A 57,671-nucleotide genomic window follows, 5' to 3' on the forward strand; every position below is an offset into this window, starting at 1 on the left:
TGCGTAAATATCAATATCTGGCAATTGCCGATTTTTGATATCCTGTGGCATGTCTGTTTTTATAAAATGAAAACAATCACCTCAAGGCGATAAGTTGTCGTAGCGCAACAAAATAGTCTTATTTGAGGGATAAACTGCGTCTGTTTTTATTTTTGTGATGGGGTGCAGTTTCGGGAAGTGTGGTTTTTATTATTATTTCCCCGCTGCACTCATTCAATACATATACGAGTGAAATATGCATGTAAACGCCAGGAAATTGGCGTAAGAAAGAGTGAGATGTAATTAGAGTTTAATTACCGTTATGGGTTACGAAAAATGCCCATAACGTAAGTCGACAGGTTTGCCACATTTGTGGCAGGGAAGGGGGTGAGAATCCCCCGCAGCCCCCGCTGCTGTGATGCTGACGACCCCGTAAACGCCACTGATCGTAAGATTGGGAAGGACGGGTGAGGATGACGCTGAGCCAGAAGACCTGCCTGTCGGCCATTACCAACAACTTCGGTGGGAAGTGGGTTGATCGGAAGCGTATCGTCTGAAGACGGGTTACAAGCGCATCTCTACACCCCTACCACCCTGAACAGGATCAGGGTATGGCGGCACGTTCTCACGCATTTATTCTTGCAGGTACCGGAAGCGGCTGTGGCAAAACCACGGTAACGCTGGGTTTGCTGAGTCTGTTAAAACGTCGCGGTCTGCGTGTACAACCCTGCAAAGTGGGACCTGACTATCTCGACACGGGCTGGCATACGGCGGTCTGTGGCACGGTCTCCCGCAATCTCGACAGTTTCATGCTCCCTGAGCCCGTTCTTAATGCCTTGTTTTGCGAACATATGCAGCAGGCTGACATTGCCGTCATCGAAGGGGTTATGGGGCTGTACGACGGCTACGGCACCGACCCCAATTATTGCAGTACGGCGGCAATGGCGAAGCAACTGGGTTGCCCGGTTATTCTGCTGGTGGATGGCAAAGCGGTATCAACCTCGATTGCCGCGATGGTGATGGGATTCCAGCACTTTGATCCTGACCTCAACATTGCGGGCGTTATCGTCAATCGCGTTAATAGCGAAGCACATTACCAACTCCTCAAAACGGCAATTGAGCGTTATTGCACAGTGCCCGTTCTGGGCTATGTCCCTCGTGCTGAGGGCGTTTCATTGCCTGAACGCCATCTTGGACTGGTCACCGCCCGAGAGTCGCTTATCAATCAGCAACCGTGGCAGGAATTTGCCAGTACCCTCGAGCAGACACTGGATATCGACCAGGTGCTTTCGCTGAGTCATCTCACGTCGCTGCCTGAAGGAGAATGGCCGACATTACCCTCCGCTTTCGCTGGCGAAGGGCTTACGCTGGCGCTCGCGGATGATGAAGCCTTCAATTTTTATTACCCGGACAACATCACTCTGCTGGAGCGTACTGGCGTCCGTATCACGCGTTTTAGTCCTCTTCATGACCGCAAACTTCCTGACTGTCAGATGATTTGGCTTGGCGGTGGGTATCCTGAACTGCATGCGCCGGCGCTTGCCGAAAACAGAGAAATGCTGTCGCAATTGCGGGCAGCGCATCAGCGCGGTGTGGCTATCTATGCGGAGTGCGGTGGTTTGATGTACCTGGGAACCTCGCTGGAGGATGCAACCGGGGCGGTATATCAGATGGCCGATATTATTCCAGGCCATAGCCGGATGGGAAAACGGCTTACCCGCTTCGGCTACTGCGAGGCGCAGGCCCGGCAGCAAACACTACTGGCAGCGCCTGGCGATGTGCTTCGTGGGCATGAATTTCACTACTCGGATTTTACCCCGGAAATACCGGCCGTGATGGCATGTCGTAAAGTCCGTGACGGTAAAACCTTGCAGGAATGGTCAGGCGGCTGGCTGGTGGGAAATACCTTTGCCAGTTACCTTCACGTCCATTTCGCACAGCGTCCGGAAATGTTGAACCACTGGCTGGCTGCGGGCAGGGAGTCGCTATGACATTACTGGCGTGGGGCGTAGCCTGGCTTCTCGATTTTATTATTGGTGACCCGCAAAACTGGCCGCATCCGGTGCGCTGGATAGGCAATTTAATCTCCTCGGTTCAGCGCCTTGTCAGACGCTATTGCCATAGCGAGCGCGCGCTGCGGATTGGCGGCGCGGTGATGTGGGTGCTGGTGGTCGGCGTGACCTGGGGTGTTTCCTGGGGCGTACTGACGCTGGCGACGATGATTCACCCCTGGTTTGGCTGGTTGGTTGAAGTCTGGATGATCTTTACCGTCCTGGCGGGACGTTGCCTGGCAAAGGCCGCGATGGATGTTGAACGTCCACTGCGGGCTGGCAATCTTGCCGAAAGCCGGGAAAAGCTCGCCTGGATTGTGGGCCGGGACACGTCGCAGTTACAGCCGGATCAAATCAATCGCGCGGTGGTAGAGACCGTGGCGGAAAACACCGTTGACGGCATTATTGCGCCGCTGTTTTTCCTGTTGATTGGCGGCGCGCCTTTAGCCATGGCCTACAAAGCGGTCAACACCCTTGATTCTATGGTGGGCTATAAGCATGAAAAATACCGGGCTATCGGTATGGTCAGCGCCCGCCTAGATGATGTGGCGAATTACCTTCCTGCCCGTCTGAGCTGGCTATTGCTCAGCCTTGCCGCAATGCTGTGCCGTCAGGACGGCGCCCGCGCACTGCAGATCGGCTGGCGCGACCGTTACAACCACAGCAGCCCAAACTGCGCCTGGTCTGAGGCTTGCGTGGCTGGGGCGTTGGGCGTTCGCCTGGGCGGTCCGAATAACTACTTTGGTCAGCGCGTTGAGAAACCCTGGATAGGTGACGCGCAGCGCGACATTTATGTAGACGACATTTCCCAAACGATTCGATTGATGTGGGTAGCTTCGACCCTGGCCCTTGCGCTGTTTATGGTGGCGCACTGGCTGGTAGTTGGCGCGGCCTGAGGAGAAATACATGCAATACATCCAGCAACCCCAGGCGATTGAAACCAAAAGTTTCGACATCATTGGTGAGATTATTCGTGAAACCCGCCCGGATTATCAATTTGCCAGCCCGTTGCATGAAGCGATCATCAAACGGGTTATCCACACGACGGCTGATTTTGACTGGCTGGACATCTTGTGGTTTTCCAGCGATGCGCTGGAGCATCTGTGTGCGGCACTCCAGCGCCAGTGCGTTATCTACACCGACACCACGATGGCGCTTTCCGGGATCAATAAAACGCTGCTGGCCAAATTTGGCGGTGAATGCCGCTGCTACATCAGCGACCCGCGCGTGGTGAGTGCAGCAAAAGCGCAGGGGATCACCCGCTCAATGGCTGCCGTTGATATTGCGGTTACCGAAGAGTGCGAGAAGGTGTTTGTATTCGGCAATGCGCCAACAGCATTGTTCCGGTTGCTTGAACATGATGTTGCCGTCAGCGGCGTGGTCGGTGTACCGGTGGGATTCGTGGGTGCCGAAGAGTCGAAAGACGCGCTGACGCAAAGCAACCTGCCCGCTATCGCCGCATTGGGGCGCAAAGGCGGAAGCAACGTGGCTGCGGCCATCGTGAACGCCATGTTGTACCACCTGCAGGGGGCGCGATGAGCGACGCATCCTTTGATGCCCCTGTATGGCACAACGGCAAAGCGCTTCGCAAGGGGTATACCACGGGATCCTGTGCAACGGCGGCAGCAAAAGTCGCTGCACTCATGGTATTGCGCCAGCATTTGATTCATCAGGTTTCTATCGTTACCCCTTCCGGGGTGACGCTGTGTCTGAACGTTGAGTCTCCCCACATTGAAGGGCAGCAGGCCATTGCCGCGATTCGTAAGGATGGCGGAGATGATGTGGACGCCACCCACGGCATGTTGATTTTTGCCCGTGTGACGCTGAATGAAACCGGTGAGATCGTCTTGCTGGGCGGAGAGGGCGTAGGCACGGTCACCCGTAAAGGTATCGGTTTGCCTGTCGGTAGCGCGGCGATCAACCGCACGCCCCGGCACACCATTGAATCCGCAGTACGTGAAGCCATTGGTCCGGCGCGTGGCGCAGAAATCGAAATCTTCGCCCCGGAAGGTGAAGAGCGAGCGCAAAAAACCTACAACTCACGCCTCGGCATTCTGGGAGGGATTTCGATCATTGGCACGACAGGAATTGTGACGCCAATGTCGGAAGAGAGCTGGAAGCGCTCCTTGTCGCTGGAGCTGGAGATCAAACGCGCAGCGGGTCTGGACAGGGTTGTGCTGGTGCCTGGCAATCATGGTGAACGTTTTGTCCGCGAGCAGATGGGCATCGACACCCAGGTCGTCGTCACCATGAGCAATTTCGTCGGATACATGATTGAAGAGGCGGTGCGACTGGGGTATCGCCACATCGTGCTGGTGGGACACCCCGGTAAGCTCATTAAAATCGCGGCTGGGATCTTCCATACGCACAGTCATATCGCCGATGCCCGCATGGAAACGTTAGTGGCGCATCTGGCGCTCCTTGGCGCTCCGCGTGAACTGCTGACGCTCGTCAGCGACTGCGATACCACCGAAGCGGCGATGGAACATATCGACGCCTACGGGTTTCAGCGTATTTACCCGCATCTGGCCGAGCGAATTTGTCTGCGCGTCATGCAGATGCTGCGCTTTACGAAAAACCCGCCGTGCTGTGACGCCATCATGTTCTCTTTCGAGAATCAGGTTCTCGGCAGTAACCGCCCGGTCGAAGAGATTGCGAAGGAGATGCAATGTTAACGGTGGTGGGAATGGGGCCGGCAGGGCTACATCTGATGACGCCAGCCGCCCGGGAAGCGGTGGCGCAAGCCGACGTCCTGGTGGGCGGGAAACGCCATTTATCACAGTTCCCTGATTTCAGCGGCGAACAGTTTGTGCTCGGCGCCAACATTGCGGAACTGCTGGACTGGGTTGCCCGCCAGAATGATAAACGCGTGGTGATACTGGCCTCTGGCGATCCGCTTTTTTACGGCATCGGCACGCGGATGGTGGCGCATTTTGGTCTTGAGCGGGTGCGGATTATTCCGGGTATCAGCGCGGTGCAGTATCTCTGTGCGCAGTCAGGCGTTGACATGAATGATATGTGGCTCACCAGCAGCCACGGGCGCAGCGTCTGTTTTGACGAACTGGCGCGGCACAACAAGGTCGCGATGGTGACAGACACGCTCTGCGGCCCACGCGAAATAGCGGCTCAGTTAATGAAACGCGGTAAGGGACATCGCTGGATGGTGATCGGTGAAAACCTGGCGATGGAAAACGAACGGATCCACTGGCTGCCCGTCAGTGAGGTCAACAGCGACTATGAGATGAATGCAGTGGTGATCCTTGATGAAAGATGAGCTGTTCCTACGTGGAGAGAAAGTGCCGATGACCAAAGAAGTGGTTCGCGCACTCGCCCTCTCGAAACTTGAATTGCACCGCGCAAGCCATCTCATAGATGTCGGCGCTGGAACCGGAAGCGTCTCGATTGAGGCGGCGCTGCAGCATCCTTCTCTGCATGTCACCGCCATTGAGCGCAATCCCGCAGCGCTGCGACTGCTGGATGAAAACCGCCAGCATTTCGCCTGCAGCAACATTGATATCCTGCCGGGTGAAGCGCCAATGATGCTGACCGAGAAAGCCGATGCGGTGTTTATGGGTGGCAGCGGTGGTCACCTTACCGAACTGATTGACTGGGCAATGCGTCAGCTTCACTGCGGCGGCCGCCTGGTCATGACCTTCATCCTGCAAGAAAACCTCAATACCGCGCTGGCGCATCTGGAGCACATTGGCGTGCAGGACGTGGATTGCCTACAGCTACACGTTTCGTCACTGACTGCCCTCGGCAGTGGTCACTATTTCAAACCGAATAATCCTGTTTTTGTTATCGCCTGTCAGAAGGAAGAACACCATGTCTGAGACATTTGATCCCCGTAGTGTGTGGTTTGTCGGCGCAGGTCCTGGCGACCGTGAGCTGATCACCCTCAAAGGCTACCGTTTGCTGCAACAGGCGCAGGTGGTTATCTATGCAGGCTCGTTGATCAATACCGAATTACTGGATTACTGCCCGCCAGATGCCCAGTGCCACGACAGCGCGGAACTGCACCTGGAACAGATCCTCGACCTGATGGAAGCCGGAGTGAAGGCGGGAAAAACGGTGGTGCGTCTGCAAACCGGCGATGTATCACTGTACGGCTCAGTGCGCGAGCAGGGCGAAGAGTTGACCCGTCGTGGGATTGACTGGCAGGTGGTGCCTGGCGTCAGTGCTTTCCTCGGCGCGGCCGCCGAGCTTGGCGTGGAATATACCGTCCCGGAAGTGTCGCAGAGCCTCATTATTACCCGTCTGGAAGGACGGACTCCGGTACCAGAACGTGAACAACTGGAAGCGTTTGCCAGCCACCAGACGTCAATGGCTATTTATCTTTCCGTCCAGCGTATTCACCGGGTCGCGGAGCGTCTGATTGAAGGTGGATACCCGGCAACAACCCCTGTGGCGGTGATCTACAAAGCGACCTGGCCGGAAAGTCAGACCGTACGCGGCACACTGGCAGACATTGGCGACAAAGTTCGTGACGCGGGGATCCGCAAAACGGCGCTCATTCTGGTGGGGAATTTCCTCGGTGATGAATATCACTACTCCAGACTTTATGCTGCGGACTTTAGCCATGAATACCGTAAAGCCTGAGTCTATTGCGCTTTTTTGTTTGACGCCTGGCGGAGTCATGCTGGCGAAACGGCTGGCGGCAATGCTGCCGCTGACCTGCTTTACCAGTGAGAAATTGCTGGAAGAGGGGTTTGTGCCGTTTACTGACGGATTTGCCAGTACGGCACGGGACGCGTTTGCTCAATATTCGGCGCTGATTTTTATTGGCGCGACCGGTATTGCAGTACGCGTGCTCGCACCGCTGGTGAATGACAAATTCAGCGACCCGGCGGTCGTCGTCATCGATGAGCGCGGGCAGCATGTGATCAGCCTGCTCTCCGGTCATGCCGGTGGCGCCAATGCGCTCACCCGTTACCTCGCGGGCATGCTGGGCGCCGATCCGGTGATTACCACCGCGACCGATGTTAACGATATGGCTGCGCTGGATACGCTGGCGTTCCAGCTTAACGCCCGAATGAATGATTTTCGCACGGCCGTGAAAATTGTTAATCAAATGCTGGTCAGCCAGCGGCGGGTGGGGCTGTGGTGGGATGACGCGTTAGCCGAAGAGGTCAGCCACTGTGACAAACGCGGCTTTATTATCGTGACCGACCTGCAGCAACTGCCGGAGCTGGATGCGCTGATTTGCATCACGCTACGCACCGATTTACCTGCTCTGCCAGTACAGCACTGGAAACTGGTGCCCCAGCGGGTTGTCGCCGGGATTGGCTGTCGTCGGGACACGCCATTTCCGCTATTAGCCGCTCTGTTGGCGCGTCAGCTTGAAGCACAGCGGCTCGATCCGCTGGCATTAAAAGCGATCGGCAGCGTCAACCTCAAAAAAGACGAGCAGGGGCTGATTCAACTGGCCTCCTGTTGTCGTGTTCCTTTCGAAACCTTTTCCGCTGACGCGCTGCGTGAGCACGAACATCGCTTTCCTGCTTCGTCGTTTGTGCGTCAAACGGTGGGCGTCGGGAGCGTATCAGGTCCGGCAGCCTGGCTGCTGAGCCATGGACAACTGTTAGGCGAGACCCTGCGTGAGCAGGGCGTGACTATTACTTTGGGAGTTTCACACTGATGTTAACCGTAATTGGAATAGGCCCTGGCTCGCAGGCAATGATGACGATGGAAGCGGTCGAGGCACTACAGGCGGCGGAAATTATTGTCGGTTACAAAACCTACACCCACCTTGTGAAAGCTTTCACGGGCGACAAGCAGGTGATTAAAACCGGCATGTGTAAAGAGATCGAACGCTGTCAGGCGGCGATTGAACTGGCGCAGGCCGGGCATAACGTGGCGCTGATCAGCAGCGGCGACGCCGGCATTTATGGCATGGCGGGTCTGGTGCTGGAACTGGTCAGTAAGCAGAAGCTGGAGGTTGAGGTCCGTCTGGTGCCCGGCATGACCGCCAGCATTGCGGCCGCGTCTCTGTTGGGCGCGCCGTTGATGCACGATTTTTGTCACATCAGCTTAAGCGATCTGCTGACGCCATGGCCGGTCATTGAAAAACGCATTATTGCCGCAGGCGAAGCCGACTTTGTGATTTGCTTCTACAACCCGCGTAGTCGCGGTCGTGAAGGGCATCTGGCGCGCGCGTTCGAATTACTGTCGGCCAGTAAGAGCGCAGAAACCCCGGTTGGCGTCGTGAAGTCGGCAGGACGTAAGAAACAGGAGAAATGGCTGAGCACGCTTGGCGGAATGGACTTTGAACCCGTGGATATGACCAGCCTGGTGATTGTCGGTAACAAAGCCACCTACATCCAGGATGGTCTGATGATCACGCCAAGAGGCTACGTGCTGTGAGATACGGCGAGGTGCTGGTGATGGGCGGAACCAGCGATGCGCGGGCGCTGTGTCAGCAACTGGACGCGGCGAACGTCCCTTACACCCTGTCAGTGGCGACCCCCACTGGCCAGCAACTGGCGGGGGAGATTAAAGGGCAGGTGCGATGCGGTCGTCTGGAGCTGGAGCCGATGATCGCCTGGCTGCGGGACAACCGCACCCGCTGGGTGATCGATGCGTCACATCCGTATGCCGAAGTGGTGAGCCGTAACATTATGCGCGCCTGCGAAGCGGCGGGCGTGTTGCTGAGTCGCTACCAGCGCCCGGAGCAACTCAGCGACCTGACGCACCCGTTGCTTTATACCGTTCAGAGCATTGCACAAGCCTGTGATGTGGTGCAGAAGTTTGGCGATCGTGTGCTGCTGACCACCGGCAGTAAAGACCTGGCGCAATGGCGTGCAGGGCTGCCGGAAAAAACATTGCTGGCCCGTGTCTTACCCGTTCCTGATGTGATTGCGCAATGCGCAGAACTGGGATTTGGCGTAGGGGAGATCTTCGCCCTCTGCGGCCCCTTTAGCGCTGAATTTAACGCAGCGTTTTATCGCCAGTGTCAGGCCGACGTGGTGGTGACAAAAGCCTCTGGCGCAGAAGGCGGTTATCAGGAAAAAGTTCAACCCTGTCTGGATGCAGGGATCCCCTGCATCGTGATCACCCGCCCGGCGCCGCTGGTGACGGGAGACGAATTACTGGAAAGTCAGGCCGCATTTGCGCAGCGTTTAGCACGCTGGCTGGCCGCTGATTAAGGAGTCACACATGAAAAAAGCACTTCTGGTCGTCAGTTTTGGCACCAGCTATCACGACACCTGTGAGAAAAATATTGTGGCCTGCGAGCGCGATTTGGCGGCCAGTTGCCCTGACAGAGATCTGTTTCGCGCCTTCACCTCCGGGATGATCATCCGCAAACTTAAACAGCGCGATGGTATTGATATCGACACGCCGTTGCAGGCATTGCAAAAACTCGCCGCGCTGGGATATCAGGACGTTGCCATTCAGTCTCTGCACATCATTAACGGTGATGAATACGAAAAAATCGTGCGCGAAGTGCAAAGTATGCGCCCGCTGTTTTCCCGCCTGACGCTGGGCGCGCCGTTATTGAGCAGTCATCGTGATTACGCGCAACTGATGCTGGCTTTGCAGCAACAGATGCCCACGCTTGAGACAACGGAAAAGGTGGTGTTTATGGGACACGGTGCCAGCCATCATGCGTTCGCCGCCTATGCCTGCCTTGACCATATGATGACGGCGCAGGGTTTTCCGGCTCGCGTGGGGGCGGTAGAGAGTTACCCGGAAGTCGAGATTCTCATTGAGAGTCTGAGCAAGGAAGGCGTTAGCGGTGTGCATCTTATGCCGTTGATGCTGGTCGCGGGCGATCACGCCATCAACGACATGGCCTCTGATGAAGAGGACTCATGGAAAACACGCTTCAATGCCGCAGGTATTCCGGCAACGCCGTGGTTAAGCGGGCTGGGGGAAAACCCGGCGGTGCGCGCGATGTTTGTCGCGCACCTGCAACACGCGCTGGAAATGGCAGTGGAGGAAGCAGCATGAGCGGCAAACTGTATGCGTTGAGCACGGGTCCTGGTGCGTCCGATCTGATCACGGTTCGTGGGGCGCGGATCCTCGGTTCACTGGATATTTTATATGCCCCGGCCGGGCGTAAAGGCGGTGACAGCCTGGCGCTCTCCATTGTGCGTGAATATATCGGCGAACAGACAGAGGTGCGCTGCTGCCATTTCCCGATGAGTGCCGACAGCGCCGAAAAAGAGGCGGTCTGGGACGAGGTCGCCGCCGCGCTGGTCAAAGAAGTTAAGGCCGGAAAACAGGTTGGTTTTATCACGCTGGGCGATGCCATGTTGTTCAGCACCTGGGTCTTTTTACTGCAGCGTATTGGCAACCCGGAGTGGCTGGAAATTGTCCCTGGCGTCACCTCGTTTGCCGCCATTGCTGCCCGCTCAAAAACGCCGCTGGCAATGGAACAGCAATCGCTGGCCGTGATCTCCTGTACGGCACCAGAAGCTGAAATTCAGCAGGCGCTAAAGCAGCACGAAAGCCTGGTGCTCATGAAGGTGTACGGCAGATTCACGCGTATTAAAGCGTTGCTGCAACAGGAAGGCTTACTGGACTGCGCCCTGATGATGGCCGAAGCCACCCTGCCTGGCGAGCAATGCTGGCGCCATCTGGATGAGGTGAGTGATGAGCAGTCTCTGCCTTACTTCTCGACCATTCTGGTCAATAAACGGTGGGAGTATGAGGAATGATACTCGAAAAACAGCTGAAACAACTGTCATTCAGTGGGCTGGGTGCGGCGCTATTGCTGATGGTGGTTCCCGAGCAGGCGTTCGCGATGCACATCATGGAGGGTTTTCTGCCGCCGATGTGGGCGTTGGCATGGTGGCTGCTGTTTTTGCCTTGCCTGTGGTACGGACTGGTTCGCCTGCGGCAGATTGTCCAGGAAGATAACCATCAAAAAGTGCTGCTGGCGCTGTGCGGGGCATTCATTTTCGTACTCTCGGCGCTGAAAATTCCCTCCGTGACCGGGAGCTGTTCACATCCGACCGGCGTGGGGCTGGCGGTCATTCTGTTCGGGCCCGGCGTGGTGGCGGTGCTTGGCGCGATCGTTCTGCTCTTCCAGGCATTGTTGCTGGCGCATGGCGGGTTGACCACGTTGGGTGCGAATGGCATGTCGATGGCGGTGATTGGGCCGGTTGTGGGATATCTGGTGTGGCAAATGGCCTGTCGCGCAGGGTTACGCCGCGATGTTGGGGTCTTCTTGTGCGCGATGCTGGCGGATCTGGTGACCTATTTCGTCACCTCTGTGCAGCTTGGGGTCGCCTTCCCGGACCCGCAGGCGGGCGCGCCAGGATCCATCGTCAAATTTATGGGCATTTTCTGTCTAACACAGATTCCGATTGCGATCGCGGAAGGGTTGTTAACCGTCATGATCTACGACCAGTTGACCAAGCGGCGGTTGATTACCGCACAAGGACATTAGGATGAAAAAGACGCTGATATTGTTGAGCATGGTGATAGCCCTGGTGATCCTGCCGTTCTTCATTAATCATGGCGGCGAATACGGCGGTTCTGATGGAGAGGCTGAAAGCCAGATCCAGGCCATTGCGCCGGATTATAAACCCTGGTTCGAGCCACTGTATGAACCGGCCAGTGGTGAAATCGAAAGTTTGCTGTTCACCCTGCAGGGGTCGCTTGGCGCGGCAGTGATTTTCTACATTCTGGGTTATTGCAAAGGCAGACAACGTCGTGATGACCGGGCTTGACAGGCTTAGCTACCAGAGTCGCTGGTTTCATGTATCACCGGAGCGAAAGTTTTTGCTCTGGGCGGTGATGATGACGCTGGCGTTCACCCTGCCTCCCTGGGGGCAGGGCATTGAGCTTTTGCTTACTGCAGGACTGACCTGCTGGTTGTTACGCCTCTCGGTATGGCGCTGGTGCCGGTGGATGGCCTTGCCCTTTGGTTTTTTAGTGATTGGGGTGGTGACGATTCTGTTTAGCGTAAGCCGCGATCCCCAGTCGCTGTTGGTCAGTTTGCCTGTTGGACCCTACTGGTTGGGGATTACCTCTTCAGGACTTATCACCGCTAACGAAACCTTCTGGCGTAGCCTGGCCGCACTGGCGGCAACGTTCTGGCTGGTGTTGAATCTACCGTTTCCACAGCTGATTGTATTGCTTAAACGCGCGCGTGTGCCGCGACTGCTCACCGAGCAGATCCTGCTGACCTGGCGCTTCATTTTTATTCTGTTAGACGAGGCGCTTGCCATTCATCGCGCGCAAACGCTGCGTTTTGGTTATCGTAGTCTGCCGAAAAGTTACCGTTCTCTGGCGATGTTGGTCGGATTACTGTTTACTCGCGTGCTGATCCGCTATCAGCAAATGGCTACCACGCTGGATATCAAACTGTATCAGGGTGATTTTCACCTGTAAGGAAAAGCATGCTTGCCACGACAGAGCTCTGGTTTCGCTATCAGGATGAGCAGGTACTCAAAGGGCTCACGCTGGATTTTTCCGCGCATTCTGTGACCGGATTAGTTGGCGCAAATGGTTGCGGGAAATCGACGCTGTTTATGAACCTGAGCGGCCTTCTGCGCCCACAAAAAGGGGCGGTTCTGTGGCAGGGGAAACCGCTGGATTACAGTAAGCGCGGCCTGTTGGCGTTGCGCCAGCAGGTAGCTACCGTCTTTCAGGACCCCGATCAGCAAATTTTCTATACCGACATTGATAGCGACATTGCGTTTAGCCTGCGTAATCTGGGCGTGGCGGAAGCCGAGATAGCCCGACGTGTTGAGGATGCGCTGACGCTGGTGGATGCCCAGCATTTTCGCCATCAACCGATCCAGTGTTTAAGCCACGGGCAGAAAAAACGGGTGGCGATTGCGGGGGCGATGGTTTTACAGGCCCGTTATTTGTTGCTGGATGAACCGACGGCAGGTCTTGACCCTGCTGGCAGAACGCAAATGATCGACATCATCAAGCGGATTGTGGCGCAGGGGAATCACGTCGTCATCTCCAGCCACGATATTGATCTCATTTATGAAGTCAGCGATGCGGTATATGTCCTGCGCCGTGGCGAAGTGCTGGCGCACGGCGAGCCGGGCGAGGTATTTTCCCGAACTGAATTAATCGAACAAGCTGGGTTAACGCAGCCCTGGCTGGTGAAACTGCATGCCCAATTGGGTCTGCCGCTGTGTAAAACCGAAGCTGAATTTTTTAGTCGTATGCGAGAGAACGCACTGAAGGAGGCGTCATGACGCAGGCAATAATGTTGCAGGGAACGGCATCTGATGTGGGTAAAAGCGTGCTGGTGGCAGGACTGTGCCGTATTTTTTATCAGGACGGTCTGCGTACGGCGCCTTTTAAATCGCAGAATATGGCGCTGAACTCCGGTATCACGCCGGATGGCAAAGAGATGGGCCGTGCGCAGATCTTTCAGGCGGAGGCCGCAGGGATCACACCCGACGTGCGGATGAATCCGGTGCTGCTAAAACCCACCAGCGATCGCAAAGCGCAAGTGGTACTGATGGGTAAAGTCGCCACCGATATGGATGCCGTCAGCTACCACGAATATAAACCGCGGCTACGGGAACAGATCCTTGAGGTATATACCAGCCTGGCGCAGGAACATGACGTCATCGTGCTGGAGGGGGCGGGCAGCCCGGCAGAGATAAACCTGCGCGATCGCGACATCGTCAATATGGGGATGGCGGAGATGGCAAAATGCCCGGTGATCCTGGTGGCGGATATCGATCGGGGCGGGGTCTTCGCCTCCATTTATGGCACGCTGGCCCTGCTGCACGACCATGAACGCGCCAGAGTGAAAGGGGTCATCATCAACAAATTCAGAGGTGATGTGGCGCTGCTTTACTCCGGCATTGAACAAATTGAGTCATTGACCGGGGTGCCGGTGCTGGGGGTCATGCCCTGGCTGGATGTGGATCTGGAAGATGAAGATGGCGTGGCGCTGCAAAAAGGGAAATATCTGCGCACCGAAAAACGCGATATCGATATTGCAGTTGTTCAACTGCCGCACATCTCAAATTTTACCGATTTCAACGCGCTGGCAGCCCAACCGGATGTCCGGGTACGCTACGTGCGGCATCCTGAAGAGCTGGAAACCGTCGATTTGGTTCTCCTGCCCGGCAGTAAAAATACGCTGGGCGATCTGGTGTGGATGCGCGAAAGCGGTATGGCGCATGCTGTTTTACAGGCACATCAACGCAGCGTGCCCATCATGGGCATTTGCGGCGGCTACCAGATCCTCGGCGATACCATCATTGATGACGTGGAGTCCGGGCTGGGCACGCTGCCGGGGCTTGGCTTACTCAACACCGTCACCCATTTTGCGCAGCATAAAACCACGACCCAGGTAGAAGCGACAATGTCGTCTGCGCTGCCCGGATGGCTGGCTGCGGCTTCAGGTTTACCCGTACGTGGTTATGAAATTCATATGGGTGAAACCACGCTGAACGAGGACAGCCGTTCAGTGATGCAGTTGCAAAAAAACGGGCAAGATGTGGCGGATGGCGCCGTGACAGAGGATGGACTGGCGTTTGGCACCTACCTGCATGGCCTGTTTGATAGCGATGATTTTACCCGTGCTCTGCTCAATGGCCTGCGCGTGCGTAAAGGCCTGGAACCCCTGGATATGACTTTTCAGTATGGGCAGTACAAATTGCAGCAGTTCGATCTGCTGGCAGAAGGGATGCGTGAACATATTGATATTGATAAGATTTATCAAATCATGCAACAACATCAGGAGCCTGTATGATGATTCTGGTAACGGGCGGAGCGCGCAGTGGAAAAAGCCGACATGCCGAAGCGCTGATTGCGGATTCGCCGCAGGTGTTATACATCGCAACGTCTCAGGTCTTTGACGAAGAGATGGCGGCGCGAATTCAACATCATCGGGACGGACGACCGGCGCACTGGCGTACCGCCGAACGCTGGCAACAGCTTGATGAGCTGATAACGGCGCAAAACGATCCCGATGAGGCCATTTTGTTGGAGTGCATCACGACAATGGTGACCAACATGCTGTTTGCGTTGGGGGGCGAGAGCGATCCCGATAGCTGGGATTATGCGGCGATGGAACGCGCCATTGAGGACGAGGTCCACGCGCTGATTGCTGCCTGCCAGCGCTGTCCTGCAAACGTGGTGCTGGTGACCAACGAAGTTGGGATGGGCATCGTCCCGGAGAACCGTCTGGCGCGCCATTTTCGCGATATTGCCGGCCGGGTTAACCAACGTCTTGCCAGCGCTGCCGATGAGGTATGGCTGGTGGTGTCAGGTATTGGAGTCAAAATTAAATGAGTAAGTTGTTCTGGGCAATGCTTTCGTTTATCAGTCGTTTGCCCGTTCCCGTCCGCTGGTCGCAGGGGCTGGATTTCGATCAATATTCACGCGGCATTGTGATGTTTCCGCTGATTGGTCTGGTGCTGGGTGGGTTAAGTGGGCTGGTGTTTATGGCTGTGCAACCCTGGTGCGGCATTCCTCTGGCGTCACTGTTTGCGGTGCTGACGCTGGCGCTCTTAACGGGTGGTTTCCATCTGGATGGCCTTGCCGATACCTGCGATGGCGTATTTTCTGCGCGTCGCCGGGAACGCATGCTGGAGATCATGCGTGACAGTCGTCTGGGAACGCATGGCGGACTGGCTCTGATTTTTGTCTTGCTGGCGAAGGTGCTGGTAGTCAGTGAACTGGCGCTGCGGGGAACGCCTGTACTGGCGTCGCTGGTCGCTGCCTGTGCCGCAGGGCGAGGCATTGCCGTATTGCTGATGTACCGTCATCGCTATGCCCGCGAAGAAGGGCTGGGCAATGTGTTTATCGGCAAAGTCACCGGGCGACAGACCTGCGTCACGCTAGGTTTAGCGGCGATTTTGGCCGCCGTGCTGCTGCCGGGTATGCAAGGGCTGGCGGCGATAGTGGTCACCATGGTGGCGATTTTCATTCTTGGTCAATTACTTAAACGTACGTTGGGTGGACAAACTGGCGATACGCTGGGCGCGGCTATCGAACTTGGTGAGTTAATCTTCCTGCTGGCTCTGCTGTGAGTCAGCCAACACAATGAGAACCCTTATGCAGACTTTATCCTCAGTACTCCGTGCGATCCCACCGATTGACGGTGATGCGATGTCGCGTGCGCAGCAACATATTGACGGTTTGCTCAAGCCGCCAGGCAGTCTCGGTCGCCTGGAAGCGCTGGCTGTGCAACTGGCCGGAATGCCGGGTCTCAACGGCGTTCCTCACGTGGGTGAGAAAGCGATGTTGGTGATGTGCGCGGATCACGGCGTATGGGATGAAGGGGTTGCTGTCTCGCCTAAAGTGGTGACTGCGGTTCAGGCTGCGAATATGCTGCGGGGAACGACCGGCGTCTGTGTGCTGGCCGCACAGGCGGGCGCAAAGGTACATGTGGTCGATGTCGGGATTGACTGTGAGCCGATCCCTGGCGTCGTAAACATGCGCGTGGCGCGTGGCTGCGGCAATATCGCCACAGGGCCGGCAATGAGCCGCACGCAAACCGAAGAGTTACTGCTGGAAGTGATTCGGTATACCCAGGAACTGGCACAGAACGGCGTGACGTTGTTTGGTGTTGGGGAGTTGGGGATGGCGAATACCACCCCGGCTGCGGCAATCGTGAGCGTGCTGACCGGAAACGATGCTGAGGATGTAGTCGGGATTGGGGCCAATCTCCCGTTGTCTAAAGTGGGGAATAAAGTGGATGTGGTGCGTCGTGCCATTAGCGTGAATCAGCCTGACTCGCGTGACGGTATTGATGTGCTGGCCAAAGTGGGCGGATTTGATCTGGTTGGTATGGCTGGCGTGATGCTTGGCGCGGCGTCCTGCGGATTACCCGTACTGATGGATGGTTTCCTCTCTTATTCTGCGGCGCTGGCGGCTTGTCGGATTGCTCCTGAGATTAAGCCGTATTTGATACCTTCCCATTTTTCGGCGGAGAAAGGGGCGCGGATTGCGCTGGCGCATCTGGAACTGGACCCGTATCTGAATATGGGGATGCGACTGGGTGAGGGCAGTGGCGCAGCCCTGGCCATGCCGATCGTTGAGGCGGCCTGTGCGATGTACAGCAATATGGGGCATCTGGCAGACAGCAATATCGAACTGCCGGACGGTAAAGAAGCGTAGTCACTCCCTGCAACCCCCGCTTACAGGTGGGGGTTTCCTTTTTAAACCCGTTTATTGTTACACTCTTGCAAGTGAACAGTCCTTCGTTAACACCCATCGTATATCAAAAAGCTATAATTAACTGACACCTGCCGCGACTGAGGAAAGGGAAATGATGCCTCGTGTGAAATTGTTTTGCTCTCTGGTCATGCTATTGACCAGCCAGATCGCCATGGCGGTGACTTACCCGCTACCGCCTGACGGAAGTCGCCTGGTGGGCGCCCCGCTGACGATAATAGTACCGGATAAAAATACCCAACCGCTGGAGACATTTGCAGCTCAGTACGGTCTGGGATTGAGCAATATGCTGGAAGCGAACCCTGGAGTGGATGTCTATCTACCCAGGTCCGGGTCGACTCTCGTTATTCCGCAACAGCTCATTTTGCCCGCCACGGTCCGTGAGGGCATCGTGATTAACGTGGCGGAAATGCGTCTCTACTATTATCCGAGTGGGGGAAATACGGTTGAAATTCTGCCCATCGGCATTGGTCAGGCAGGGCGAGAAACCCCGCGCAACTGGGTGACATCGGTACAGCGTAAACAGGAAGCGCCGACATGGAGTCCAACCCCCAATACCCGACGTGAGTATGCCCGGAGAGGGGAGAGTCTGCCCGCGTTCGTTCCTGCGGGACCGGATAACCCGATGGGGTTGTATGCCATTTATATCGGTAAGCTGTACGCCATCCATGGCACGAACGCCAATTTTGGCATTGGCCTGCGTGTAAGTCAGGGCTGTATCCGCTTACGTAACGATGACATTAAGTATCTGTTCGACAACGTGCCGGTGGGTACGCGTGTGCAACTGATCGACCAGCCGGTGAAATACACCACAGAGCCGGACGGTAGCCGCTGGCTTGAAGTTCACGAGCCGCTGTCACGTAATCGCGCCGAATATGAATCTGACAGAAAAGTCCCGCTGCCGGTAACGCCTGCGCTACGCACCTTCATGACGAGCGGTGGCGTTGATGCCAGCCGGGTCAACCATGAACTGGAGCGTCGCTCCGGAATGCCGGTGAATATTAATGTCGGTTCCATCAATCAATAAATGATGCGCCTGAATAACGGCAGTAGCAGAAAAACAAATTACCGCCAGATGTTATGGCGGTAATAAATCAGACACTAGCATTGCTTTTCAGAAATCCCCAGGCCCTGTTTTTTAGTGATTATGGTTGGCCTCTAAAATTTAATCTGTCACGAGAATTAAGTAAAATAATTCATATAGTTCCGCTTAAGAAGTTCATGGATCTCCTCTCTCGACTTTCCTTCAATAGCATCTAAAAAATCGTGAGTGGACAGTTTTCTATTGAGATTGCTGGAGAAACCATGAGCGATAAAAACCCGGATGTCGTTATCCTTGAGGTGATAATTTACCTTAATATGGTCAACGTTCATCTCATTCAGCAACCATGAAATACGGTTTGAGAAGGTGACGACAATATCGGCATCTAAATCTTTTAGCCGTTCTTTTTCATGAATGTTAATCGATTCTTTTACATCGATATCCAGATGAAATTTGAGATGGCTGATAAAAAAGTCAATCTTTTCTACAGCAGAGTTTGTTACTATGATAACTGTTTTTCTGTTTCTACCCGATAACTTGCTGCTGTTGATATGTTTTTTTATTATCAGGGTTATTGTCGATAGCTGATTTTTATCAAGATTAAGTTGGTATGCCGATTCTAAAACCTGAATTGACTGCTGAACAATATGAAAAAGGTTGGGATAGTGTTTCTCCGTACTTGATAGATTGTTATCAAATAGGCTGTAACCAAGAATACTGCGCAAAATGCATTTCTGAATATACTGATAAAGTTCATGCAGAAGCGCATCAGGGTAGATTATTGTAGTAATGATATTTTTACTCACGTCAGTAAAAAATGCTCTCAGAGTCGCGTACAGACGCAAATCGATGAGTGGCAGTTCCGTACTGTTTTGATCGAGTGAGTGGATAAAATAGTGCCTCAGTTGCTCTTCCGCACTGTATGCCTTGTGAGGACAAAGCGGCAGTAGTACGGGGATATCACAGGGAGTGACATGACTTTCAGGAGCACGGATCGCCTCTAGCAGCAGCCAGATATAGAGCAATTTTTTGCCGGGGTAGGAGAGCGCCAGTTGCTCATCGCGGATAACAGCATGAAACCTGTCCACCACCTCAGGTAAGGCTTGCGATTGTTGACTAAAACGGGAAAACATCAACCTTTCATAGACATCGTTAGCGGCGCGCCCGACCAGGGATGCCTCGTGATTCAGTTCGCAAATGGATGCAAGGATCTCCATAATAAGAATCCGCCAGGCTGTTTCATTACCCGTAATTCTTATCCCTTTACGACTGACAACTTCAGATTTCAAATCTCGTGCTGATAAATAATTTTCCAGTATTTTCAAATCTTTCTTTTTCGTCGTTAAGCTAATGCCAATCTCTTCATAGAGTCGGGATGTGTTTACCGTCGTATAAAGAAATGCGTAAAAGAGAATAAGTTTAATCCTCTCTTCAACGGATGAGTTATAGTCTTTGACTTTAAGATTTGATAAAAATGCAAGCAAATCAGCATAAGTGAGATCGCAGACAAAAGAGTCTGCATGAATGGTAATACGCTCTGTTTTAAGGTAATAATTAATGTTTGCGACGCTGCGTTTTAACGTGAGTAAGCTCTTTCCTGGAAAATGCTCAGGAATATCCGTAAATGCCAACTGTCCTTTATCTTGCATAAAGCTAAGAAAAGCAATGTCATACTGGTTAATGCTAATAATCACCTCCTTTTTATGCGCACAATCTCAGTTGGTTTAACCTTCATGTCAATATGTAGAAATTGATAGTGAGATGATGCTCACACATTCACTTTATCGTGTTTTCACGGAAACTTATTGTCGCAGCTTTATTACATCAAGTTACCTTGAATGTTGATGTGCCCGCAGATGACAATAGGGTCAAATAGTTAAAATTACTGATTAATTAAGACAGAGTATAGCCAATGAAGATGGACAAATTTAAAGACGGCATACAGCTATTTGGACGCTCACTATTATTGCCAATAGCGGTGATGGCACCGATTGGGATGATAATGGGTATCTGTGCTGCGCTGAGCCAGTCTTATATGATAAATAAGTTACCGTTCCTTGGTAACGATGTAATAAAAATGATACTGGAGAGTATGAGGGACATTACCGGGATCGTCTTTAACAATATCCCGTTATTGTTTGCCATGGGGGTTGCCTATGGGCTTTCCAAAAATGAGAAGGGTATTGCAGTATTCTCTGCGGTATTGGCTTACCTGACGCTCACCATCGTGATGAACGTCTGGCTAAAGGTGAATGGCGCGTTAGCCAAGGGCGACCTCTCTTCTGTAGGCCAGGGTCTGGTACTTGGCATACAAACGCTGAAGATTGAAGCGATGGGGGGGATTATTTCCGGGCTGGTGGCTGCAAAAGTGACCGACCGATTTTACCGGCTGCAGCTTCCTCTGGCTTTTGCTTTCTTCAGCGGTAAGAAGTCAGTCCCGATCATCACTTTCCTGTACATGATCCCTGTTGGGCTGCTGATTCCTTTCGTGTGGAGTGGGGTCACCACCGCGCTGACCAGCATCTCATTCATTATGATGAACGACACGTTTGGCGTCGGTGTGTACTGGTTTATTCACCGTACTCTGATCCCTTTCGGCCTCCATCATGTGCTGGCCTCGGTGCTGCGCTTTACCGAAGCAGGCGGGACCTACTTGATTAATGGGGAAACTTATACCGGTATTCTCAATGCCACCAATAAGATCCTCTTTGAGCTTGGCCCTAACGATCCGAGCTGGTCATTGATGCCTAAACTCACCGCTTACCTGGGCGCTGGTCAGATGCTCAATACGCTCTTCCGTGTTCCGGCTATTGGCCTGGCAATGTATCACGCCTCGTTTAAGGCTAACCGTCCTATTGCTAAAGGGATGATCCTGACCATCGTGTTGACCGCCTTCCTCGGCAACGTGACGGAACCGCTGGAGTTTTCATTCCTGTTTATCGCGCCAGGTCTGTTCTTTATCTACACCGTGCTATGTGGGGTGATGGCCATCCCTCTGGCGTTCCTTGATGTTTCCATTGGCTATATTCGTGGCACCATTTTTGACTTCGGCATCTTTGGACTGCTGTATGAAAACACCCACTGGGTCCAGCTCGTTATCCTGGGGGCGGTGAACTTTGTCGTCTTCTATGTGGTGTTCCGCTTTGCGATTGAAAAATTCAAAATCCAGACGCCGGGCCGTGAAGAAGAGATCAGAAACAATAACCTGTTGAAAGAAAAACGTTATCCGGAAATTGCCACTCTGGTATTAGAAGGACTTGGCGGGAGTGACAATATTAAGAATGTTGATAACTGCGTAACTCGCTTACGTATCGATTTAAAAGACCAGGGTAAGGTACAGACTGATACGCTAAAAAATGCAGGATCCTCAGGAATATTTATTCCTAAAAATAACCATATCCACGTTGTTTTCGGTCCACACGTCGAGTTTGTAAAGAACGCGATTGTCGATAAGATTGCTGGCAAATGATTAATAAGGAATAAATCGTGAGTGCTTTATACGATTCAAAAACAAAAACGATGGATGATCGCGGGATCAGAGCGTTATTAACCGAAGAAGAAAAATTCCGCTCCTGGCTGGATATTGAAGCCGCGCTGGCAAAAGCTCAGAGTGAAATAGGAATAATTCCGGCAGATGATGCCAAAAAAATCATCCAGTCGTGTCGTATTGAAAACATCGATATTAACACCGTTAATGAGTTGCAAAGAGAAATAGGGCATGGCTTTGTGCCCTTTCTCAAAATGCTGGTAAAAGCTTGTCCGGCGGATAGTGGAAAATTTGTTCACTATGGTGTTACCACACAAAATATTCAGCAGAGTGCGCAACTGCTGGTAATGAAGAAGGTACACGTTAAATTCAAAACGGTTATTGAAGAGATTCTGCTTAATCTTGCAGAGATCGCCACCCGTGAAGCGAATACCGTCATGCCAGGACGAACTCATGGCCGCCACGCTATTCCCATTACGTTTGGCTTTAAGGTTGCGGTATGGATCGATGAATTCCAGATGATGCTGGAACGCATGGAACAATGCGAAAAAAGGGTATTTCGCATCATGATGGGGGGAGCCGTAGGCGCCTTCAACTCAAGTGGTGAAGCTGGGCGGCAGGTACAAACTCGCATGGCTGAACTGCTGGGTATGTCTGAGATGCGCGTTCCTTCTCGCAATATCGCCAACCATAAAGTTGAGTATGTTCAGGTGCTTTCATTGCTGGCCAGTTGCTGCCACAAGATCGCCGAGGAAGTTTACAGTACGTCACTGGAAGAAATTGCTGAGCTGGGTGAAGGATTTACGACCGGAACGGTTGGCAGCAGCACGATGCCTCATAAGGTCAATCCAAAGCTTGCTAAAGGCATTATCGCTAACGCACAGAAACTGTACTCACTTTCTTCTGTCATGCTCAACTCTTCAAGTCGTCCCTACGAAGCAGACAGCTCTTCTTATATGTTACTGGAATCATCGTTACATGAAGCGCTGGCGTTAATGACAGAAATTATTTTACGCGCGGAGGAGCTCACCCGAACGCTGCATGTTAACCGGGAGCAGATGTGCCGCAATGCTGGTATTAATAGCGGTCTGGATAATAGCGAATTCATAATGATGAAGCTTGCTGCCGTTCTGGGAAAAGATAAGGCCCATGAAAAAATGTATTCACTGGCAATGCAGTCAATACATGAAAAATCCAGTTTTTCTAAACTGCTGTGTGAAGACCCTCAAATTTCAGGTTTATTTACAACGGATGAGATTTTGACATTTCTGGAACCTAATAACTATACAGGGCTGTCATCAACAATCGCCGAAGAAGTCGCAAAGTCCGTCAAGGAAGAGTTAACCCCACGGGGTTAATCGCCATCTGATAATAACGACAAATTGTGAATATAAAGTATGGGCAGAAATGCCCATACGACAGATTTCTTATGTTTAAAATATGGAGTGTTTATGAACAATTTTTTTAAATTGAGTACCCTGTCTATTATTATTCTCTCTTTTTCTGCTGGTGCGGTAACACTCGACTATCGGCATGAATATAAAGCCGACAGTAAAACTAATGCAGATCGCCTGAAACTGAGTCACACTACCAAGGATGGGTATTTTGCTAGTGTGGAAGGTAAACAGGCAGAAAGTACAAAAGTAACGTCTGATGGATTTAAAGAAGGCAATGGTGGTTACAGTGGCAATGGCAGCGAGTGGGAATTTGGGCGTAATTTTAAAATAACGGATAAATTAACCCTTGCTCCGGCTTTGAATCTGGATAATGGTGATACCTTTGTTGGCTATCGTGCGCAGATTAAAGCTATTTATAAAATTACTGATAGCTGGGTGACAACATTTCGCTGGCGTCCGGGGATTCAGGTTGATGAAAAATCATCAGTGGATAACAAAAATTATAACCAGTTCAACTGGGAGTTTGGCTACGTCAGCGATAAATTTACCGTAACGGGTGACTATGAATACCGCTTTACAAACTATGAGGACTACAAAGGGGATCATAATTACTGGTTGTATAATGTCGTCGCGACGTTACCGCTCAACAAAAACTGGACACCTTATACTGAAATAGGCGTGGTTCCTCGTTACAACACCAACCACGAAAAAGACGAAATGGAAATGCGCTACCGTCTTGGCATTAAATACAACTTCTAAATTAGCCATTCACCCGACATCAGTATTTGGTCGGGTGCGCAAACCTACCGTATCCGCCTACGCCGGGGATGAGGGTCATACTGGCGAATTAAGGCTGAATAAGAAAGCAAAAAGCCCGCTAAAAAGCGGGCTTTTCTAAATTTGGCTCCTCTGACTGGACTCGAACCAGTGACATACGGATTAACAGTCCGCCGTTCTACCGACTGAACTACAGAGGAATCGTGTGAACGGGGCGAATATTAGCGACGCCCATCGTCATTGTCAAAGCCTGAATGCACAAACTTGATCGTTTGCCGAAATTTTCCCCATTTCGCCGTTTATTCACACGCGTTCGGTTGTTTTACACACTTTTCATGCGTCGGGCGAGGGTATTTCCAGAGCCATCGTCCGGTCACCATACGCCAGTAAAAGAGAGCCGCACGGACTGCCCAGTCGAAGAACATCCCCATCCAGACACCCACTACGCCCCAGCCAAGAACAATCCCCAACGTGTAACCTGCGACGACACGGCATCCCCACATCCCCAACATCGAAACCCACATGGCATACCGGGCGTCACGTGCGCCCTTAAATCCGGCAGGTAAAACCCAGGATGCCGCCCAGATAGGCATAAATGCTGCGTTCAGCCAAATCAGGATCACCACTACATCTTTTACATCCTGATCGTGGGTATAAAACGATGCCATTATTCCGGCAAAGGGCGCGCTCAACCACGCGATTGCCGTTAATCCGATGGTGGAAAGCCAGAACACATGGCGTAGCTGAATTTCCGCCTGCGCCATTTGACCATTACCCAGTCGTCTGCCCGTAATAATGGTTGATGCCGACCCTAGGGCGTTTCCCGGCAGGTTTATCAGCGCAGCAATCGAGAACGCAATAAAGTTACCGGCGATGACACTGGTGCCCATCCCCGCAACGAACATTTGCGTTAGCAGTTTTCCGCTATTGAACAGAACCGATTCAATACTTGCCGGAATGCCAATGCCCATCACTTCCCAGATAATGGCGAAATTTAGCGGCTTAAAGTAGCTTTTTAGCGTGATACGCAATGCCGGGTTAAACCCAATCATCAGTACCCAGATGATGGCGACAGCGCCAATATAGCGGGAGATGGTCAACCCCAGTCCGGCCCCCTCAAATCCCAACCCCTGCCATGAAAAAATCCCGTAAATCAAAATACTGCTGATAATGATATTCAGGATATTCATGCCACCATTGATGAGTAACGGGATTTTGGTATTACCCGCCCCGCGTAACGCGCCACTACCAATCAGCGCGATCGCGGCCGCAGGATAACTGATGACCGTCAGTTCCAGATAGGTCAGCGCCAGGGCTTTCACGTCTGGGGTGGCTTCTCCAGCCACAATATCAATGATCTGCTCACCGAAATAATGAATTACAGCCGCCAGCACGATGGCAAAAAGCGTCATGATCACCAGCGATTGCCTCGCTGCGGCTCTGGCACGTCGCCGATCGCGTTTACCCAAGCTAAATGCCACCACGACCGTAGTCCCCAGATCGATAGCGGCAAAAAACGCCATGATGACCATGTTGAAGCTATCGGCAAGCCCGACGCCCGCCATAGCCTCTTTGCCCAGCCAACTGACCAGGAAGGTACTTAATACCCCCATTAACAGGACACAGGTGTTTTCAAGAAAAATAGGAACAGCGAGCGGGGTGATTTCACGCCAGAAAAGAACTTTATAACTCTTGCGTTTGGCATACCAGGGTGTGCGGGATACAGCCCGGCGTAATGCGGCGGAGACGTTCAAAGTGGACCTTAAAGAGAAAGTTGAAACTTCATTTCAAATGATGAGGGAGAAACAGAAAAGCTGCAAAGTTTTTTCCAGGAAAAATGTCTGCAATTGCTACAAATTGTTGAGAGAAACGGCAAATGAACCGTTATGGGGGAAATGGGGTTTGACAAAAAAAATTTCGCCGCTAAGATATGCCTCCACACCGATTCCTCTGTAGTTCAGTCGGTAGAACGGCGGACTGTTAATCCGTATGTCACTGGTTCGAGTCCAGTCAGAGGAGCCAGATTTAGAAAAGCCCGCTTTTTAGCGGGCTTTTTGCTTTCTTATTCAGGCTTAATTCGCCTGTACCCGAATGGGGGCCGTTGCGGCAAACAGCCACGGACGCGCCTCGCTGTTCACCAGCGGAGACAACGTTTCTCTGACCTGCTGATGGTAGTCATCGATCCATTGTTTCTCTGCGTCACTCAACAGATGTAACTCCACCAGATTCAGGTCGATGGGCACCAGCGTCAGCGTGGAGAACTTACAGAATCCAGAGCGGCTTTCTACGATCTCAACCTGATTTTCAATACGGATACCGTATTGTCCTGCGAGGTAATAACCCGGCTCAATGGTCATGATATTGCCTGCGGTCAACGGCCACGGATTCACTTTTTTAGCCAGACGGTGAGGCTGCTCGTGGATCAAAAGCTGATGACCGACACCGTGACCGGTTCCGTGATCGTAGTCGAGGCCGAGTTCCCAAAGCGCCCGACGGGCGAACGCATCAAGCTGGTGACCCTGACTTCCGCTGGGGAAATGCAGGGTGATCAGTGACAGGAAGCCCTTCAGTACCGCAGTGTAATGCAGTTTCCGCTGCGCATTCTGAGGCCCAAACGCCAGCGTACGGGTGGTATCGGTGGTTCCATTGTGATACTGGCCGCCGGAATCGTTCAGGTACATCGCTTGTGATGTGATCGGCGTATTGGTTTGTTCACTCGAGTGATAATGGCACATGGCGGCGTTGCTTGCGGAGGCCGAAATCGTGCCAAAACTTTGTTCAATAAACCCTGGTTGCTGTTGACGATAGAACAGCTGTTTTGCCTGGGCCTCCAGTTCGGTCACGGGATTGCCCGCTGCTTCGCGCAGGGGAACCTCATGCGCCAGCCATGCCAGAAAATTAACCCAGGCGGCGCCATCCTGCTCGTGGCATTCCCGGTAACCGGCCAGCTCTGTTTCGTTTTTATTCGCTTTGATAAAGGTAATGGGATCGGGCGACCAAATGACTTCGCCGCCGTGCTGTTCAATGGCAAAACGTAGCGCAACCGGTGCGTAATCTTTATCGACCAGAACGCGTTTCCCTGTGGCGAGTTGTTGGCAACGAGACAGGAAATTCTCCTGCGCTGAGAGCGTCAACGTCTCCAGCAATGTCTCCGGTAATGCTGTGGTTTTTCGGCTATCGACGAACCACTCCAGTTCACCCGTGCGGTGCAGCAGAGCAAAAGAGAAAGGCACCGGCACCATATTCAGGTCTGAGCCGCGCACATTCAGCAGCCAGGCAATGTTGTCCGGCAAGGTGATAGCGAGAAGATCAGCCTGATGTTTATCCAGAGCTTCAATAATCCGCGCGCGTTTTTGCGTGCTGCTTTCTCCGCTGATTTCAATCGGCATTTCTCGAATGAGTCCACAAGGTGGCGCGGGACGGTCGTGCCATACGGTGTCGAAAGGGTCACTCTCTAGGGCGACCAGTTCACAGTGCGTCGCAGAGAGGGCTTCAAACTGGCTGTTAGCCATCAGTAAAGGCTCGAACGCGATACGTGCGCCTGCCGGAACATGTGTCTGTAGATAGTCTGCCAGCGGTTCATCGTGCAAATGATGAATCTCAAAATCGTTGAGATCGACTTCGGCGCGTACCTGTACCTGGTATCGCCCGTCGACGAAGATTAACGCCCGGTCGCGGAGCACCAGCGCCAGCCCGGCGGAACCGCTAAACCCGGTCAACCAGGCCAGTTTATTGTCGTGCGGGGTACAATCTTCGCTCTGATGAGCGTCGGCGCGCGGGACAATCATGCCATCCAGCCCTTGCGTTATCAGTAAGCTGCGCAGAGCGGAAAGGGGAGTTGAATTTTGCATAGATACCTTCTGACCTTAACGGAACGGCGGTTCGTTGAACGTACGTAATTTACGGGAATGCAGACGATCGCCTTCTGCGCGTAGCAGGTCGATCGCCCGGATACCAATCTGCAGGTGCTCGGAAATGGCACCCTCATAAAAACGGTTAGCCTGGCCCGGAAGTTTGATTTCTCCGTGCAGCGGCTTATCGGAAACACACAGCAGCGTGCCGTAGGGAACGCGGAAACGGTAGCCCTGCGCAGCAATGGTGGCGCTTTCCATATCAATCGCCACGGCGCGACTCAGGTTGAAGCGCAATGCTGAGGCCGAATAACGTAACTCCCAGTTTCGGTCATCTGTGGTAACCACGGTTCCGGTGCGCAGGCGTTGTTTAACCTCTTCGCCCGGCATTCCACTGACCTGTTTGGTGGCGTCATAGAGCGCGCGCTGTACTTCGGCAATGCTGGGGATTGGGATATCGGGCGGCAGTACGGCGTCCAGTACGTGATCGTCGCGCAAATAGGCGTGAGCCAGCACGTAATCGCCAATGGACTGGCTTTCACGTAATCCACCACAGTGGCCGATCATGAGCCAGACATCCGGGCGCAGGACGGCCAGATGGTCGCAAATCGTTTTGGCGTTTGAAGGGCCGACACCGATGTTCACCAGCGTAATGCCCTGGCCGTCAGCGGTGATCAGATGCCAGGCGGGCATTTGATGTTTTTTCCAGGCCAAATCGGAAATGGCTTCTTCCGGCGCTTCTGTTTCTGCGGTGATCCAGATCCCTCCTGCACAAGACAGGGCGATGTAAGGGCTGTCCGGATCCAGAATTTGGCTGCATCCCCAGCGCACAAATTCATCCACGTAACGGGTGTAGTTGGTAAACAACACGAAGGGCTGAAAATGTTCAACCGGCGTGCCGGTATAGTGGCGCAGGCGCGCCAGCGAGAAATCGACACGGCGAGCATCGAAATGCGACAGAGGAGAGAATTCTGCCGGATGATAGATGCCATCGGCCGTTTCATCACCAATCTGTGCCAGTTCAGTGGTTGGGAAATGGCGCGTGAGTCCGGCGCTCATTGAACGATCAAGCGTCAACGCGGAGCCGTCAATGACATAAGGATAGGGGATTTCATGGTGCGACGGTTCGACACAGATATGCGCGCCGTAGTCCTGATAGACAAGCGTGAGCTGTTCCAGCAGATAAGCGCGAAACAGCTCGGGGCGCGTTACGGTGGTGGTGTAGCATCCCGCATGGGTAAAACGCCCAAAAGCGCGCGTTTTGGGGGGATTAGTGGCGGTGCCATCCCAGCTTACTGAGAGGGAAGGGTAGACGAAAAGCCCATTATTTCTTGCGTCGGCATCGGGTAGCGTACTGTTTTCAATATAGTGAGAGATGGCTTCCCGTAGTGCATTTACTGACCGATCATATAACTCATTAAGGCGTTCCAGCGCCTGTTCGGGTGTCAGACCTTTACCCTGATTCTCCATATTATTCTCCTTATGCGTTCACAGGTTGCCCATACCATTCGATAGTATGTCAGCGAATTGTGAAACAAAAGGGGGCGATGAACGTGGGGTGAAAAAGCCGGAGGGCATCCGGCTTTGGTGGGTTACAGTGTTACTGTTTTCCGTTAGTCTTTTTTGGCGGCATTAGCAAAGAAGATACCGGACTGAATATCCTTGGTGCGTAGGGTGAAAAGCTGGTTTGTTAGCGACTCAGTCAGATTCTCGGCGTCAGCCATTACGCGTAAATTAAAGTCATTCAGCATTTTATTTGCGGCATCTTTATTGGTTTTTGCCATTTTCAGATACTCGGCTTCGACCTCTTTCTGTTCTTTCGCGACCTTATCTTCCCAGTCTTTGTACGCACGTTTAACGATAGGGGCGAGTTTCGGATAATCCGTCATCGTCAGCGTCTGTAATTTACGATATTTCCAGTAAATTGACTGACTGTCGGCTTTATCTGTACCGATGCTGTAGTTGGCAGGATAGGCTTTTAATCCACTGTAGTAGGGGACAAATGCGGTGAGATCGGCCATGCCGAGGCCAATATAACTGACTTCGCCGATTTCCTTCGGCAGCCACGGACGGACCTGCATAACGTGCGCTTCATAGGTACGGAAAACGCTTACCGGACGCCAGGGTTCTTTACCATTCAGACCTTTTGAATAGGGGTCATGTTCGGTGCCTTCGTAATGATCGCGCAGGACGGCTTTAACGTCATCCAGCGTCATTTTTTTCTCAGGCGTGGCGAAAACCGGGAATTGTCTACCGGCGGCGACATCCTGCTTCAGTGACGGTGTAAATTGCTTCTGAATAGTCCAGACGCGCGGGTCGTTATACGTCCGGTCACGTTCATCATCACGGGTATAAGCTTTGGAGAAATTAAATGCCCCGTCGCGTTTCTGGTCATAAAGACCTTTTTCCGTGGCAAATTCAATCAGGGTTTTGGACCCCATAAAATTAGGATCTTTTGCATCATAAGCTTGTAAACGACCCTGATTGCCTGACGCAAAATATTGCCCGGAAGGAAGACGCTGCGCCATCCACTGATGTCCGGTGGCGGTTTCCAGATACCAGACTTCATTATCATCGACGACGGCCACACCAAAACCTTCACCGGCGCCTACGGTTTCAATAATATGACCCAGCAATGCGATGGCTTCCCGTGCGGTTTTTGTCTGGGAAAGGAGAACGTCTGGAATATCGTCTTCCGTAATGCCGACATCTTCGACATAGGGATCAAATGCCAGTGCTTTTGGTGAGGCAAAAATAGATTCTGTACCACTCACACCGACACCTGCTTCGTTAAAGCCCGTTGCGCCGTGTAACTGAGTTTTCCAGTTAGGGACAGTGGTATAACGTAAGGAGTCCTTCGGTAATGGCCAGGTGAAATTATTCGCGCCGTTATGCGCTTTGGTACTGTACACCCCGGTTTGATTTTTTTTCGCCGGATGAATCAGGAAATGCTGGGCTTTCATTGCGTCACTGTCTGCACTACGGGCAACCATCATGGAGCCATCCGCAGACGCTTCATTTCCGACCAACAGTGTTGTACAGGCAAAACCCGATGAAACTACCGCTACGTTTATTGATAGTGCAATAAGGCACTTTTTAAAAGTCGACATGCTCAATCCCTCTTGGTTCCGTTATCAATAGACCGGAAACACACTGCTTCCTTAAGCGCGATGACGCTTCGACTGACTCCGCGTCGTTCGCCAGAGAGATAAATGCGTCTGCCCGCATTTTCTCCAAATATCTGCCCGCGCATCTCAGTCTTTTGGACAAAATAACCGGTCCGTTTCGCTTAATTATCACGCAGGGGATATTGAGGTATTCAGGATGTTACCCAAACAGAGTCGAAGAATAGCAATGACGTAAAGATGATTTCAGTGACGTATATCTCAATGCCGGGCAGCTAAAAAGAACGGAATGTCTATCTGGAGACATTAATGTGGTTATTGGAAAACAAAATGAAATGAACGAAAGCTGGCGTATCCGGGGGAATTTTGCGATACCAGAGGATGACTTTCACGCAGTGTCATTTTTCTGGATTAGCGCTCACCCCCGGGTTGCTGAAATTCACTCAGTGAGTAGGCGTAGCCTGGGAAGGTATATTCTAAAAATGATGAGTCAGAGTTAGAGATACTTCTAACTCTGACATACAAAGAACTTCGCTTATTTACTGTCGTGGCTACTGATCAGCTTATCAATCGTCACCGCTACGATAATCAATGCTCCCATAACGATCTGTTGATAGTAGGTTTGTACATTCATCAGGTTAAGAATATTGCTGATCACACCGATAATTAGCCCACCTACCACGACACCAAAGACCCGTCCACGACCACCAAAGAAGCTGGTACCACCAATAATGGCCGAGGCAATAGCAAAAGTCTCGAACCCGACACCCGCATTAGGCTCCGCTGCGGCGGTACGGGCAACCGTAATAACTCCTGATATTCCCGCACAAATACCGGAAATCATAAATACCACCAGGGTATGGTACTTAATATTAATTCCTGAAAACCATGCAGCCTGGGCGTTACCGCCGATAGCATATATATTACGACCAAGTTTAGTATGACGGGTAATAAACCACAGAATGACGGCCATAAGTAAAGCAATGATTACCGGTACCGGGATCGAAAGTACGGTTCCGGCAATTACGTCGCCGAACGCCGGATCAAAACCGAATACCGAACGTGCATCGGAGATAATCAGCGTCAGTCCACGGTACACTGCAACAGTGCCAAGCGTGATAATAAATGGATGCAATCCGGTCATATTAACAAGGAAACCGTTGATGAGTCCCAGCAGCGCGCCAAGCATCACCCCGCCGACGATAATTGCTATCCAGAATGGACAACCCGCCATCATCATTTGTGCGGTCACCATCCCGGTCAGCGCCAGAATCGAACCGACCGACAGATCAATCCCCGCGATCAGAATGGTAAAAAAAACGCCGCAGGCCAGCAAAACCATGACTGAACTTTGCAACAGGATCTGAATTAAGTTATCGCTGGTCAGGAAATATTCTGGTGAGAGCATGCCAGAAATAGCGAACAAGCAGATCAATACGCCGACGATGCCATACTCCTGCCACAGAGTGGAGAAATTACGCGACGGTTTTTTCACTGCTGGCATAATTGCATTAGTCTTATTCATAGGTTACTCCGTCATCAAAATTTCGATCAACACACCGTGGCGGCATGCATAATTTTTTCTTCTGTGGCATCCCGGTTGTCCATAAAGGTCACAATCTGCCCATGGCGATAAACAGCGATGCGGTCACAGACAGACAACAGTTCTGGCAATTCGGATGAAACGACAATAATTCCGCAGCCGCTGCGGGCTAAATCGCGAAGAATGGTATAGATCTCAGCCTTTGCCCCTATATCAATACCGCGTGTTGGTTCATCAAAAATAAACAGATCGCTTTTTGCCGCCAACCATTTGGCAATGATGGCTTTCTGCTGGTTGCCGCCAGAAAGTTGTGTAATAGCCTGTTTTGAGGAGGTGCAACGGATATTCAGCGCTGTTTTATAGTGTTCCCCCATTTTATTTTCAGCCTGGTAATCCAGACGTTCCAGTGACAGTGCTCGCCGTGCTGCTTTAATGAATGGCAGAATCGAGATATTTTCCGCAACACTAAAATTGTGGAAAAAACCGGTACGGCGGCGATCTTCTGTGACAAATGCAATTCCAGCACGGATGGCATCAGTAGGATTGTTTATATTCAGTGGCTCATTATTTAACGTCAGTTGACCGTGACTTTTAGGGCGCACACCGAAAATCGTTTCCATGAGTTCGCTGCGTCCTGCTCCCATCAGTCCGGCAAAGCCGAGAATTTCACCCCGATAAAGTTCAAACGAGACGTTATTGACACAACCATCTCTGGATGACAACGCGTTAACGTCAAACACAATGTCATTTTTATTGATGTTTTGCGTATCGGGACGGGCATGACTTAACTCACGGCCTACCATGCGGGCGACCAGCGTTTCGATGGGCGTCGTTTTCGCATCCCAGGTGCCAACATAGCAGCCATCTTTCAATACTGAGACGCGATCGCCGATAACGGGGATCTCTTTCAACTTGTGGGAGATGTATACAATGCCAATGCCCGACCGGCGAAGATCGTTAATAATAGCGAACAGTCGCGCCACTTCCTCATCATTCAGCGATGACGTGGGTTCATCCATAATAATAACGCGCGGTTCTTCCACCAGGGCTTTGGCGATTTCGACCTGCTGTTTTTCCGAGATAGAGAGCGCACTGACCAGCGTTTGCGGTGGCGGTGTCAGACCAACGCGCGCCATCACTTTGCTGGCCTTTTCCCGCATCAAGGCGTGATCAACTACGGAGACGCCGAGCACTTTTTTGGTGGGGATACTGCCCACAAACAGATTTTCTTCAATAGAGAGATGATCAATAACCGACAGTTCCTGGTATATCAGTCTGATGCCAAACTCTCGCGACTGGGCTGGCGTCAATGCGTCCCAGGATTGTTCGCCAAGTAAAATTTTGCCGGACGTTGGGGCGTAAATGCCTGACAGAACCTTCATCAGCGTCGATTTTCCAGCGCCATTTTCCCCTAACAAGACATGCACTTCGCCAGCTTCAATGTCAAACGTGACATCTTTAAGTGCGACGGTCCCGGAAAACTTTTTCACTACATTCTTCACCGCGACGAGCCGGGTCATAATCTACCTCATTGAAAAAGTGGGCATCACCATAGCGGAGTAACGGCACAACCCCGTGAGGGTTGTGCCGCTGACATTACTCGTCCACTCTGCCGTTTTTGGTCACGATATAGGTATCCACTGGCACGAACTTCGGCTCAGCGTTTGGATCCATCGGTGGTTTGGTGGCAATAGCGTCAAGCAACATATCCAGCCCTGCTGCGCCGATAGCTTGCGGGTTCTGGGCGATTGATGCAGTCAATTCACCACGTTTAATCGAGTCACGCGCCTCGGGCGAGGCATCGGTTCCCACAACCATCACTTTGTCGAGTTTCCCGGCATTTTTTACTGCCTGAACAACGCCCAGCGACATCACATCATTAGCGGAATAGATCGCGCGAACATCCGGATAGCGCTGCAAAATATTTGCTGTGACGTCCATCGCTTTCACGCGATCCCAGTCTCCGGGTTGGCTGGTGACGATAGTGACTTTCGGGCCGGTTTTGAGGCCGTTGCTCACACCTGTTTTACGGGTTTCACTGGCAAAATAACCCGGTTTTCCTTCGATAATCGCGACTTTTCCACCTTCCTCGCCAAGTTGCTTAACGATGTATTTGCCCGCTTTTTCACCCAGTAACACGTTATCAGTACCGGTATAACCAACAATGCTGCCCCCTACGGAGCGTAACTGTGGAATATCAACCTTCTCATCAATATTGACGACGTAGATACCTTTCTTGTTGGCTTTGGCAATCGCGCGCACCAGACTGACTGGTGAGATCGGGGCGAGGGCGATCCCTTTGTAGTTTTTGTTTACTGCATCTTCGAGCAGACGTTGCTGACCCTGCGGATCGGCATCGCTGACAGGTGCAAAGAAATCGACGGTGACACCACGTTTTTGGGCCTCTTCCTCAACGCCTTGCTTTATTGAAAGGAAAAATGGATCTGACAGGGATTTCAGGATAACCGCAACATCAGCAGCCATAGCGGACTGCGACATAAGCGATAACAGTACGCAAGAGAGAGCAACGTTACGTAATTTCATGGTGCATTCCTTTTATTATTGTTACGTTCAGGGTCGGTTTACAGAGATACAGCATCGTTAGGGGAGAAAATTTCCATTTCCAGCATCGCGCACAGGCAGTGGTAGACCACCAGCGTCATTTCCTGAATACGGTAGGTTTTTTCCGCAGGTAAACGAATGGGATAATTGGCGAGGTGAGCGAGTTCTCCTCCTTTACTTCCGGTGATAGCAATGGTTTCCATGCTACAGATTTCCGCGATGCGCACAGCATTGGCAACATTTGCCGCATTGCCGGAAGTGCTGAGCGCCAGTAGCATATCGCCGGGTTTGCCGTAGCCGTACACTTGCTGGGCGAAAACCATGTCGGCAGCGACATCATTAATAAATGCTGTGCTGAAGCTGGTATGGCTTACCAGTGAAATTGCTGGTAACGCCCCTTGTAGATGGTTGCTGAGGTAGTCACCTTGTTCTGGCCAGGCGGCGGTGATTTTTTCTTTCACGCTGTCAGGCAGTTGTCGCGGTAAGATAAACCCTTTCATCAATTCACCGACAATATGCTCACAGTCTGAGGCACTGCCGCCGTTGCCGCAGATCAACAGTTTTCCACCCTGGCGAAAACAGACCAACAGACGTTCCAGGACGCTGACGATTGCAGTTTCGCACTCCTGCAGTGCGGGATTATCATTCATTGCCTGTTGCAGAATACGCTGCGTCACGTTTTTCATGCGCACACCGCCTGATCGTTGATAGCCACGGCCAGTGCGGCATAATCGCCTACATTGTCACCAAGCTTTGCCGCGACCACCTGGCACTCCGCCAATGATGAGGGGAGGCATTCACGGGAGAGTATCGCGCTGGCGGCTGGCCATAACAGGTCCTGGCAGCGGGTGAAAATACCGCCGATCACGATGACCTGTGGGTTAAGAATATCGATGATAATGGCCAGGCCTTTGCCCAGAGATTCGCCACTGAGACGATAGATTTCCCGAGCCAGCTCATCACCTTCCCGCGCCGCGTCGGCAACGATGCGCGCATCCAGATGTTCGAGATCATGGGCATTGGGGCAAAATGCCACGGGCTGACCAACCTGGAATTTCTCGTACACTTTGCTCTTTGCTAACTGCGCAATACCGCCGCCGCTGCAAAATCCTTCAAAAGACCCCATTTTTCCGTAACCCACCGGTCCATGCTCCGCCAGGCGAATATGGCCCACTTCGCCAGCCATGTCGTTACTGCCGGAATAGAGTTTTCCATTAAGGATCAGACCCGCGCCCAGCCCCGTGCCAAAGGTTAAAAACACCGCGTTTTCATAGCCGCGAGCTGCGCCAAATCGCCATTCCGCAAGAGTGCAAGCGTTGGCATCATTTTGTAATTTTACGGGCACATTAAAACGATTTTGCAGAATATTAACGATGGCAATGTTATCCCAGCCAATCAAATTTGGCGGCGATAAAATAAGGCCTTCTTTAACATTTAACGGACCACCACAGCTGATGCCAATAGCATCTATCTGCTTTTCAGTTAACGCATTTCGACGCAATAGTTCGCTGATGGATAAAATGATTTCGCCAATTATTCTATCCACATAAATGCTTTCGCCAGTGTTGAAAACATGCTTATCAATAAGTGTAAGCTCGTTTTCTGTAATAGCCCCAAGGGAGATTGCGCATTTTGTTCCACCGATATCCACGCCGATGATTTTCTGGTTCATATAGCCTCAGGAAAATAAAAGTTAGCTGACTATCAGCCCGCGTAAACGGTGGCTAACAGGGACAATTGGCAGGATTTATAGCGCAAACAAAATAGTTGGTAAACTTGATTTACTAACTCATGCGTGTTTTTTTAGCAATGTGTGATAAACTTCACATCCGTGAATTGTGAAATTTAATTTATATATCTATCAGTATGTTGAGTCATTATTGTTTATAATCTTACGATACTTTCAATGATCCACCAATGAACAAAATTGATGGTGGGCATCGCAATACGCAAGGATCCAGGGAAGATTACAATCCGCACCAGTGTGGTATTGTGACTGCTTAACGACGATTCTCTTGTCATGAACAGAAAGGGTATCCCTTAATGAATAAGAAAAAAGGACTTAATATCAACGACGTAAGGGAGACTAATCGACTGTCTGTTTTACGCTTGCTGGCGACCAACAAAATGATGTCTCGCGCTGAGCTTGCCCGACACACGGGATTAACCAAGATGACGCTATCGAATCTTATCCAGGATATGATTGCTGAAAATCTGGTTGCGGAATCACAACAGCTCCCTGACGATTATCAGACGGGACGTAAACCTGTCTTGTTAATGATTTCACCAGATTCCCCCTGTATTCTTGGCGTGCTGATCCGCAGGGATGTATTAACCACGGTGATTGGCGATCTTACCGGGAATGTTATTTATAAAAATACCGCTGAGTATCCTGCTGAACTGAATAATGACACCCTCAAAAAATTAATATCAGAGCAGTATACATTGGCATTGAAGCATACTTCACGACGAGTGATCGGTACTGGAATATCTTCTATCGGACCGCTTGATGAAAATGAAGGGGTTCTTTTACATCCACCTGAATTTGGTAGCGTTTATCATTTCAATGCGGTGAAAGTGATTGGTGAGCTAACAGAAGCACCGGTATTTCTAATTAATGATGCTAATGCCGCAGCACTGGCAGAAAAACTTTACGGAATTGGGAAGGGGTGTGCAAATTATATTTATGTGCATCTGATGAATGGTATCGGGGCCGGTCTGGTGCTGAATGGAAGAATACATACCGGTAATGTCGGGCAAGGTGGTGAAATTGGTCATACGTCGATTAACTTCGAAGGACCGTTCTGCTCTTGCGGCAATCGTGGTTGCCTAGATTACTATACCAATATTCATAATTTGAGAAAGCGCATCACTATGCAAGCCGGGCTGAATTCCGAATCGCGGCTTGTTCAGCAGGATGCGCCTACGCTGGCTGATATTATTGATGCTGCTCATCAGAAGGATCAACTGGCCGTTAGCGTGCTGGATGAGTTCTGCCGGTATCTGACATGGTCGCTGATCAACACGCTGTCATTGATCGATAGCGATTTTATTATTATCGGTTATGAGAAAAATGTTGCGGGTGGTTTGATCGAAGAGACGTTGATGCTGAATATCAATAACGCACCTGGCTTTAATGAAAATAGAAAGGTGTCGATTGTTCATTCTGTCTTCGGTGCCAGTGCGCCGTTGATTGGGGCAATTGCGGTGATCAGTGAACATGTTTTCAGCGGTCAGATTAAACTGACTCCCGGAGTAACATCGCAGCATTGATTATCAGACAGAAAGCAAAAAGCCCGCTAAAAAGCGGGCTTTTCTAAATTTGGCTCCTCTGACTGGACTCGAACCAGTGACATACGGATTAACAGTCCGCCGTTCTACCGACTGAACTACAGAGGAATCGTGTGAACGAGGCGCATATTAGCGGCGCGAGTTTGGGTTGTCAAAGGGTGAAATACGATTTCGCGTTCGTTTGCTGACAAAATCAACAAAGCGATGCTCTTTCGGGCAGTTTCCCATTTTGCCCTGATCTGGTGCGCTTTTACCTGTGATGGAGCAGAACACCATGACCGATTGGGTTTATAAGAATGTCATGAAGGAATAATGACTTGTTTAACAACCCATTAGAGTGCGTGTCGTCGATTGATAGAAACTGGCAAGCATCTTGCAAAATCTTCTGAAACACGGTTGCCAGCACCAGGGCTGGCGTTCCGGACAGGAGGCAAAATGAACTTCAGACGGCTGAAATATTTCGTAAAAATCGTCGATATTGGTAGCCTGACTCAGGCTGCTGAAGTGCTGCATATCGCGCAACCTGCACTTAGCCAGCAGGTCGCAACGCTGGAAGGGGAACTGGATCAGCAACTGTTGATTCGAACCAAGCGGGGCGTAACGCCTACTGAGGCTGGAAAAATTCTCTATACGCATGCACGGACGATACTCCGCCAGTGCGAGCAAGCCCATCTGGCGGTGAATAACGCCGGCCAGACCCTCAGTGGGCAGGTGTCTATTGGTCTTGCTCCAGGGACCGCTGCCTCTTCTATAACCATGCCGCTGCTTCAGGCGGTGCGCGCCGAGTTACCCGAGGTACTGGTCTACTTACATGAAAATAGTGGGGCAGTACTGAACGACAAACTGCTTAACGGCCAACTGGATATGGCTGTGCTGTATGAACGCTCCCCGATCGCCGGTATTACCAGTCAGCCTTTGCTCAAGGAAGATCTGTTCCTGGTGGGAACCTGTGATTGCCCCGGGCAGAGTGTCGATTTAACGGCGGTTGCTGAGATGAATCTGTTCCTTCCACGGGACTACAGCGCGGTTCGCCTGCGTGTGGATGAAGCGTTTTCGCTACGCCGCCTGATGCTGAAAGTGATTGGTGAGATTGAATCTATCGCAACATTAACGGCGGCAATTGCCAGCGGAATGGGAGTAACAGTGTTACCGGAGTCGGCAGCCCGCGCTCTGAGCAGTGCGGCAAATGGCTGGATGGCCCGTATTACAACACCTTCTATGAGCTTACATTTGTCGCTGAATACGCAGGCCAAAGGGAGCTTGTCACCTCAGGCTCAGGCGGTAAAAGAGATTTTGATGTCTCTGGTGAGCCATCCAACTCTGGAAAATCGGGAATTGTTGCTGGTGAGTTAAGCGTTATTCCTCAGTGGAATAAGATGCGGGTTTTTATTATTTGTTATGCCGGGCATCAGACTTTAACAATAGCGTAATGTCTGATGTTTCGGAGCGAAGAGTGAATTTTCAGCAACTAAAAATAATCCGCGAGGCGGCCCGTCAGGACTATAACCTGACGGAAGTGGCCAATATGCTCTATACCTCTCAGTCGGGCGTGAGTCGGCATATTCGTGAACTTGAGGACGAGCTGGGCATCGAGATTTTCATCCGGCGCGGTAAACGTCTGCTCGGAATGACGGAACCCGGCAAAGCGCTGCTGGTGATCGCCGAGCGGATTCTCAATGAAGCCAGTAATGTTCGCCGGCTTGCTGATTTGTTTACCAACGACACCTCCGGTGTTTTAACGATTGCCACCACGCACACCCAGGCGCGATACAGTCTGCCCGAAGTCATCAAAGCTTTCCGTGAATTGTTCCCGGAAGTTCGCCTGGAGCTCATTCAGGGAACACCGCAAGAGATTGAAGGGTTGTTGTATAGCGGCGGAGCCGACATAGGGATTGCCAGTGAGCGGTTAAGTAACGACCCTCAGTTAGTTGCGTTCCCCTGGTTTCGCTGGTATCACAGTCTGTTGGTGCCTCGTGATCACCCACTTATACACTCCTTACCCTTAACGCTGGAGTCAATTGCACACTGGCCGTTGATCACATACAGACAAGGAATTACCGGGCGCTCCCGCATTGATGAAGCTTTTACTCGCAAAGGACTACTCCCTGATATCGTCCTGAGCGCTCAGGATTCGGATGTGATTAAAACCTACGTGGGACTGGGGTTGGGGATAGGTCTGGTGGCAGAGCAATCAAGTGGTGAGCAGGAAGAGGGGGCGCTGACACGTCTCGATACCCGACATTTATTTGATGCCAATACGGTTTGGCTCGGTCTGAAACGCGGACAGTTACAGCGTAATTACGTCTGGCGTTTCATTGAGTTATGTAATGCAGGGTTGTCAGTTGAGGATATTAAGCGACAGGTGATGGAATCAGACGAGAGTATCATCGATTATCAGATATAAAGCAAAAAGCCCGCTAAGAAGGATTACCCGCTACAATCGCAGGCATTTCCTGTCTTCACGGTGAGGTCTGACGCCGCCGGGATGACGCGGCTTCAGGTCTGGTTGTAAAACACGTCGATGCAGGAAAAGCACATCCGGGATATTCCTCTGGTATCCCGTTGTTGATGTTTAATTCTTCGCCGCCAGAAGCGGCGTGTGAAGAAAAACGTAAACTCATTGCTTACTGCTACTACTCCAGCGCATCCCACTTCTCTAGTAGCTCCCCAGGAATTTCATTGATCACTTCAGAAAACCTTTTTCCGACCAGCCGTTCTGCCTGGCGCAATAATGGGATCGTCGGACTGCTCGGCTCACTGTTTTCAAACCAACGGCGGATGATCCGCAGGCGTGTCAGCGCATCGTTGCGATCGCGGATCGGTCCGGAGTCCGCGCTGTCCGTTGCGGCTATTTCCGCAGGGATGCCCACCAATGCGGGAGAAGGTGATGCCAGCATCGGTTCAATGCCAGGTATGATGGTTGAGTCTGGCTGAACAATCGGTGTTTCTGGCAGAGTGATCTCCGGCGTGGTGGTCTGTATCACCCCCGGCAACAGAGCCAAAAGTTGTTGCAGGCGGGAAAAATCCGGGGCCAGATCGTGCAGTGTCTCCCTGGACCATCGTTGCAGTTGTTTCGTCGTCTCCATCGCCCGTCGAAAGGCTTCAAGAGGCAGCATGCCACGAGCTTCCAGGTCGGCCAGTTGCTGGCGTACCGATTCCGGTGCGAGCGCATCTGCCGGACGTGGTGCGGACATCGCGCGCTCCACATCCCGTACCTGAAGACGCATGGCTGCACTATTTGATAGTGCAATGCTGCGGATATCCGCCATCACACCTTCGGGATCCAGCAGCGCCGACAGCGCATTACTGCGTGCCACTACCGCATCTTCGATTGTGGTTTCCTGCCCGGCAAGAAGCTGCGGGTGGATGGCGTCAGGATAAGTGGAACAAAGATTTTCCATCAGCGTGAGTGCTTCCGCCAGCCCCTGAGTTCCAGCCTGTTGGATACGGCAGCGCAGTAATACCACCAGTACGCGAATATCTTTGCTGCGTGCCAGCAGGCGACGGGCATCCCGCTCCAGCTCCGCCCAGTTAACGGTTTCCGGTGAACTGATAAAATCGCCATACTGGGCTTCCGCCCGGGGGGCTGCACGGGTGAACAACAGCAGATATTCCGGGTCATACTCCAGATCGGGACCGCACGGGAGTCCCGCAGAAACAGGTTCAGACAGGGATCTATCCATAAAGCGGCCCTCAGTGCGTCAGATAACATTCAGGTTCAAAAATCATACCCGTCACCGGGTCATCGTTCATGGCTTTCCCCGCCCAGGCCGTCCAGCCAAGCTTGTGGGGGCCGCCAATCACCGCCGGGGGCGCTGTGTGTGGTTTAAGCTGCAGTTCAATTTCCCAGCAGTATTCAAAACCGGTGAAAGCGCGCACCAGTTCTGTCAGTACTGGCAGATTATTGCCGCCGGGCAGGAAGCGCTGGTAATCCGCCAGGGTGAGAGGGCCGATGACCAGTCGAAATTTATACTGCATGTCCGGCACTGCCTGGCCGATGAGTGCGCCATTGCCAATCACAGAGGATGGCAATGGCATTCCCAACAGGGTGATTTCATCATTCGCCACGGCTATCCAGTGCAAAACAAATTCCTGTATGCGGAAGGGAACGCCAAAATAGTGCGCCAGCGTGGCAGCCAGTCCGTCCGGGTTACGGGATTCACGTACCAGGTGAGCTGACGCTGCCAGGCGGACGTGATCCGGCAGCGGACTGACGGCGCTCTCCCGCAGATCCTGTCCACTGAGACTGGCAATGTAGAAGGCAAAGCGATCGTATTCCGGTTTATCCAGCCCGCCTCCTGCTGATTGAGCACTCCGCCAGGCCTGGTAAAACTGCGTCAACCAGCGGTGGTGAAAAAGATCGGAAAAATGGGTCAGTGTCGGATCGCGGCGGCTTTCTGTCCGGTTCAACGCCAGCTCGGTATAGTGCAGCGGCAGCGGGCCATTCGGTCCCCACAATCCGAGACTGTAAAGACCCAGGTGCAGGCGTCCTTCCTGCCAGCTCACCTGAGCAATCTCCCGTGGCGCAAAGGTCAGGGTGGGGGTCTGCCCGAGGCGAAATTTTTCCATGCGCGGCTGCCAGGTGCTGCCGACCGGAGCCGCACAGAGCTGTACGTCCACGCGTCGCATCAGATTCAGAAAACCATAGCGCCAGGGGGCAACTTGAGCCTTGGTGAACGCTGTATTCATATACTCCCCCGCAGCCCGACTCTTACCGGCCAGGTCATGATGCGGCCACGCTGCATCGAGAGCAGTGTCATCTGCGAGAAGGTATTGATGGAGACATGGCGTGCAATATAGTGTTCCAGTACCAACCCGAACAGATATGGACTGATGCCGGAAAATCCTTCCTCATCCACGGTCAGTTCGCAACTGACGCCGCGACCGTAGACCAGCAGCCCCGATCCCGGTAGGCGGCGGGTGACCGGGGTGGTATTACAGCCAATCAGACTGCGTATCTGACGTGATTGCGGGCTGTCATGTGCCGGAATAAATAGATTCAGCAGATCGCGTAATGCCTGGCCGCCAGTGCGGTGATCCAAATCGGCAAGCGGCAGATAGTTAAATGACAACTGGCGAATCAACCGCCAGGCCATTTCGCGTTCGGCCAGCGGCGGTTGTGGCGGACGAGGAGGCCGGATAAGGCCGACGCCAGCCACCGGAATGGCAGCATCCACGGTCAGATCATCAAGACCATTACGTCGGATCAGACAGGGCAGATCACGGTTTGTCACCATTGCTGTGATGGTGATGTGACGTAGGTTTTCCGGGTAGGGGGCTTCATGCTGATCAACCAGCGACAGGAAAACCTCCGACCCGGTATAGGCTGTACGGGTGCCGTAGCGACGGGCATTCTCTGACAACCGGCGCTGTTCCCGGCGCAGGGAGAAGTAACGTCCGTGGTTGCCTTCATCATTATTGCGGGTGTGGTAGAGCGGGCGGAATGTCATTTTCCGCGTGGTTTCTGCCTCCAGACCCTCAACTTCCTGTACGGAGAAGACCTCATAATCCAGCGGATGAGTGCGATCTACCACCAGATGCTGTTCCGTCATGCTATGGGTGACTTCGACCCGCGTGGTGGTGCGGGGAAAGAGATTAATCACCGGTGTACAAAACAGACTGAACTGTGCGGTATCCGTCTGATGGAGTAGCCAGTCCGGCGGCAGACGGTTAAGTAATATGACAATCTCGGCAACGCCGCTATTAATTTTCTGTAGTCCGGCAGAGAGGCCGGTCGGGGTGAAGAAATAAAAACGCTCAGGACAGGCGAAGTATTCCTGCAGTAGATTATGGCCGTGGAACACATTCCAGGCGAGCGGTAACAATCCTTGATCTGGTTCCAGTCCCTCGTGCGTTACAGGCTGCTTCAGGTTTACGTCCAGAACGCAGTCAAAATGTCCCGGCTCTCCGGCCAGCGTGGCGACGGCACTGGTGTGCAGCAGTTCAAACAAATGTGAGGCAATACGCTCTTCGCCGCAGAGATAAAACGACAGCCGGTCCGGCCCGGCAAGTTGGCTAAAACTTAGTTCACCGAAGGTGCGCAACGTGATACGCAGCGCGCCAGCGACATGAATGTTCGCAGGCAAATAACGGTGCAGGGCGGGCATATCCGGAGGCGCGGCGGTCAGGCGAACTTCTTCAATAGAAAGAGGCCACAGCGTGACATCCTGGCTGCTACGAAACTGGCAGGCGGTGTTTTCGCCTTCGGGGATTGTGGAGAAAAAAGCGGTGTCACGAGGTACGGTGAACCCTTTTGCCAGATCGCCTTCCTGCGGATCAGGATACAACCGGGCCACGGTCATAGAGGGTATAGGCGCAACGTAATTGGGACTGACAACCTCCAGCAACCGCTGGGTGAAACGGGGAAACTCGGCATCAATTTTTAGCTGTGTGCGGGCGGTCAGGAAACTGAATGCCTCGATCATGCGTTCCACATACGGATCGGCAATGTCTGTGTCCTGCATTCCCAACCGGGCGGCTATTTTGGGATGGCGGGCCGCGAACTCTGCACCGGTTTCCTGCAGGTAGCTCAGTTCGCGGTTGTAATATTCCAGTAGCCGTGGATCCATGAATAATTCCCTGTGTTAAAAAAACGTAATGCGACTCTGTTCCATATCCAGCGCGCTGCGTACCCGAAACGCCGTCGGATAAGGCTGCGTCAGGATTTCTCCGCGAATTTCAAACTGCAGCGTGTTGTGACCGTTCTGACGGCGTTCATCCTGTAGCGGGATGATTTGCAGCGTGGATGACTTCAGGCGGGGTTCAAAACGGATAAAGGCCGCAGCATCACCTTCGACCCACTTGATGCCGGTGAGCTGATCTACCCGGACACAGCATTACCGGTACACAGATGCGGGTCAGACTGCGGAGGTCCGGGACGACACCAGTGGCGTCAGCTGGCGCTATGACGCGGGCGGGCGCATCGCCGAAGAAGTGCAGACCGCATATAACGCCGACGGGGAGGCCATCTGGCAACACAAAACCGGCCACCGTTACGACGCACTGGGCAATGAACAGCAGACACAGTACGGCGCGCTGCCACAGGTCGGCTGGCAGCGCTACGGCAGCGGGCATCTTATCGGTGTCGGCCTGGGCGGTCATGTGATGGTGGAGCTGACGCGGGACAAGCGACACCGGGAAGCTGAGCGGGTGTTCGGGCCTTACCGTGAGCAGCGGCGCTACACGGCAGCGGGTCAGTTGGCAGCGCGGGTTACCGGCAGTGAGACGCAGGACTACCGGTACGACATCCGGGGTCAGCTCACCAATATTGGTGAAGAACGCCGGTACGGTTACGACGACAACGGGCGCTTAATCAGCGCGGTGCAGCCGGGGCTTAACGCGGACTACCGCTATGACCCGGCGGGCAACCGGGTGGACGGGGAAGGACGACAGCAGTTCGACAACCGCCCGGCAAAAGACAGCCAGTGGCAGTATGAGTACGATACGTGGGGCAACCTGATTAAAAAGAGCAATGAGCGGGAGAAACATCTTTACACTTACGACCTGCTGCACCGCTTAACGGGCTTTGAGAAAAAGACCCCGGCAGGCACAGTCACACAGGCCCGCTATCAGTACGACCCGTTCGGACGGCGCCTCAGCAAGACAGTAAAATGTAATAACCAGAGCGACACCACGCGCTACGGGTGGGACGGCGACCGGCTGGTGCTGACGCAGACCAAAAACCAGAAAATTCACACGCTCCACGAGCCCGGCAGCTTTACGCCGCTGCTGCGCATCGAAAGCGACGGCGGAGACGACGCGTATACCTGCCTTGCCGACAAACTCCAGCAGTACAGCCAGATACCCTTTACGACTCAGGAGTATGCGGATATGGAGCGTCTGGAAGACGAACTGAGGACCGGAAACCTGTCGGAACGTAGCCGCAACTGGCTGGAATTTGCGAATATCCCTGCCCGGCTGATGGCGGCACAGCTTGACCCGCTGCCGGTGGTGAATATCCGACAGGTTCATCTTTATCAGTGTGACCTTCGGGGTATGCCGGTGGCGCTGATAAACCGGGAAGGACAGACAGAATGGAAAGCAGAGGTGGACCCGTGGGGGAAAATCCTGTTGGAAGAGAACCCGCACAATATTGAACAACCGCTGCGGCTGCCGGGTCAGTGGTATGATGATGAGTCGGGACTACACTATAACCGGCACCGGTACTATGATCCGCAGCAGGGAAGATATATTACGCAGGACCCGATAGGACTGAAGGGGGGATGGAATTTATACATTTATCCATTAAATCCGATATATTTTTCCGACCCGTTGGGGTTATCTGCGCAACCGTTCATTGAGGATAAAGTGGGATCAGGAGATTGCGGACAAACATCGGGGAGGTTGTTGACTTGCCAGACTGCTATGAGTGATTGCGCGCAAGCCCAAAGAGAATGTGAAACTCTATGTAGAACCGCAAGGACAGATCCTGACTTACAACACGTCTGGGGTGGGTCATTATTTACTTGTATAAATGGTTGTTTACCTGCGCACTGTGGCGGAAATCCAGTTTAAACATAATGAGGATTGTAAATTGTCACATAACAATGAAACATGGGAAAAATATAAAGATGTTCGTGCTGATGGACACAGGGATGATGTGATTAAATTACTCAGGGATATAGTCCCAGTGGGCGAAGAGGCATTAGATGATTACTATTTTATGGGGCAGGGTTTTTTCGAGCTTGAGGAATATCATTTAGCAATAGACATGTTAACGCAATGTATTGATATTGGTAAGCATAAAGGCATTAGCTGGTATCAAGATACAGCTTATCTTTTACGTGCTTATGCGTTTATTGAAAAAGGTAAATATAAAGAGGCTAAAGAAGATATTGATTTTGTGGCAGATGATACAAGGATAGCATGGCTATACCGACACCCGGAACCAGAAATAAATAAATCGTTGGTTATTCAAAAATTGAATGCTCTCACAGCTAAGACTCCATCAGCTACACCTAACAGGAAGCATTCACCAAAGCTCCGATAAGCCTATCCTCCGGGGACTGTAAAAGAGTTAGCGGAGGATATGTTAAAACAATATGACTACGACCAGTACGGACGTTTAACCCGCGCGACACAGCCGGGCCACCGTATTGAGGAAGAAGGCCGCCAGCAGTTCGACAACCGGCTCGTGCAGGACAGCCGGTGGAGCTATGAATACGACGCCTGGGGCAACCTGGTCAAAAAGCACAGTGAAACGGAAACGCACGTTTACCACTACGACCTGTTGCACCGGTTATCGGGCTACGAGAAACAGACCCCGGTAGGAACGGTAACGAAAGCCAGCTACCACTATGACCCGTTCGGACGGTGAATCACTAAAAGCGTGGACAAAAACCACGAAACGACCCTCACGTGCTACGGGTGGGACAGCGACCGGCTGGTGCTGACGCAGAGAAACGGCCAGAAAGTGTACACGCTGTATGAACCCAACACTTTCGCGGCACTACTGAGGGGGGAAAGTGATGGCGGTGATGAACCGTATACTCCACTTGTGCAGAAGTTGCAGCAGTGCAGCCAGATACCGTTTACCGCACGGGAGTATGCGGACATGGATCATCTAAGACCTGCGAACAGGAAACCTGTCGGAAAGAAGCCGTAACTGGCTGGAATTTGCGAACATACCAGCACAATTGATGGCGGCACAGCTTGACCCGCTGCCGGTGGTGAATATCCGAAAAATTCATCTTTATCAGTGTGACCACCGTGGCACACCAGCGGCGCTGATCAACCAGGAGGGACAGACAGAGTGGAAAGCAGAGGTGGACCCGTGGGGGGAAATCCTGTCGGAAGAGAACCCGAACAATATTGAGCAGCCGCTGTGGCTGCCGGACCAGTGGTACGACGAGGAATCGGGACTGCACTATAACCGGCACCGGTACTACAATCCGGCGCAGGGGAGATATATAACGCAGGATCCAATAGGTCTGAGAGGGGGGGAGAATCTCTACATTTACGTATTAAATCCACTGCAATATATAGATCCGTTGGGATTAAGTGGATTTGATGCTCTGGGTAGTTGGTTCAACCAGCCGGGAATGAAAGACGCGTATAATAAATCAGCTACTCAATCAGGATATTCAGTGCTGGGGCCTGAATCAGAATGGATATTTACTGGGTGGCAAGTTAATGATGGGCCGGAGTGGGCTTTCTGGAGCAAATCGAAATCGGTAAATGCTATGTGTGAAGATCAAAGTGGTAATAAAAAATCGTCAGTTACTTATATTTTCAGAACGGACCATTTGATATTAACGAAGATAGTCCTGGAGGTTTCAGTCCTGATGGGATGGACACAAAAACGGTTGCGATAGGTGAAGCAATGACTGATATCTCTAAAGCGCACTCAAGAGCGGAGAAATGCGGCTCAATGTCAAAATTCCAGTGTTTTATGAAAAATGATGCTACTGAAACTCTAGGGAAAAAACTTTGCAGAGATTAGATTAAATATGGGGACAAACAATTATGCTAAAAAAATGATAATTTCATATGCTTTATCAGTTTTAATATATTTCATCTCGAGGTGTGTGTTACAAATCTTCACAGATAAGGTGTTCGAAAATGGTTTTCCTGGTTGGTTTTTTGTTTATTTATTTAATTTTATTTTTTATATAATGACTATTTCTTGTGGTAGCTTAGTAAGTGTTTTTTTTCATGAGAAAATAATTTTTCATTCATCACTAGTGGCGGCGCTTGGTATTGTGCTTTGTACATTTATTACGAAATCTAAGATAAATGATTATGAATTGTTTTTTTTAGGTATATTGATGGGGGCCATATTAGGTGGGATTGGTGGGGGGCTCGTTCTGTTAATTAGGTGGGTTCGAAGTAAAAAAACGACTAATAGATTCACCTAATAGGATAGCTGGGAATCAAAATAGTAGAGTCTAATATAATGAGCATGGTTGGGAGGCAGTCAGCAGTTCGACAACCGGCCGGAGAAAGACAGCCACTGGCAGTACGAATATGATGCGTGGGGTAACCTCACCAGAAAGAGCAATGAGAGGGAAAAACATCTTTATCACTATGACCTGCAGCACCGCTTGACGGGCTACGAGAAACAGGCCCCGGTATGTGCCATCACCCGTGCGACCTACAGCTATGACCCGTATGGCCGACGCCTGAGCAAAACGGTGACACTCAATCACCAGACTGACACCACGCGCTACGGGTGGGACGGCGACAGACTGGTGCTGACGGAGAAAAACGGCCAGAAAGTGTACACGCTGTATGAACCCAACACTTTCACGCCGCTACTGTGCTTCGAGAGCGATGGTGGGAACGAGCCGTATAACCAGCCTTGCCGACAAACTCCAGCAGTACAGCCAGATACCCTTTACGACTCAGGAGTATGCGGATATGGAGCGTCTGGAGGACGAACTGAGGACAGAAAACCTGTCGGAAAGAAACCGCAACTGGCTGGCATTTGCGAATATCCCCGCACACCTGATGGCGGCACAGCTTGAGCCGTTGCCGGTGGTGAATATCCGCCGTGTTCACCTGTATCAGTGCGACCATTTGGGGACACCGTCGGCACTGATAAACAAGGAAGGACAGACAGACTGGAAAGCGGAACTTGATCCGTGGGGGAATGTTCTGTCCGAAGACAATCCGAAGAAGATGGAGCAGTCGCTGAGACTACCGGGACAGTGGTATGACGAGGAATCAGGGCGGCACTATAACCGGCACAGGTATTATGATCCGGCGCAGGGGATATATATCACGCAGGATCCTATTGGACTGAGGAGGGATGGAGTCCGTACACATATCTGCTGAATCCTATTACAGATATTGATTCTCTTGACCTTATTGCTTGTGGTGTGGATATAGGTGAATCTGGCGACTTGTTAAGGTGAAAAATAATTGCATTAGGAAATGTTTATTTACTTAGTTACCTACAAAAACAACGAATTCTATTTCTTGAATTATGTTGATGAATGTAAGGGAAATCAATGATGTTGATGTTGATGTTATTTATTACGGGAGAGTGTATGGTAAGCGATAAAAATACAGCCATATTAATTAGTGACTTAATGTTAATATTCGGTAAGGAGCTTGATGAATCCGTTGCTGTCGTTGAATCTCATTGTAACGAAGGTGAATTTGAGTCATATCGGGAAGTTGTTGGGTTGATAATGGGTGTGATGCTTATTAAAATAATGAATCCGTTATATGAAAAATATCCTGAAATAAAACCAGACGGATTAAAGTAAAGTGTTTTTAATTAATTGCCTTTCATCACCTCAGCCACCTCCCGCCGCATTCCTTTAACCCACCTTTCTGATTGATAAAGCCCCTTCAGTAATTTCCGCACCTTGTTATTATCGGCCATTAGCACAATACTGCCCTGCGAATCTTTCACGGTCTCGCCCAGTCCGGTCTCAAATACGGCTTCGCGTAAGTTATCTTGAAGGTGCAGGTTGGGATGCTGCTGATAGTACGTAGCGGCAATAGTCTTGTGGTTTTTGTGGCGTATTCTGAGTTTGTCTGAGGATTACATCTTGCAGATAGCGGCATCTGTCAACGCCATAGCGGGGCTTCATTTGCTCACTGAACCTTGCGGCCCAGATTAAATACTCAAAATTTGGGGATCAAAAAAACCGGTAGCCTCTCTCGAGTCACCGAGTAAAAATAAGTACTTTTTAATCTCAAGACCTATAGGAATGTCTCAAAGCTAGAATTTGGCTCCTCTGACTGGACTCGAACCAGTGACATACGGATTAACAGTCCGCCGTTCTACCGACTGAACTACAGAGGAATCGTTTGAACGAGGCGAATAATACTGACCGCACCACACGGTGTCAACAGTAAAATTCGCACGCTATTTCAATTGGTTAATTAATCCACAAATCAGAGAATTAATGTACATATGAAGTCCGCTGCTCGTCGTCATTGTCGCTATCGCGTAAACGCTGTAACGGATCCTGGCGGTAGAACTGGCAAAAGCGTTGCCACAGTGCCGGGAATCGTGGTGCAAACAGTTCTGGCGCACTGAAAAAGTATTCGGACAAGACGGCAAAACATTCAGCAGGGTCGACAGCGGCATAGGCATCGATACTGGATGCTGTCTCGCCCACTAAATCAATCTCGTCCTGAATATTGTTCATGGCAGCGTGCAGGTCATGCTCCCAGCTGGCAACATCCCGCAACGGAATTAAAGGAATGCCGCTGGCGCGATCGCCATTACGCATATCCAGTTTATGCGCCACTTCGTGAATGATCAGATTAAATCCGGAGGCATCGAAGGAGTCATGAATGTCGAGCCAGTTGAGAATAATAGGCCCTTGTTGCCAGCTTTGTCCGGACTGAACGACGCGCTGGTTGTGCACTAACCCAATGTCGTCTTCCCATTCATCATCCACCACAAACGGAGCAGGGTAGATCAGCACTTCATGAAAACCGTCCAGCCATTCGATGCCTAACTCGAGAACCGGTAGACAAAAAAGGAGCGCAATGCGGGTACTTTTTAGCGAGTCCAGCTCAAAACCCTGAAGCGCGACCAGTCTTTTTTGCTGTAAAAAACGCTCTGCCAGCGCAATCAATCTGGCTTGTTCTTGTGCAGAGAGCGTCACCAGCAGAGGAATGGCAAGGGCGTCTTCCCACGGCAGGACTTCATTCTGCGCTGTTTCTTGTGCTTTCCAGGGCCACTTAATCATCGTTTTGCTCGCAAACTCGTCACTTGAACAAAATTGAACGGGCAGGGTCTGTTAAAATGCCAAATTACCTGGCATCATTGCAACCACCAGAACGGAGAGATGCCGGAGCGGCTGAACGGACTAGTCTCGAAAACTAGAGTAGGGGCAACTCTACCGGGGGTTCAAATCCCCCTCTCTCCGCCACTATTCAAGCACTTAGTTCAATCCCATTCAACGACTCATGTCACACTTGGTATAGTGTTGGTATATTCACTTGGTATAAAACTCGCCATCATCATCTTCTGATTTGCCTAATACTGGAAGATCCAATGTGGGAGAAATTTTCACTTTTCTGTCATAAACCACAACCTGGCTTTCAGTTTTGTGACCTGAGAATAATTGCTTGTCTTTACTCGAACCTTCGTAGTCAGAGATCCCCTTGGCTTTGAGATCGTGAAAAGTACATGGCAGTTTTCTATCAAGTTTTTTTCCTGCCGCTTCTCTTGCCGTTTACCACAGATCGTTAAACTCACTTTTCGAATACTTAGTTTTCTTACTGCTACTGATAACGATTTCCCGTCCGCCCTGAGTCTTTGCAAGTTCTATGGCGTTATGAAGCCTCTCAGTCCAGACTTTAATTTGTTTTGTCCCTGTCTTCCCTTGCTGGATAAAAATGCCTTCCTCGCTTATTTGCGACCATTTGAGAGAAAGAACATCGGATAGCCTGGCGTGCTCGATACCGCTCTGAAAATTGCGTTGGTGGCTGGGGTTATGTTGATGCAGGCCTTCAATGGGATATAGCAAAGGGGCATGAAATGCAGGCACTCTACGCAGCACCACCATTACAGTCTGTGACGGTGCCGGATGAGTTCGAACGCAAGCGTGAAGCCATCAAGCAAGAAATGGCGCCAGGTGCGCGCACCACCACGCACCGGTTTAAGGTGTAACTCAATCAGCTCCACTAATACGGGGCTTAGTTTTATCTGGGTATAGCGGCTCTATTGAGGGAGCCGTTAATTTTTCGGATGATACATTCTTCCTGTTGATCAACATTTATTTATAGAGGGTTGCTTCACCGTAGACCTGCCCAGCATCATTACTCTCAGTAGTAATCGTATATGCTGATGCACCGCTGTTAATTGCTTCCGATTTAAGGGTGCTTTCAACATCTTCAACACTGTTTCCCTTTGCAGTGAGGGTGCCGCTCATGTGACTGGCAGAGTTCCCATTGGTAAGAGAATCAACAGCAAAAGTCGTTATCGGAAGAGCTATCAGGATCACAGCTATTGAAAAGTGAAGTAAATTTTTCATCATTACATCCTCCTAGCTTATGAGTGATTAAACATAATCACCTCATAAATTATAGGTGAAATGACACAGAAAAATGTCAAGATTAGATGGGATAATTCTCCTCTACTCCCCACACGCCGAGTCAGTACGTGATTTTCTTCGTGAATATTGTGGTGAAGATGCTTTCGAATTTGTGGAAGTAGATAGCGTTATGAAGCGCATTGTAGATATTGGCATGCGCATGTTGCAGCCGCATGAACTCTACCGCGCTCAAGGCTTCCCGGAGTGGTACATCATCGATCAGGATTATCGGGGTCAGAAATACGCGAAGGACAAGCAGGTAGCGCGATGTGGCAACGCTGTTCCGCCGCCATTTTCAGAGGCATTAGTGCGAGCTAATTTACCTGAGCTTTGTCAGCATAAAGAGATTGTCGCTTAATAAAACGCATTCAATTCAATACGTTACTGTTGGTTATTTTTCATCAATGCTGACATGAACTAACAATTTGTGCTTAAGACAGAGCGTAGTCTGGATAATGACTTTATTCACTGGACGATATCGGTGGTGATTATTTATCACGGTGATAGATGGAAAGGTGGGGGATAAAAAAGCCCGCGTAGCGCGGGCCTGGGAAGACGGGAAGTTAGAACTGGTAAACCAGACCAACAGCAACGATGTCATCTGTTGCGATGCCGTTGTCAGCATAAAACTCGTCATCTTCATCCAACAGGTTGATTTTATAATCAACATAGGTGGACATGTTTTTGTTGAAGTAGTAGGTCGCACCAACTTCTACGTATTTGACCAAATCTTTGTCGGTGTAACGAGGGTTGCCTTTACTATCGTGATCCCAACCACCTAAATCTGAGCCTTTAGATTGCAGGTAGGCCAGAGAAGGACGCAGACCAAAATCGAACTGATACTGAGCAACGGCTTCAAAGTTCTTGGTTTTATTGGCGATGCCACCTTCTTTACCATCACCACTACCGTAATACGTCATATTGCGCGTTTCTGCATACATTGTTGCCAGATAAATGTTATTAGCATCATATTTAGCGCCAACGGTCCAGGCTTCTGCCGTTTCACCACCGGCATAGCTGTTATCATGAAAACGATCTCCGTTACCACTAGTTACCTGAGCGTCAGTACGGTCTGAGGCAGAATATGCCGCACCCAGACTTAAACCAAAGTCAAAGTCATAGGAGGTGGACATACCGAAACCGTCGCCGTTTTCTTTGGCGAGCTTACGGCCAGTGCTGTTACCAGAACCTTCCTGGCCAGCACTGTTGCCTTCATTATTACCCTGATACTGCAATGCAAAGTTCAGACCGTCAACCTGGCCGAAGAACCCTTTATTACGATAAGTGGCAACGCCGTTAGCACGACCTAACATGAACACATCAGTCTGAGTGTAGGTATCGCCACCATATTCTGGCAGCATATCAGTCCACGCCTCTACGTCGTAAACTACGCCATAATTACGACCATAATCAAAGGTACCATTCTGACCAAAACCTAAACCCGCAAAGCCCAGACGAGTCCAGGAGTCGCCTTTGTCACCTTCAGTACCATTTGCCTGAATGTTATATTCCCACTGACCGTAACCAGTGAACTGATCTGCGATCTGCGTTTCACCTTTGAAACCGAAACGGACATAAGTCATATCACCATCGTTGCCGGTATCGTCAGAGAAGTAGTGCAGACCATCAACCTTTCCGTATAGATCAAGTTTATTGCCGTCTTTATTATATACTTCAGCCGCATTTGCTGCGCCTGCCGCTAATAATACCGGGACAAGCAATGCCAGAACTTTTCTTTTCATTATATATATCCTTATGATAATAATTTGTGTGAATATGTACTCTATCCGGGAAAGTACATTGAGATACTATTCTATGAAGTTCATTGTTTTTTAAAAATAACATGTAACAAATATATTTAAAATAATTCAAATTGTTTCTGTTAGCTTTATTATAAATAATTAAATATGATTCATTTTATTTTTATTGTTTGTAATTATGTTTAACTTTCATTTGGTTATGGTTTGCCTCACTAAAATTATCTGAATTAATAATATTGAGTGTATTTATAATGTTTGTCTGTGGTATTTGTTTCAGGAAAAAACGGCAGAGATGCCGGCAATGAAGTATTGCTAAAGTGAATAGTAAATGGATAATAACGGACTATTCTGGCATAAAATTAAAATGATGCGCTGTTGTTAATTTCATTCACGAGATTAATAATTTAAATCTCTGGTGTTGACACTTTTTGTTTCTAGTCTGGACTGACAAGGCTTTCGAAGCCTTAACTAAAATTGCCTGAGATCAATGTATATGTAAAATAAATAACCAAAGCTCGTATAGCGCCTTACTTCACAGTTGAATGTGATTATAATCACAAAGTTGTGTAAATTTCGTCATTTTAGTTACATCACGAAAGCGGAGTATAAATTGACCAATATGGATGAAAAAGCAAACCGCAGTCTGGGCGGAAAACTGGCGTTGTGGGTTTTTTATGCTTTTTGCGGCTATTTTGTCTGGGCCATGGCGCGGTATATCTGGGTGATGAGCAACCTTCAGTCAGTGCCTGTTCCTGGCATGGAGAGCGATCTGGGGTCAACGGCAGGTAAATGGCTGGGGGCTTTGCTGGGATTTGTTGTGTTGAGCCTGGTGGGCGTCATCCTGGGGGGAATTGCATGGTACACAAGACCTCGTGATATTCGGCGTGAAGGTGGCAGAGAAAGTTGCTAACGTGAAGCCTTTACACGAGGAGAGGCGACATGAGTCTGCAACAGTGGCAACGAGAGTTTGAGAGTTGGCTTAGCGATCATCATCGGGAGCAGGATGCTGCCCATGATATATTTCATTTTCGTCGGGTCTGGGCGACAGCGCAAAAACTGTCTGCTCATGAAACGGTAGACGGATTAGTGGTGCTGGCGGCATGTTACTTTCATGACATTATCAGCCTCCCTAAAAACCATCCTGAACGCCATCGTTCGTCAGTGTTAGCGGCGAAAGAGGCCAGCCGTATATTAATGAATGATTTCCCGTCATTCCCCCCATCACGGATACCCGCGGTCGTTCATGCGATCGAGGCCCACAGTTTTAGCGCAAAAATTGTACCAACCACGCTCGAGGCGAAAATCGTGCAGGATGCCGACCGACTGGAAGCCCTAGGCGCCATTGGCCTGGCCCGCGTATTTGCGGTATCGGGCGCACTGGGCGTGGCATTGTTTGATGCCGAGGATCCTTTTGCCCAGAACCGTTCCCTCGACGATAAACAGTTTGCGCTCGACCATTTCCAGAGCAAATTACTGGTGCTGCCGAAAACCATGCAAACAGCCAAAGGAAAAGCGCTGGCGAAGCACAACGCCGATTTCCTGGTGGCGTATATGGCGAAACTGAGCGCAGAGCTGAACGGTGAGTATGAATCGCTGGATCACACCGTTATTCAGTCTTTTAGCGCTGACTGATAGCGTTCACACCCGAAACGTAAATACCTTCATTTTATGTTAACCTGTCGAATATCAATTTTGGCCGGTCAAATGTATGCAGGATAATCTTTCAGTTACAGGCGTTCAGGATCTGATGACAGACAATACCGGCATCGCGGTTCAGGCGATGCTGGATAAATTGCTGGAAATCTACGATGTGAAAACGCTGGTGGCGCACCTTAATAGCGTTGGGGAGAATCACTGGAGCCCGGCCATTTTAAAACGCGTCGTGGCGAATGCCGCATGGCATCGGTTGAGTGATAACGAATTTGCCCATCTTAAAACGTTGCTACCGACGCCGCCGGCGCATCATCCCCATTATGCTTTTCGCTTTATCGATCTTTTCGCCGGAATAGGCGGAATACGCCGTGGATTTGAAGCGATAGGCGGGCAATGCGTGTTTACCAGCGAATGGAATAAACACGCAGTGCGAACGTATAAAGCAAACTGTTACTGCGATCCCCAGGCGCATCACTTCAATGAAGATATTCGCGACATTACCCTGAGTCATCATGATGGCGTGACGGACCAGCAGGCCGCCGAACATATTCGCCAGCATATCCCGCAGCATGATGTTCTGCTGGCGGGTTTCCCCTGCCAGCCGTTTTCGCTCGCCGGGGTATCAAAGAAGAATGCGATGGGCCGTGCGCATGGTTTTGCCTGTGATACGCAGGGTACGCTGTTCTTTGACGTGGTGCGGATCATTGATGCTTGCCGTCCCGCGATTTTCGTGCTTGAGAACGTGAAGAACCTGAAGAGTCACGATCAGGGCAAAACGTTCCGTATTATTATGCAGACGCTTGATGAACTGGGCTACGACGTAGCGGATGCCGCCGATAACGGTCCTGATGATCCGAAGATCATCGATGGGCGGTATTTCTTGCCCCAACATCGCGAACGTATCGTGCTGGTGGGGTTTCGGCGCGATCTGAACCTGAAAGCCGATTTTACATTGCGGGATATTGTGACGCGCTATCCGCAGCCTCGTGTCACGCTTGCTGAACTGCTGGAACCCGCCGTTGAAGCAAAATACGTTCTGA

Annotated in this window: 54 protein-coding genes, 5 tRNA genes, 4 pseudogenes and 1 riboswitch (2 of these 64 running past the window's edge); of the genes and pseudogenes, 41 read left to right on the forward strand and 22 right to left on the reverse strand. The window is 51.2% G+C overall.

Annotated elements, in window-relative coordinates; translation table 11 throughout:
• From pocR to ldtA, 22 genes are all read left to right on the forward strand, one after another.
• On the forward strand, positions 1-7 hold the end of the coding sequence (gene pocR, locus JM656_RS08440; protein WP_203360775.1) for a regulatory protein PocR. 905 nt of this gene lie to the left of the window's left edge; 7 of the gene's 912 nt are visible here — the last part of the coding sequence; the start codon falls outside the window, past its left edge; it ends in the stop codon at positions 5-7.
• A gap of 312 nt (positions 8-319) precedes the next feature.
• Positions 320-495, forward strand: a riboswitch (cobalamin riboswitch).
• Positions 496-590: 95 nt separating this feature from the next.
• A complete protein-coding gene (locus tag JM656_RS08445) occupies positions 591-1,970 on the forward strand; it encodes a cobyrinate a,c-diamide synthase (protein WP_203360776.1) in 1,380 nt (459 codons plus the stop codon).
• Complete coding sequence (cbiB, locus tag JM656_RS08450) at positions 1,967-2,926, forward strand: adenosylcobinamide-phosphate synthase CbiB (RefSeq protein ID WP_203360777.1); 960 nt, start codon at positions 1,967-1,969, stop codon at positions 2,924-2,926. Before JM656_RS08445 ends, cbiB begins: the two co-directional genes overlap by 4 nt.
• Positions 2,927-2,936: 10 nt before the next feature.
• Positions 2,937-3,569 (forward strand): cobalt-precorrin-8 methylmutase, encoded by a 633-nt coding sequence (locus JM656_RS08455; RefSeq protein ID WP_203360778.1) that lies wholly within the window; start codon positions 2,937-2,939, stop codon positions 3,567-3,569.
• On the forward strand, positions 3,566-4,705 hold the full coding sequence (gene cbiD, locus JM656_RS08460; RefSeq protein WP_203360779.1) for a cobalt-precorrin-5B (C(1))-methyltransferase CbiD: 1,140 nt from the start codon (positions 3,566-3,568) through the stop codon (positions 4,703-4,705). The genes JM656_RS08455 and cbiD overlap by 4 nt, the downstream gene beginning before the upstream one ends.
• A complete protein-coding gene (locus tag JM656_RS08465) occupies positions 4,699-5,304 on the forward strand; it encodes a cobalt-precorrin-7 (C(5))-methyltransferase (protein WP_203360780.1) in 606 nt (201 codons plus the stop codon). The genes cbiD and JM656_RS08465 overlap by 7 nt, the downstream gene beginning before the upstream one ends.
• Positions 5,294-5,863 carry a decarboxylating cobalt-precorrin-6B (C(15))-methyltransferase gene (locus JM656_RS08470; protein WP_203360781.1) on the forward strand — a complete coding sequence of 190 codons (570 nt, stop codon included), beginning with the start codon at positions 5,294-5,296 and terminating at the stop codon, positions 5,861-5,863. The genes JM656_RS08465 and JM656_RS08470 overlap by 11 nt, the downstream gene beginning before the upstream one ends.
• The gene (locus JM656_RS08475) at positions 5,856-6,629 is read left to right on the forward strand and encodes a cobalt-precorrin-4 methyltransferase (RefSeq protein WP_203360782.1); all 774 of its coding nucleotides are present in this window, start codon (positions 5,856-5,858) and stop codon (positions 6,627-6,629) included. The genes JM656_RS08470 and JM656_RS08475 overlap by 8 nt, the downstream gene beginning before the upstream one ends.
• On the forward strand, positions 6,610-7,665 hold the full coding sequence (gene cbiG / locus JM656_RS08480; protein WP_203360783.1) for a cobalt-precorrin 5A hydrolase: 1,056 nt from the start codon (positions 6,610-6,612) through the stop codon (positions 7,663-7,665). The genes JM656_RS08475 and cbiG overlap by 20 nt, the downstream gene beginning before the upstream one ends.
• Positions 7,665-8,390: a precorrin-3B C(17)-methyltransferase gene (locus tag JM656_RS08485; RefSeq protein ID WP_203360784.1), complete on the forward strand. Its 726-nt coding sequence runs from the start codon at positions 7,665-7,667 to the stop codon at positions 8,388-8,390. The genes cbiG and JM656_RS08485 overlap by 1 nt, the downstream gene beginning before the upstream one ends.
• Entirely contained in the window at positions 8,387-9,172 is a 786-nt protein-coding gene (locus JM656_RS08490) for a cobalt-precorrin-6A reductase (RefSeq protein WP_203360785.1), read from the forward strand. Before JM656_RS08485 ends, JM656_RS08490 begins: the two co-directional genes overlap by 4 nt.
• A gap of 10 nt (positions 9,173-9,182) precedes the next feature.
• Positions 9,183-9,977 carry a sirohydrochlorin cobaltochelatase gene (locus tag JM656_RS08495; RefSeq protein WP_203360786.1) on the forward strand — a complete coding sequence of 265 codons (795 nt, stop codon included), beginning with the start codon at positions 9,183-9,185 and terminating at the stop codon, positions 9,975-9,977.
• Complete coding sequence (locus JM656_RS08500) at positions 9,974-10,687, forward strand: cobalt-factor II C(20)-methyltransferase (RefSeq protein ID WP_203360787.1); 714 nt, start codon at positions 9,974-9,976, stop codon at positions 10,685-10,687. The genes JM656_RS08495 and JM656_RS08500 overlap by 4 nt, the downstream gene beginning before the upstream one ends.
• Positions 10,684-11,421 carry a cobalt ECF transporter S component CbiM gene (cbiM, locus tag JM656_RS08505; RefSeq protein ID WP_203360788.1) on the forward strand — a complete coding sequence of 246 codons (738 nt, stop codon included), beginning with the start codon at positions 10,684-10,686 and terminating at the stop codon, positions 11,419-11,421. Before JM656_RS08500 ends, cbiM begins: the two co-directional genes overlap by 4 nt.
• A gap of 1 nt (position 11,422) precedes the next feature.
• Positions 11,423-11,704 carry an energy-coupling factor ABC transporter substrate-binding protein gene (locus JM656_RS08510; protein ID WP_203360789.1) on the forward strand — a complete coding sequence of 94 codons (282 nt, stop codon included), beginning with the start codon at positions 11,423-11,425 and terminating at the stop codon, positions 11,702-11,704.
• On the forward strand, positions 11,691-12,368 hold the full coding sequence (locus JM656_RS08515; protein WP_203361246.1) for an energy-coupling factor ABC transporter transmembrane protein: 678 nt from the start codon (positions 11,691-11,693) through the stop codon (positions 12,366-12,368). Before JM656_RS08510 ends, JM656_RS08515 begins: the two co-directional genes overlap by 14 nt.
• Before the next feature lie 8 nt (positions 12,369-12,376).
• Positions 12,377-13,192, forward strand: coding sequence for an energy-coupling factor ABC transporter ATP-binding protein (locus tag JM656_RS08520; protein ID WP_203360790.1), 816 nt, complete (start codon positions 12,377-12,379; stop codon positions 13,190-13,192).
• Positions 13,189-14,709, forward strand: coding sequence for a cobyric acid synthase (locus tag JM656_RS08525; protein ID WP_203360791.1), 1,521 nt, complete (start codon positions 13,189-13,191; stop codon positions 14,707-14,709). The genes JM656_RS08520 and JM656_RS08525 overlap by 4 nt, the downstream gene beginning before the upstream one ends.
• Complete coding sequence (cobU, locus tag JM656_RS08530; RefSeq protein ID WP_203360792.1) at positions 14,706-15,251, forward strand: bifunctional adenosylcobinamide kinase/adenosylcobinamide-phosphate guanylyltransferase; 546 nt, start codon at positions 14,706-14,708, stop codon at positions 15,249-15,251. Before JM656_RS08525 ends, cobU begins: the two co-directional genes overlap by 4 nt.
• Positions 15,248-15,991, forward strand: a complete 744-nt coding sequence (gene cobS / locus JM656_RS08535; protein ID WP_203360793.1) for an adenosylcobinamide-GDP ribazoletransferase — start codon at positions 15,248-15,250, stop codon at positions 15,989-15,991. The genes cobU and cobS overlap by 4 nt, the downstream gene beginning before the upstream one ends.
• 25 nt (positions 15,992-16,016) lie before the next feature.
• Positions 16,017-17,081: a nicotinate-nucleotide--dimethylbenzimidazole phosphoribosyltransferase gene (cobT, locus tag JM656_RS08540; RefSeq protein WP_203360794.1), complete on the forward strand. Its 1,065-nt coding sequence runs from the start codon at positions 16,017-16,019 to the stop codon at positions 17,079-17,081.
• Positions 17,082-17,235: 154 nt separating this feature from the next.
• Positions 17,236-18,165 (forward strand): L,D-transpeptidase, encoded by a 930-nt coding sequence (ldtA, locus tag JM656_RS08545; RefSeq protein WP_203361247.1) that lies wholly within the window; start codon positions 17,236-17,238, stop codon positions 18,163-18,165.
• Between the two features lie 155 nt (positions 18,166-18,320).
• Here ldtA and JM656_RS08550 read toward each other — a convergent pair whose 3' ends face one another.
• Positions 18,321-19,874, reverse strand: coding sequence for a PRD domain-containing protein (locus tag JM656_RS08550; RefSeq protein WP_203360795.1), 1,554 nt, complete (start codon positions 19,872-19,874; stop codon positions 18,321-18,323).
• 218 nt (positions 19,875-20,092) lie between these two features.
• On the opposite strand from JM656_RS08550, the gene JM656_RS08555 reads away from it, so the two are divergent.
• From JM656_RS08555 to JM656_RS08565, 3 genes are all read left to right on the forward strand, one after another.
• Complete coding sequence (locus JM656_RS08555; RefSeq protein ID WP_192612651.1) at positions 20,093-21,649, forward strand: PTS transporter subunit EIIC; 1,557 nt, start codon at positions 20,093-20,095, stop codon at positions 21,647-21,649.
• Positions 21,650-21,666: 17 nt separating this feature from the next.
• On the forward strand, positions 21,667-23,025 hold the full coding sequence (locus JM656_RS08560; protein ID WP_203360796.1) for an adenylosuccinate lyase family protein: 1,359 nt from the start codon (positions 21,667-21,669) through the stop codon (positions 23,023-23,025).
• A 93-nt stretch (positions 23,026-23,118) separates the two neighbouring features.
• Complete coding sequence (locus tag JM656_RS08565; RefSeq protein WP_203360797.1) at positions 23,119-23,823, forward strand: oligogalacturonate-specific porin KdgM family protein; 705 nt, start codon at positions 23,119-23,121, stop codon at positions 23,821-23,823.
• A 142-nt stretch (positions 23,824-23,965) separates the two neighbouring features.
• On the opposite strand, the gene JM656_RS08570 is transcribed toward JM656_RS08565, so the two are convergent.
• From JM656_RS08570 to JM656_RS22500, 3 genes are all read right to left on the reverse strand, one after another.
• Positions 23,966-24,041 (reverse strand) — tRNA-Asn (locus JM656_RS08570).
• A 99-nt stretch (positions 24,042-24,140) separates the two neighbouring features.
• Positions 24,141-25,595 (reverse strand): EmmdR/YeeO family multidrug/toxin efflux MATE transporter, encoded by a 1,455-nt coding sequence (locus JM656_RS08575; protein WP_203360798.1) that lies wholly within the window; start codon positions 25,593-25,595, stop codon positions 24,141-24,143.
• Between the two features lie 96 nt (positions 25,596-25,691).
• Entirely contained in the window at positions 25,692-25,781 is a 90-nt protein-coding gene (locus JM656_RS22500; protein WP_370552326.1) for a DUF5951 family protein, read from the reverse strand.
• A gap of 6 nt (positions 25,782-25,787) precedes the next feature.
• On the opposite strand from JM656_RS22500, the gene JM656_RS08580 reads away from it, so the two are divergent.
• Positions 25,788-25,863 (forward strand) — tRNA-Asn (locus tag JM656_RS08580).
• A 50-nt stretch (positions 25,864-25,913) separates the two neighbouring features.
• On the opposite strand, the gene JM656_RS08585 is transcribed toward JM656_RS08580, so the two are convergent.
• From JM656_RS08585 to JM656_RS08620, 8 genes are all read right to left on the reverse strand, one after another.
• Positions 25,914-27,692, reverse strand: coding sequence for an aminopeptidase P family protein (locus tag JM656_RS08585; protein ID WP_203360799.1), 1,779 nt, complete (start codon positions 27,690-27,692; stop codon positions 25,914-25,916).
• Between the two features lie 15 nt (positions 27,693-27,707).
• Positions 27,708-29,162, reverse strand: coding sequence for an AMP nucleosidase (locus tag JM656_RS08590; RefSeq protein ID WP_203360800.1), 1,455 nt, complete (start codon positions 29,160-29,162; stop codon positions 27,708-27,710).
• Positions 29,163-29,305: 143 nt separating this feature from the next.
• Positions 29,306-30,802, reverse strand: a complete 1,497-nt coding sequence (locus tag JM656_RS08595) for a C69 family dipeptidase (protein ID WP_203360801.1) — start codon at positions 30,800-30,802, stop codon at positions 29,306-29,308.
• Positions 30,803-31,352: 550 nt separating this feature from the next.
• Positions 31,353-32,342, reverse strand: coding sequence for a D-allose ABC transporter permease (alsC, locus tag JM656_RS08600; RefSeq protein WP_203360802.1), 990 nt, complete (start codon positions 32,340-32,342; stop codon positions 31,353-31,355).
• A gap of 26 nt (positions 32,343-32,368) precedes the next feature.
• Positions 32,369-33,880, reverse strand: a complete 1,512-nt coding sequence (locus JM656_RS08605) for a sugar ABC transporter ATP-binding protein (RefSeq protein WP_203360803.1) — start codon at positions 33,878-33,880, stop codon at positions 32,369-32,371.
• A 76-nt stretch (positions 33,881-33,956) separates the two neighbouring features.
• Positions 33,957-34,904: a D-allose transporter substrate-binding protein gene (gene alsB, locus JM656_RS08610; protein ID WP_203360804.1), complete on the reverse strand. Its 948-nt coding sequence runs from the start codon at positions 34,902-34,904 to the stop codon at positions 33,957-33,959.
• Positions 34,905-34,942: 38 nt separating this feature from the next.
• A complete protein-coding gene (locus JM656_RS08615; RefSeq protein ID WP_203360805.1) occupies positions 34,943-35,608 on the reverse strand; it encodes an SIS domain-containing protein in 666 nt (221 codons plus the stop codon).
• Positions 35,605-36,594 carry an ROK family protein gene (locus tag JM656_RS08620; RefSeq protein ID WP_203360806.1) on the reverse strand — a complete coding sequence of 330 codons (990 nt, stop codon included), beginning with the start codon at positions 36,592-36,594 and terminating at the stop codon, positions 35,605-35,607. The genes JM656_RS08615 and JM656_RS08620 overlap by 4 nt, the downstream gene beginning before the upstream one ends.
• A 371-nt stretch (positions 36,595-36,965) precedes the next feature.
• On the opposite strand from JM656_RS08620, the gene JM656_RS08625 reads away from it, so the two are divergent.
• Positions 36,966-38,195: an ROK family transcriptional regulator gene (locus JM656_RS08625; RefSeq protein WP_203360807.1), complete on the forward strand. Its 1,230-nt coding sequence runs from the start codon at positions 36,966-36,968 to the stop codon at positions 38,193-38,195.
• A 50-nt stretch (positions 38,196-38,245) separates the two neighbouring features.
• On the opposite strand, the gene JM656_RS08630 is transcribed toward JM656_RS08625, so the two are convergent.
• Positions 38,246-38,321: transfer RNA gene (locus JM656_RS08630), tRNA-Asn, on the reverse strand.
• A gap of 327 nt (positions 38,322-38,648) precedes the next feature.
• Here JM656_RS08630 and nac point away from each other — a divergent pair.
• Complete coding sequence (nac, locus tag JM656_RS08635; RefSeq protein WP_203360808.1) at positions 38,649-39,566, forward strand: nitrogen assimilation transcriptional regulator NAC; 918 nt, start codon at positions 38,649-38,651, stop codon at positions 39,564-39,566.
• A gap of 100 nt (positions 39,567-39,666) precedes the next feature.
• Positions 39,667-40,617: an HTH-type transcriptional regulator Cbl gene (gene cbl, locus JM656_RS08640; protein ID WP_203360809.1), complete on the forward strand. Its 951-nt coding sequence runs from the start codon at positions 39,667-39,669 to the stop codon at positions 40,615-40,617.
• A 229-nt stretch (positions 40,618-40,846) separates the two neighbouring features.
• Here the strand turns inward: cbl and JM656_RS08645 are convergent, their stop codons facing one another.
• From JM656_RS08645 to JM656_RS08660, 4 genes and pseudogenes are all read right to left on the reverse strand, one after another.
• Positions 40,847-41,896: an ImpA family type VI secretion system protein gene (locus JM656_RS08645; protein WP_203360810.1), complete on the reverse strand. Its 1,050-nt coding sequence runs from the start codon at positions 41,894-41,896 to the stop codon at positions 40,847-40,849.
• A gap of 10 nt (positions 41,897-41,906) precedes the next feature.
• Positions 41,907-42,902, reverse strand: coding sequence for a type VI secretion system baseplate subunit TssG (gene tssG / locus JM656_RS08650; RefSeq protein ID WP_203360811.1), 996 nt, complete (start codon positions 42,900-42,902; stop codon positions 41,907-41,909).
• Complete coding sequence (gene tssF, locus JM656_RS08655; RefSeq protein WP_203360812.1) at positions 42,899-44,782, reverse strand: type VI secretion system baseplate subunit TssF; 1,884 nt, start codon at positions 44,780-44,782, stop codon at positions 42,899-42,901. The genes tssG and tssF overlap by 4 nt, the downstream gene beginning before the upstream one ends.
• Positions 44,783-44,797: 15 nt before the next feature.
• A pseudogene (locus JM656_RS08660) lies at positions 44,798-44,983 on the reverse strand (type VI secretion system baseplate subunit TssE); the annotation flags it as partial.
• Positions 44,984-45,146: 163 nt separating this feature from the next.
• Here JM656_RS08660 and JM656_RS08665 point away from each other — a divergent pair.
• The 6 genes and pseudogenes from JM656_RS08665 (at position 45,147) to JM656_RS08690 (ending at position 50,425) form a co-directional block, all read left to right on the forward strand.
• A complete protein-coding gene (locus JM656_RS08665; protein ID WP_238929211.1) occupies positions 45,147-46,727 on the forward strand; it encodes an RHS repeat-associated core domain-containing protein in 1,581 nt (526 codons plus the stop codon).
• Between the two features lie 19 nt (positions 46,728-46,746).
• A complete protein-coding gene (locus tag JM656_RS08670; protein WP_203360813.1) occupies positions 46,747-47,202 on the forward strand; it encodes a hypothetical protein in 456 nt (151 codons plus the stop codon).
• Positions 47,203-47,241: 39 nt separating this feature from the next.
• Complete coding sequence (locus tag JM656_RS08675; RefSeq protein ID WP_203360814.1) at positions 47,242-47,529, forward strand: hypothetical protein; 288 nt, start codon at positions 47,242-47,244, stop codon at positions 47,527-47,529.
• A 322-nt stretch (positions 47,530-47,851) separates the two neighbouring features.
• On the forward strand, positions 47,852-48,526 hold the full coding sequence (locus JM656_RS08680; protein WP_203360815.1) for an RHS repeat-associated core domain-containing protein: 675 nt from the start codon (positions 47,852-47,854) through the stop codon (positions 48,524-48,526).
• 958 nt (positions 48,527-49,484) lie between these two features.
• Complete coding sequence (locus JM656_RS08685; protein WP_203360816.1) at positions 49,485-49,988, forward strand: RHS domain-containing protein; 504 nt, start codon at positions 49,485-49,487, stop codon at positions 49,986-49,988.
• 151 nt (positions 49,989-50,139) lie between these two features.
• Positions 50,140-50,425 (forward strand): annotated as a pseudogene (locus JM656_RS08690) (hypothetical protein).
• Between the two features lie 469 nt (positions 50,426-50,894).
• Here JM656_RS08690 and JM656_RS08695 read toward each other — a convergent pair.
• Both JM656_RS08695 and mtfA read right to left on the reverse strand, forming a co-directional pair.
• Positions 50,895-50,970, reverse strand: a tRNA-Asn gene (locus tag JM656_RS08695).
• A gap of 100 nt (positions 50,971-51,070) precedes the next feature.
• Positions 51,071-51,868, reverse strand: a complete 798-nt coding sequence (gene mtfA / locus JM656_RS08700) for a DgsA anti-repressor MtfA (protein ID WP_203360817.1) — start codon at positions 51,866-51,868, stop codon at positions 51,071-51,073.
• Between the two features lie 93 nt (positions 51,869-51,961).
• Here mtfA and JM656_RS08705 point away from each other — a divergent pair.
• A tRNA-Ser gene (locus JM656_RS08705) sits at positions 51,962-52,051 on the forward strand.
• 66 nt (positions 52,052-52,117) lie between these two features.
• Here the strand turns inward: JM656_RS08705 and JM656_RS22275 are convergent.
• Positions 52,118-52,576 (reverse strand): annotated as a pseudogene (locus tag JM656_RS22275) (tyrosine-type recombinase/integrase); the annotation flags it as partial.
• Positions 52,577-52,662: 86 nt separating this feature from the next.
• Here JM656_RS22275 and JM656_RS22435 point away from each other — a divergent pair.
• Positions 52,663-52,794 carry a hypothetical protein gene (locus tag JM656_RS22435; RefSeq protein WP_255565759.1) on the forward strand — a complete coding sequence of 44 codons (132 nt, stop codon included), beginning with the start codon at positions 52,663-52,665 and terminating at the stop codon, positions 52,792-52,794.
• Between the two features lie 106 nt (positions 52,795-52,900).
• On the opposite strand, the gene JM656_RS08710 is transcribed toward JM656_RS22435, so the two are convergent.
• A complete protein-coding gene (locus JM656_RS08710; RefSeq protein ID WP_203360818.1) occupies positions 52,901-53,161 on the reverse strand; it encodes a YdgH/BhsA/McbA-like domain containing protein in 261 nt (86 codons plus the stop codon).
• Positions 53,162-53,273: 112 nt separating this feature from the next.
• Between JM656_RS08710 and JM656_RS08715 the strand changes: the two are divergent.
• Positions 53,274-53,576 (forward strand): annotated as a pseudogene (locus tag JM656_RS08715) (DNA cytosine methyltransferase); the annotation flags it as partial.
• Between the two features lie 205 nt (positions 53,577-53,781).
• Here the strand turns inward: JM656_RS08715 and ompC are convergent.
• Positions 53,782-54,960 (reverse strand): porin OmpC, encoded by a 1,179-nt coding sequence (gene ompC / locus JM656_RS08720; RefSeq protein ID WP_203360819.1) that lies wholly within the window; start codon positions 54,958-54,960, stop codon positions 53,782-53,784.
• A gap of 637 nt (positions 54,961-55,597) precedes the next feature.
• Between ompC and drpB the strand changes: the two genes are divergently transcribed.
• From drpB to JM656_RS08735, 3 genes are all read left to right on the forward strand, one after another.
• Positions 55,598-55,888: a cell division protein DrpB gene (gene drpB / locus JM656_RS08725; protein WP_203361250.1), complete on the forward strand. Its 291-nt coding sequence runs from the start codon at positions 55,598-55,600 to the stop codon at positions 55,886-55,888.
• 29 nt (positions 55,889-55,917) lie between these two features.
• A complete protein-coding gene (locus tag JM656_RS08730; RefSeq protein WP_203360820.1) occupies positions 55,918-56,610 on the forward strand; it encodes a phosphohydrolase in 693 nt (230 codons plus the stop codon).
• 76 nt (positions 56,611-56,686) lie between these two features.
• Positions 56,687-57,671, forward strand: the 5' portion of a protein-coding gene (locus tag JM656_RS08735) for a DNA cytosine methyltransferase (protein ID WP_203360821.1). The gene runs 446 nt beyond the window's last position; the window shows 985 of its 1,431 coding nt (coding positions 1-985); its start codon is at positions 56,687-56,689; the stop codon falls past the right edge of the window.

The sequence above is a fragment of the Citrobacter sp. R56 genome (genome assembly GCF_016811995.1).
In the GTDB taxonomy this organism is placed as follows: domain Bacteria; phylum Pseudomonadota; class Gammaproteobacteria; order Enterobacterales; family Enterobacteriaceae; genus Citrobacter_D; species Citrobacter_D enshiensis.

What these genes read in the sequence shown, in the direction of transcription:
- tssG (WP_203360811.1), bottom strand. Translation starts at nt 42,902, where the DNA reads ATGAATACAGCGTTCACCAAGGCTCAAGTTGCCCCCTGGCGCTATGGT.
- JM656_RS08675 (WP_203360814.1), top strand. Translation starts at nt 47,242, where the DNA reads ATGTTAAAACAATATGACTACGACCAGTACGGACGTTTAACCCGCGCG.
- JM656_RS08455 (WP_203360778.1), top strand. Translation starts at nt 2,937, where the DNA reads ATGCAATACATCCAGCAACCCCAGGCGATTGAAACCAAAAGTTTCGAC.
- JM656_RS08590 (WP_203360800.1), bottom strand. Translation starts at nt 29,162, where the DNA reads ATGGAGAATCAGGGTAAAGGTCTGACACCCGAACAGGCGCTGGAACGC.
- ompC (WP_203360819.1), bottom strand. Translation starts at nt 54,960, where the DNA reads ATGAAAAGAAAAGTTCTGGCATTGCTTGTCCCGGTATTATTAGCGGCA.
- JM656_RS08585 (WP_203360799.1), bottom strand. Translation starts at nt 27,692, where the DNA reads ATGCAAAATTCAACTCCCCTTTCCGCTCTGCGCAGCTTACTGATAACG.
- cbiM (WP_203360788.1), top strand. Translation starts at nt 10,684, where the DNA reads ATGATACTCGAAAAACAGCTGAAACAACTGTCATTCAGTGGGCTGGGT.
- JM656_RS08645 (WP_203360810.1), bottom strand. Translation starts at nt 41,896, where the DNA reads ATGGATAGATCCCTGTCTGAACCTGTTTCTGCGGGACTCCCGTGCGGT.
- cobT (WP_203360794.1), top strand. Translation starts at nt 16,017, where the DNA reads ATGCAGACTTTATCCTCAGTACTCCGTGCGATCCCACCGATTGACGGT.
- JM656_RS08465 (WP_203360780.1), top strand. Translation starts at nt 4,699, where the DNA reads ATGTTAACGGTGGTGGGAATGGGGCCGGCAGGGCTACATCTGATGACG.
- cbiB (WP_203360777.1), top strand. Translation starts at nt 1,967, where the DNA reads ATGACATTACTGGCGTGGGGCGTAGCCTGGCTTCTCGATTTTATTATT.
- JM656_RS08595 (WP_203360801.1), bottom strand. Translation starts at nt 30,802, where the DNA reads ATGTCGACTTTTAAAAAGTGCCTTATTGCACTATCAATAAACGTAGCG.
- cbiG (WP_203360783.1), top strand. Translation starts at nt 6,610, where the DNA reads ATGAATACCGTAAAGCCTGAGTCTATTGCGCTTTTTTGTTTGACGCCT.
- JM656_RS08605 (WP_203360803.1), bottom strand. Translation starts at nt 33,880, where the DNA reads ATGACCCGGCTCGTCGCGGTGAAGAATGTAGTGAAAAAGTTTTCCGGG.
- JM656_RS08510 (WP_203360789.1), top strand. Translation starts at nt 11,423, where the DNA reads ATGAAAAAGACGCTGATATTGTTGAGCATGGTGATAGCCCTGGTGATC.
- JM656_RS08730 (WP_203360820.1), top strand. Translation starts at nt 55,918, where the DNA reads ATGAGTCTGCAACAGTGGCAACGAGAGTTTGAGAGTTGGCTTAGCGAT.
- ldtA (WP_203361247.1), top strand. Translation starts at nt 17,236, where the DNA reads ATGCCTCGTGTGAAATTGTTTTGCTCTCTGGTCATGCTATTGACCAGC.
- drpB (WP_203361250.1), top strand. Translation starts at nt 55,598, where the DNA reads ATGGATGAAAAAGCAAACCGCAGTCTGGGCGGAAAACTGGCGTTGTGG.
- alsB (WP_203360804.1), bottom strand. Translation starts at nt 34,904, where the DNA reads ATGAAATTACGTAACGTTGCTCTCTCTTGCGTACTGTTATCGCTTATG.
- JM656_RS08525 (WP_203360791.1), top strand. Translation starts at nt 13,189, where the DNA reads ATGACGCAGGCAATAATGTTGCAGGGAACGGCATCTGATGTGGGTAAA.
- JM656_RS08495 (WP_203360786.1), top strand. Translation starts at nt 9,183, where the DNA reads ATGAAAAAAGCACTTCTGGTCGTCAGTTTTGGCACCAGCTATCACGAC.
- JM656_RS08625 (WP_203360807.1), top strand. Translation starts at nt 36,966, where the DNA reads ATGAATAAGAAAAAAGGACTTAATATCAACGACGTAAGGGAGACTAAT.
- JM656_RS08485 (WP_203360784.1), top strand. Translation starts at nt 7,665, where the DNA reads ATGTTAACCGTAATTGGAATAGGCCCTGGCTCGCAGGCAATGATGACG.
- JM656_RS22435 (WP_255565759.1), top strand. Translation starts at nt 52,663, where the DNA reads ATGCAGGCACTCTACGCAGCACCACCATTACAGTCTGTGACGGTGCCG.
- nac (WP_203360808.1), top strand. Translation starts at nt 38,649, where the DNA reads ATGAACTTCAGACGGCTGAAATATTTCGTAAAAATCGTCGATATTGGT.
- JM656_RS08520 (WP_203360790.1), top strand. Translation starts at nt 12,377, where the DNA reads ATGCTTGCCACGACAGAGCTCTGGTTTCGCTATCAGGATGAGCAGGTA.
- JM656_RS08555 (WP_192612651.1), top strand. Translation starts at nt 20,093, where the DNA reads ATGAAGATGGACAAATTTAAAGACGGCATACAGCTATTTGGACGCTCA.
- JM656_RS08620 (WP_203360806.1), bottom strand. Translation starts at nt 36,594, where the DNA reads ATGAACCAGAAAATCATCGGCGTGGATATCGGTGGAACAAAATGCGCA.
- cobS (WP_203360793.1), top strand. Translation starts at nt 15,248, where the DNA reads ATGAGTAAGTTGTTCTGGGCAATGCTTTCGTTTATCAGTCGTTTGCCC.
- cobU (WP_203360792.1), top strand. Translation starts at nt 14,706, where the DNA reads ATGATGATTCTGGTAACGGGCGGAGCGCGCAGTGGAAAAAGCCGACAT.
- JM656_RS08470 (WP_203360781.1), top strand. Translation starts at nt 5,294, where the DNA reads ATGAAAGATGAGCTGTTCCTACGTGGAGAGAAAGTGCCGATGACCAAA.
- JM656_RS08515 (WP_203361246.1), top strand. Translation starts at nt 11,691, where the DNA reads ATGACCGGGCTTGACAGGCTTAGCTACCAGAGTCGCTGGTTTCATGTA.
- alsC (WP_203360802.1), bottom strand. Translation starts at nt 32,342, where the DNA reads ATGAATAAGACTAATGCAATTATGCCAGCAGTGAAAAAACCGTCGCGT.
- JM656_RS08445 (WP_203360776.1), top strand. Translation starts at nt 591, where the DNA reads ATGGCGGCACGTTCTCACGCATTTATTCTTGCAGGTACCGGAAGCGGC.
- mtfA (WP_203360817.1), bottom strand. Translation starts at nt 51,868, where the DNA reads ATGATTAAGTGGCCCTGGAAAGCACAAGAAACAGCGCAGAATGAAGTC.
- JM656_RS08475 (WP_203360782.1), top strand. Translation starts at nt 5,856, where the DNA reads ATGTCTGAGACATTTGATCCCCGTAGTGTGTGGTTTGTCGGCGCAGGT.
- JM656_RS08500 (WP_203360787.1), top strand. Translation starts at nt 9,974, where the DNA reads ATGAGCGGCAAACTGTATGCGTTGAGCACGGGTCCTGGTGCGTCCGAT.
- JM656_RS08615 (WP_203360805.1), bottom strand. Translation starts at nt 35,608, where the DNA reads ATGAAAAACGTGACGCAGCGTATTCTGCAACAGGCAATGAATGATAAT.
- tssF (WP_203360812.1), bottom strand. Translation starts at nt 44,782, where the DNA reads ATGGATCCACGGCTACTGGAATATTACAACCGCGAACTGAGCTACCTG.
- JM656_RS08710 (WP_203360818.1), bottom strand. Translation starts at nt 53,161, where the DNA reads ATGATGAAAAATTTACTTCACTTTTCAATAGCTGTGATCCTGATAGCT.
- JM656_RS08685 (WP_203360816.1), top strand. Translation starts at nt 49,485, where the DNA reads ATGGTGGGAACGAGCCGTATAACCAGCCTTGCCGACAAACTCCAGCAG.
- JM656_RS08565 (WP_203360797.1), top strand. Translation starts at nt 23,119, where the DNA reads ATGAACAATTTTTTTAAATTGAGTACCCTGTCTATTATTATTCTCTCT.
- JM656_RS08680 (WP_203360815.1), top strand. Translation starts at nt 47,852, where the DNA reads ATGGCGGCACAGCTTGACCCGCTGCCGGTGGTGAATATCCGAAAAATT.
- cbiD (WP_203360779.1), top strand. Translation starts at nt 3,566, where the DNA reads ATGAGCGACGCATCCTTTGATGCCCCTGTATGGCACAACGGCAAAGCG.